Here is a 57,671-nt window from a genome sequence, read left to right on the forward strand (position 1 = left end):
TGGGATGCCGGGCGGCCAATCCCCCTGGGCCATCGCTGGCGGAGGCATGGAAGCCATACCCGGCACCCCTGGGTCGTCGGAACCCTACGACCGGCCCCGAGCGACACAGGAAGAAGGTAAGGAGACATGGACTTCGGTGTCGTCCTGCAGACCGACCCGCCCGCCCGGCAGGTGGTGACGCTGATGCGCGCCGCCGAGGAGTGCGGCTTCGGCCACGGGTGGACCTTCGACTCCTGCGTCCTCTGGCAGGAGCCGTTCGTGATCTACTCGCAGATCCTCGCCCAGACCTCGTCGCTGACGGTGGGGCCGATGGTGACCAACCCGAGCACCCGCGACTGGTCGGTCACCGCGTCGCTGTTCGCCACGCTGAACGACATGTTCGGCAACCGCACCGTGTGCGGCATCGGGCGCGGCGACTCGGCGCGCCGGGTGATCGGCCAGAAGCCCGCATCGCTGGCCACCCTCGGCCAGGCCATGCACGTGATCAAGGAGCTGGCCGAGGGGCGCGAGGTCGAGCACCACGGCGCGCCGGTGCGGATCCCGTGGGTGCGCGACGGGAAGCTGGAGATGTGGATGGCCGCATACGGGCCGAGGGCGCTGCGCATGGTCGGCGAACAGGCCGACGGGTTCATCCTGCAGACCGCCGACCCGGACATCGCCCGGTGGACGATCGGCTCGGTGCGCGAGGCGGCCGCCGCGGCCGGCCGCGACCCGGGGTCGATCACCATGTGCGTGGCCGCGCCCGCCTACGTCGGGGACAACCTGCCGCACCAGCGGGACCAGCTCCGATGGTTCGGCGGCATGGTCGGCAACCACGTGGCCGACCTGGTCGCCCGGTACGGCAAGGACGGCCCGGTGCCGCACGCGCTCACCGACTACATCTCCGGCCGCAGGGGCTACGACTACTCCCACCACGGCCGCGCCGGCAACCCGTCCACCGACTTCGTGCCGGACGCCATCGTGGACCGGTTCTGCCTGGTCGGCCCGGTGTCCGCGCACGTGGAGCGGCTGGCGGAGCTGCGCGAGATCGGCGTCGACCAGTTTGCCGTGTACCTGATGCATGACCAGCGGGAGAAGACGCTGGACGCCTACGGCGAGGAGATCATCGGCCGGTTCACCGGCTGAGCGGTGCTTGACCTGGAGCGCGCTCCAGCTCCTACCCGGCCGTGCTGCTCACCGAGGCGCTGCTGCCGCGCTGGCACGTCCCGGCGGCCGGATCGTCACCATCTGCTCGGTGGGCCGGCCGGGGACCCCCGCCGAGGTGGCCGCCGCCGTGGCGTATCTCGCCGCAGTCGACGCCGGGTGGACCACCGGGCAGATCGTCCAGGTCAACGGTGGCACCTTGCTCGGCCACGGCTGACCGGCCGGGGTGGTCAGAGCACGCCGACCAGGCCGCCGTCGCACCGCAGCGCGGTGCCGGTGACGTAGGACGCCTGGCTGCCGCACAGGAACGCGGCGACCGCGCCGAACTCCTCCGGGCGGCCGTAGCGGCGGGCCGGGATGCCCGCCTGCGCGTCGGCGGCGACCACGTCGACCGAGCGCCGCTCCCGCTCGGCGGTGGCCGCGTCCAGCGCGGCCAGCCGGTCGGTGGCGATCCGCCCGGGCAGCAGCATGTTCACGGTGACGCCGTCCGCGGCGACCTCGGCGGACAGCGTCTTGAGGTAGCCCGCCAGGGCCGCGCGGCCGGTGTTGGAGAGTGCCAGGTTTGGAATCGGGGCCTGCACACCGCTGGAGCCGACGGCCAGGATCCGCCCCCAACCGCGCCGCCGCATGCCCGGCAGCACGGCCGCGACCAGCCGCTGCTGCACCAGCACCAGGGTGCGCACCGCCCCCGCGATGTCCCCGGCGGTGGCGCTGGCCGCGGTGCCCGGTCGCGGGCCGGGACCGTTCAGCACCAGGATGTCCACCTCGCCGAACGCGTCGGTGGCCGCGGCGAGCAACGCGTCCGGGCCGTCCGGCGCGGCCAGGTCGACCTCCACGCCGAGCGCGCTGGGCAGCTCGGCGGCGATCGCCTTGGCGCGGTCCCCGCGCCGGCCGGACACCACGACGTTCGCGCCCTCGGCGCCCAGCGCGCGGGCCACCGCCTCCCCCAGCCCGCTGGTCGACGCGCACACAACGGCGGTCCGGCCGCCGATTCCCAGATCCATGACTACAGCACCTCCAGATGACGCCCGAGCTGGTCGGCCAGCGCGGCCGGCATGGCCGGCGCGGGCGGCCGCACCCCCGAGTCCATCAGAAGGCCACGCCTGCGGAGGCTCTCTTTCCGAATCGCCAGGCCGATTCCGGCCTGCGCCTCGAAGTTGACCAGCGGCAGGTACGGCAGGTACGCCGCGCGCGCCGCCGGGTACCCGCCGCTCCGCCAGGCGTCCACACAGGCCACCAGGCCCTCCGGGAAGGAGAACCCGGTCATCGCGCCGGCCGCGCCGGCGGCCAGTTCGTCCAGCAGGCCCAGGCCGCCGAGCCCGCCGAACACCGGGACGCCGGTGCCCGCGGTGAGCGCGGCCACCGCGGCCGGGGTGGGCGGCGCCTCCGCCTTCACCGCGACCACCGCGGGCACCTCGCGCACCGCGGCGGCCAGGCCGGCCGCGCCGATCGTCACCCCGGTGACGACTGGGTAATCCTGCACCACGATGCCGGCACCGGTGGCGTGGTGCACCGCGCGCAGGTAGCCGGCGAGCTGCTTCGGGTCGGCGGTGTTGACCTGGATCATCAACCCGGCCAGCCGGTCGCCGGCGATCTTCGTGGCCAGCTCCGCCTCCTCCACCGCCGGGGCGAGCGCGGTGGCGGTCACGCCGACCACGACCGGCAGCGACACCGCGTCGACCACGACCTCCAGCACCGCGGCGCGCTCCGCGGTGGACAGCCGGGCGGCCTCGCCGAACACGCCGAGCACGGTCAGCCCGGTGACGCCGACGCTCTCGTAGTGCGCCACCAGCCTGCCCAGACTCGCCTCGTCGACGTCCAGAGTGGACCCGGCGAACGGTGTGGCGACGACGCCCCACACCCCGCGGGCGAGTGGACTCGTTGGCATACCGAGGGTTCCTCCGTTCACCGTCCCAGCCATACCGGTGGCCGCTTCTCCCGGAACGCCCGCACCCCCTCCGCACTGTCCGCACTGGACAGTGCGGCGAGCACCGCGGGCAGCCGAACGGACTGTGCCTCGCGGGCGGGCAGGTGCGCCGTGCGCTGCACCATCTGCTTGATCGCCCGCACCGAGGTCGGCGCGCAGGCGAGGATGTCGTCCACCCAGCGGCGCACCGCGGCGTCCAGGTCCTCCGCTGGCACCACCTCGTTGACCAGGCCCATCCGGTGCAGTTCCGCGGCCGGTGCGCGGCGGCCGGTGAGCAGCAGGCCCATCGCCTGGGTGTGCGGGACGCGGCGGACCAGCCGGGCGATGCCGCCGTCCAGCGGCAGCCGTCCCACCCGCGGCTCGGTCAGCCCGAACTGGGCGTGCTCCGCCGCGACCACGATGTCGCAGCCGAGCACCAGCTCCATGCCGCCGCCCAGCGCGTAGCCGTTCACCCGGGCGATCACCGGCACGTCGAGGGTGTCCCGCAGGGACAGACCGCCGAAGCCGTTCGGGTCCGCATCCGCCCAGTACTCCAGGCCGGTCTTCTCGGTGGCGACGGCGGACATGTCGGCGCCGACACAGAACGCGCGGTCGCCGGCGCCGGTGAGCACCACGACCCGGACGTCCGGGGTGGCCTCGATGTCCCGCCAGATCGCCGCCAGCCGGTGGTGGGTGGCCCGGTCGACGGCGTTGAGCACCGTCGGCCGGTCGATGGTCACCCGGGCGACGTGCTTGTCCCGTTCGAACCGCACGCCGTCGACGGTCCCGCTCATCGCAGCACCCCCTGGTCACGCAGCGCGGCCACCCGGTCGGCGGGGTAGCCGTGCTCGGCGAGGATCTCCGCGCCGTGCTCGCCGAGCCGGGGCGGCACCCGGCGCACCCGCGCCGGGGTGGCGGACAGGTGGACCGGCGCGTTGAGCGCCCGGAACCGCCCGGCCGCGGGGTGGTCCATCTCCACCACCATGCCGTTCACCGCAGTCTGCTCGTCGGCCAGCGCCTCGACCAGGGTGCGCACCGGCGCGCACAGCAGGTCCTGGTCCTCCAGCCGCTTGATCCAGTACTCGGTGGTGTTGGTGGCGAACCGGTCCCGGAAGATCCGCCGCAGCTCGGCGCGGTGCTCGGCCTGCGCCTCCTGGGTGGCGAACTCCGGGCGCGCGGACAGGTCCTCACCGAGTTCCAGGGCGACGCAGATGTCCCGCAGCGGGTTCTCCTTGAACGCGCCGACCAGGCACACCGCGCCGTCGGTGGTGGCGAACACCCCGGTCAGCGGCATCGCCGCCCAGTTCACCTCGCGGCCGCGGTTGAGCTGGGTGCACGCCTCCTGCATCTGCATGTGCAGCATGGAGTCGTACATGGCGACCTCGACCTTCTGGCCCTCGCCGGTGCGCTCCCGGGCCAGCAGCGCCAGCAGGATGCCCTGCACCAGGTGCATGCCGGTGGTGTAGTCGCACAGCGTGGTCGGGTAGATGTTGAGCGGGATGTCGTCGGAGGCCCGCCGCCACATCACCCCGGTGTAGGCCTGGGCGAGCACGTCCTGCCCGCCCTTGTGCCGGTACGGTCCGTCGGTGCCGAACCCGGTGCCGGACGCCCAGATGATCCGCGGGTTGATCGCGCGCAGGTCGTCGTAGCCGAGGCCGAGCCGCTCCATCACGCCGGGCCGGAAGTTGCTCACCACCACGTCCACCTCGCGGGCCAGGTCGCGGATCACCTGCCTGCCGTCTCCGGCGCGGGTGTCGATGCTGATGCTGCGCTTGTTCCGGTTGATGCTGAGGAACACCGGATTGTCCAGCCCGGCCGGGTCGGTGATCGAGGTCCGGGACAGGTCCCCGGTGCCCGGCCGCTCCACCTTGATCACGTCGGCGCCGTAGTCGCCGAGCATCTGGGTGGCGGCGGGACCGAGATACACCTGGGTGAAGTCGAGGACGGTGACGCCCTCCAGGGGCAGTGGCGAACTCATGCCGGCACCTCCTCGGCCACGGTCGCGTCGGCCGAGGGTACGTCGCCCGGGTCGGCGCCCTGCTCGCGCATGCCGCGCCGGATGTCCGAAACGGACACCTCGCGCGGGGTGACCCCGGTGTCCGCGGCGATCGCCGCGGCGATCCCGGCGGCCTGGCCCATGGCCATGCACGGCGGGATCTCCCGGGACATCCGCTGCGCGTCCGGGGTGGCCGAGTAGTGCCGGCCGGCGACCAGCAGGCCGTCCACCCCGCGCGGCAGCAGCGCCCGGTACGGCGTGTAGTAGTCCCGGCCCCGGCACACCGTGTCCGCGAAGTGCCGCCGGGTCACCAGGTCGTCCTTGGTGACCACGTACTCGCCGCGCAGCAGCCGGGTCTGCCGCACGCCGATCTGTTCGGCCACGTCCACCACGTAGCAGTCGGCGAACCCGGGCAGTTCCCGGCGGACGTACTCGACCACCTCGGCGATCCGCGCGCGGGCCTCGAACTCCGCCTCGGTCAACGACTCCGGGTCGGCGCCGTCGAACCCGGTGAGGTGCGGGCAGTTGCACCACACCACCCCGGGCACCGGGGTCTTCAGCCACCACAGTTCCCAGGCGCCACCGAGCATCCGCTTCACCCTGCGGTTGATCGCCCGCGCCTCCCTCGGGTGCCGCTGCTCGAACCGCTCCGCGGTCGCGGTGTCCACCCCGCCGAGCCGGAACACCAGGGTGACCAGGTAGCGGTCGTGGACGTAATCCGCGCCGCTGCGGGAGGCGACGTCGATGTCGCCGGTGGTGTCGACGACGACGTCGCCGAGCACCGCCTGCGGGCCGGCCTTGGTCTCGCACACCGCGCCCCGGATCACCCCGTCCTGGACGACCGGCCGGGAGAACCAGTTGTGCAGCCGCAGGTGCACGCCGCTCTCCCGGACCAGGTCGTTGGACACCCGCTTCCAGCCGTCCGGGTCGAAGGCGACCGCGTAGCAGATCGGCTTCGGGTTGGTGCGGGTGTGGAAGTCGAACGTGCCGTACCGCCCCCACCGCGCCCACATCTCCGGCGACGCGTACCGGTCACTCTCCGGCGGGTAGACCGCGAGCCCGAGCTTGTCCAGCCGCTCGACGTACTCGGAGACGACGCCGCGCACGGTGATCTCGTCGCCGTTGCACATGTCGTCGAGCACCAGAACCATCCCGCCGGAGGCCAGGCCGCCGAGCGCGGCGTAGCGCTCCAGAAGGGTCACCGAGGCGCCCCGGCGGGCGGCGGCGACCGCGGCACTCACCCCGGCCGGGCCGCCACCCACCACGACCACGTCGGAGCGGCGGACCACCGGCGCGGTCACCGCCTCCAGCGGAATCTCGTCGTACGGGCCGTGGCGTTCTGGCATGGTGGAAAACCTCCTCACTCGGCGACGAAGACGCCGCTGCGACGGCGGGCAACCAGGTAGAGCACGACACTGACCGCGCAGAGCGCGGCCGCGTACGCGGCGAACAGCCAGGCCCGGTGCTGCTGTTGCAGCCACACCAGCAGGTAGGACGCGGTGCCGCCGAACAGCGCGACCGCGACGCCGTAGCCGATGCCGCATCCGGCGGCCCGGCAGGCCTTCGGCATCAGCGAGGTGCTGACCGCGTTGTAGAGCGTCATGTTGGCCACCAGCACCACGCCGCCGACCAGCAGCACGGCGGCGAACAGCCCGATGCCGCGGGCCGTGTAGGCGAGCATCAGGAACATCGTGGGGATCGCGAGCATCCGGGTGACCAGGAAGACCCGGGACAGTTTCCGGCGGTCGGCCAGCGCCCCGACGATCGGCGAGCCGATGACCAGGACGAGCCCGAGCAGGGTGGTCAGCCCGAACACCGCGGTGGAGTTCTCGTGGAAGGCGCCGCGGGCGAGGCTGGGCAGCCCGACGTTCCAGGCGTAGTTGAACGCCTGCGCCGCGCCGACCACGAACAGGATCGCCAGCAGGCCGATCCAGTGCCGGCCGACCTGCCGCCACACCCCCGCCGTGGACGCGGCGGGCGCCTCGTCCGGAGTGGACACGTCGTGCAGCGTCTCCGGCAGCGAGCGGCGCAGGTAGATCACCACGACGCCGAGCAGCGCGCCGACCGCGAACGGCACCCGCCAGCCCCAACTGGCCATCGCGGCGTTGCCGAGCACGCCGCTGGCCACGAAGCTGACCAGGGAGGCACCGAGGATGCCGATGTTGACGAAGAGGCTGATCACGCCGGCGTAGCGGCCCTCCCGGCCCTTCGGCGCCAACTCCATCGCGTACGCGGTGGACAGCGGCGCCTCGACGCCGGTGGACAGGCCCTGAGCCAGCCGGCAGGCCACGAACATCACCCCGGCCCACAGGCCGATCTGCTGGTAGCCGGGGAGGATCGCGATGACGAGCGTGGCCACCGCCATGATAGCCACGGAGAGCAGCATGACGGCGCGGCGGCCGATCCGGTCGGCGACCGTGCCGAGGACCACGCCGCCCAGCGGCCGAACGGCGAAGCCGACGGCGAACACGGCGAGCGCGTTCAATGTGGACGCCAGCGAGTCGTGGCCGGGAAAGAACTTCGGGCCGAGGAGCGCGGCCAGCAGGCCGGCGATCTGCCAGTCGTACCATTCGAGGGTATTGCCGAGGCCGAGCCCGAGCAGGGCACGGCGGTTGCCGGTCCGCGACGGTCCCGTGGTCACCGGGGGTTGTGCTGTCGAGGTCATGGCCCACCTCTGGGTGGCGTGCGCGCACGCCGGGTGCGCGAAGGTGGCCGCGGGTCGGCGGAATGCGACGATCGCCTTCTCGCGGCGGAAAAAGGGGATGACGGCGGCGTCAGTCCGAAAGGAAGCCGAAACGGCGCCGGCGCGACATGGCACCGACCGGAACGCGGGTGCTCACCAGGACGGCGGCGTGATCACCCATACCGCGGTGCACGTCTCCGGACCCGGATTGGTGTACCAGTGCGGAATGGTCGACGCGTATCGGATGGAATCTCCGGGTTCCAGCCGGTAACGGACGCCGTCCAGGTACACGTCGGTGACGCCGGAAAGGACGAGGCCGAACTCCTCGCCGTTGTGCCGGTACGGCGTCGCGCTGGTGTCGTGGCCGGGCGGAGTCTCCACCCACGTCACCTCGAGCGCGCCGTTGAGGTCCGGCGTCAGCAGTTCGTAGCGGCCGTTGGTCTCGATCCCATGGTGATCGAGCCGCCGGCGTTCCCCCTTCCGAACCACCGGGGAGGTCCGCTCCTCCACGTGGAACAGCCGCCCGACCGGGATGTCCAGCCCGTGTGCGAGCTGCACGAGCGAGGTGAAGGCCGGGTTCGCCTTGCCCCGCTCGATCTGGCTGATGATGCCCGTGGAGAGCCCCGACAACTCACTCAGCCGCTCCAGGGTCAGCCCCCGCTCCTTGCGCAGGGAGCGGATCTTGGCGCCGACCGCGGTGAGCAGCTGGCCGGCCTCGGCGGTGGGTTCCACCTCTGCCGGGCGAGTCATGCGCTTCACCATAATGAAGTTCTTCAGCATGTCAATGCTTCGGTGCGCGTCACCTGCCGTTCACCGGTGCCAGACCGTCCCGCGCCGAACGGGGGCGCCGGCCGGGACGTCCGCGCGCCGTGCGGGGCGGCCGGTCCTGCCGCCGCCGAGGCGGCGCTAGCCTTCCACCCAGCCGTGCTGCAGGGCGAGCTTCGCCAGCCGCTGGCGCACCTTGAGGATCTGGCCGCCGGTCAGCGAGGGATCGGCGTCGAGCAGCGCCTCGGTGACCGCCTGCCGGAACTCGGCGCCGGTGAGCACGTCGCAGAACCCGCCGGCGTCCTCGCCGGTGTCCGCACCCGCCGCCGCACTGCCGGTCGCGACTCCGGAGGCCGCCGACGGGCGGGCGGGAACCACGGCGGGCGGTGTGTCCACGACCCGCACCGACGACGCCTTGAGACCGCGGTCGCCCTCCTCGATGTGGAACCTGACGATGGCGCCGGCCCGGACGAGGTGCTTTTCGTCCAGCAGATCATTGACATGCAGAAAAACGTCTTCGCCACCCGATTCGGGCGCAATGAAACCATAACCCCGAATGGGGTCGAAACGAAGGACCTTACCCGTCACCTCGGCCACAACAGCCACCGTCAGCGCCCCGAGAAAATTGTCGAATTGATCGCCGTCGGATCAGGCTACACCCGCGCGCGGCGGCCCTCAAGGAGTGGGCCGCCGCGCGCGGCCGGGCGCTTCCCGGCGTGTCCGGGTCCGTTCTCCCGGCCTTACCGCCGGCTACCGACCGTTACCCGCGAGCAACCTCTCCACCTCGGCGAGCTGCACACACAGCGCGAGACCAGTGATCGCCTCGGTCAGCTCCTCGGTCGGCGGGTAGGTCGGCGCGATGCGGATATTGCGGTCCCTTGGGTCGTTGCCGCCGGGGAACGTCGCGCCGGCCGGGGTCACCGCGATACCCGCCTGCTTGGCCAGCTCGACGGTCCGCCTGGCGCAGCCGTCCAGCACGTCCAGGCTGATGAAGTAGCCGCCCTGCGGCAGCGTCCAGGACGCCACCGCGCCGTCCAGGTGCTTGCGCAGCAGCTCGTCGACCAGCTCGAACTTGGGCCGGATGATCTCGCGGTGCCGGCGCATGTGCGCGCGCAGGCCCTCGGCGTCCCGCAGCAGCGCGACGTGCCGCAGGTGGTTGATCTTGTCCGGGCCGATGGTGCGCTTGCTGGCGGAGGCCAGGAAGGCGGCGACGTTCGCCGGGGACGAGCCGAAGAACGCCACCCCGCTGCCCGCGAAGGTGATCTTCGAGGTGGACGCGAACACCAGCGGCCGGTTCGGGTGGCCGGCGCGCTCCGCCTCGGCCAGCACGTCGGCGACGGTGTGCTCGGTGCCGGTCAGGTGGTGCACCGCGTAGGCGTTGTCCCAGAACAACCGGAAGTCCGGGGCGGCGGTGGGCATGGCGGCCAGCCGCCGGACCGTCTCCGCCGAGTAGCAGGCCCCGGTGGGGTTGCTGTACAGCGGCACGCACCACATGCCCTTGATCCGCGGGTCGTCGGCGACGAGCCGCTCCACCACGTCCATGTCCGGGCCGTCCCCGGTCATCGGCACCGGAACCGCCTGGATGCCGTACCGGTCCAGCAGCGCGAAGTGCCGGTCGTAGCCGGGCACCGGGCAGACGAAGGCGACCTCGGAGTCCACCCAGCGGCCGCCGTCCGGAGTGCCGTTCAGCAGGGCGAACACCAGGTTGTCGTGCATCAGCGCGAGGCTGGAGTTGCCCATGGCGACGAGTTGGTCGGCGGGCACCCCGACGAACGGCGCGAAGATCTCCCGCAGCTCGCGCAGTCCCTGCAGGCCGCCGCCGTAGTTGCGGCAGTCCGTCCCGTCGGGTGCGGTGTGCCGGCCGGTGCCGGGCAGGTCGAGCAGGTCCTCGGACAGGTCCAACTGCTCGGCCGACGGCTTGCCCCGGGTCAGGTCCAGCTTCAGGCCCCGCGCCCGCAGGTCGTCATGCGCGGCGCGGAGCGCATCCCGGCGCGCGGCAAGCTCGTCCGGTGCGAGTGCGGTGAGATCCATCTGAGCCTTCCTTCGAGTCCGAACACGGTGGTGGGGACGCCCCCGATCCTGCTCTACCGCGCGCCGCACCGTGCAGCCACCCCGGGCGGCGCCGGGTCCCGGAGTGGTCCAGGGTCGGTTCGGGTGGCCGTTCGGCTGGAACGGATACGCAGCGTAGTGGCTTCCGTGCCAGGGTGCCCGGTCCGGACCTGACGCGCCAGCCCGAACAGCCGTCACCGTCGGTCGGCCATGTGTCCTGCACCGAGGAAGCGCGACGACCACGGCCCGACAGCCGGCAGACATTTTTCTGTCGAATTCCCGTCGACGCGTGGCGCGCATACCGGGTCATGCGGCAGGAAAAGCCGCCGCTCCGGCACCAGGGAAATATCGCTTCATCCGGCCGGCGTGAACCGCACGGGCAGCGAGAACAGACCGCGCATCCACACCGAAGGGCGCCACCTCAACTCGTCGGCGCCGACCGCGAGGGCCGCGTCGGGCAGCCGGTCGAGCAGTACCCCGATCGCGGACCGGGCGATCACCTCGGCCAGTTCCGGGGCCGGGTGCGGGCAGGAGTGCTCGCCGTGCCCGAACGACATGTGCGCGTGGTTGCCACTGGTCCCCGGGGAGGAGTCCGGGCGAACGCTTGGGTCGGCGTTGGCCGCGGCCAGGCCGAGCACCAGCAGGTCGCCCGCGCGGATGTGGCGGCCGCCGAGTCGGGTGTCGCGCACGGCCCAGCGGCCGATGAAGTTCTGCGTCGGCGTGTCCTCCCAGAGGACCTCGTTGAGTGCCTCACTGACGCTGCGCCGCCCGCCGGCCAGGGTGATCGCGAACCGGTCGTCGGTGAGCATCAGCCGCAGCGTGTTCCCGATCCAGTTGGCCACCGGCTGCTGGGCCGAGGCCAGCACCATGAGGAGGTCGAGGGCGACCTCCTCGTCGGACAGTCCGGCGGCATGCGCCAGCATCCGCGACGGGACGTCCGGTCCTGGTTGCTGGCGCTTGCCGGCGACCAGTTGCCGCATGCGCGCCACCGTCCGCTGGTGCGCGGCCACGGCCTCCTCGCCCTCGTCCAGGGACACGGCGATGTCGTGGATCAGCGCGGGCAGGTCGGCATCCGGCATGCCGAACAGCCGGACCACCACCCGCACCGGGATCCGGTGCGCGTACTCGGTGATCAGGTCCGCCGCACCGCGGCCGGCGAACCCGTCGATCAGCTCGTCGCAGGTCCGCTCGCAGATCGCGGTCAGCTCGAACTGGTCGACGGCCGCCAGCGCGTCGCTGATCGCCCCGGCGCGCCTGCGGTGCTCCTCGCCCTCGGTGAACAGCACGGTGGGCCGGTAGCCGACGTACGGCATGAGCGGCCAGTCGTCCGGGATCTCCGACCACGCGTTCCAGCGCCGCGAGTCCCGCGCGAACTGCTGCGGATTGCTGGCGACGTGGTACACCTCGCGGTAGCCCAGCACCAGCCAGGCCGGCACCCCGCCCTCCAGCACGACCGGCGCGACCGGACCGTACCGCTGGCGCAGTTCCCGGTAGAGGTCCCCGGGACGCTGGCTGAACCGCGGCCCGTACAGCGGCACCGCCTCCTGCCCGGCTGGCGGCAAGGAGGAGGCTGCGCCGTCGCGGGTTTGGTCGAGGTTCGTCATGGGCTGCTCCGATGGGGCGGGGCGCTCGTCATCGCAGGTCGGTCTGGTTCCAGAACAGGCCGTCAGAGGTTTTCCAGTCCACTGAGGACCCTCCGCAGGACCGCGGGATCGGGCAGCCCGTCGCGGCCCGGAGCCGAACGCGGATGGCGCGCGGTGACCATGCCCATGTCGAGCAGGTCACGCAACAGGATCTTGGTCGCGATCACCGGCAGCCGCAGCGCCGAGGCGATCTCCACGACCGCCGTGGGCGCCTCGCACATCCGTAAGATCCGGACGTACTCGGATCGCAGGCCCGGCGTGGGATCGCTTTCCCGCACGATCAGCGTGACCAGATCCAGGCCGGCGTCGTCGGCGCGGCTGCGCCCCCGGGTGACGGTGTAGAGCCGGTCCGGGTCCTCCCGGTCGACGGGACGGCTCATGCGGATGCCTGGGTGCGCTCGGGGTCGCGCGGCGGGGCGCTGAGCAGCTGCCCGATCCGCTCGACCATCTCGTTCATGTTGTGCCCGACGAGGCCGGCGTCCGCGTCCTCACTGGCGACGACGGCGAGGTGGGCACCCTCCCCGGCCTCGATGATGCACAGCAGCCCACCGCCGAACTCGGTGAGCGACTGGCGCACGCCGCCGCTGCCGTCGCCAAACAGCGCGGACGCCCCGTGGGCGAGGCTCTGCACGCCCGAGGCGATGGCGGCGAGCTGGCAGGCCAGCGTCTCGTCCAGGGTGGTGGTCCAGCAGATCGGCAGCCCGTCGCCGGCCAGCACCAGCGCGTGCCGGGTCTGCGGCGTCTGCGCCACCAGGTTCTCCAGCAGCCAGGTCAGGTCACGGTCAGCGGTGCTCATCGGCCCTCCTCGGTCTGGGGCGCGTCCTCGCTCTCGGTGCGCCGCACGCGGCCGGCCGCGCGGAACGCCCCGAACCGGGCGCCCGGGTCGACCCGGGGCCGGGCGGGGCGGTCCCGGACGCCGGTGTCGCCGCCCGGCGCCGCGAATGACTTTCCCTTGGGGCGCTTGGGCAAACCGCCCGCCGTGGTCTCGGTGACGGTCTCGGTGGCCTGCTCGCCGGATGCCGCGGCCGGCGCGGGCGCGGTACGCCCGGCGTCCGACCCCGACTCCCGCCTGGCCTCGGTGAGCAACGGCCGCGGGATGATCACTTCGACGCGGGTGCCGCCGCGCGAGGACCGGCGGAACGAGACCGTCAGGTCGTGCTTGCGGGCGAGCCGGCCCACCACCGCGAGGCCAAGCCGGGTCCCCGGCAGCTCCGTCAGGTCCAGCGGTTCGGCGGAGACGGCCTCCTCGGCGCGGTGCCGCGCCGCCTCGTTCATCCCGATCCCGCCGTCCTCGATGATCACCTCCAGGCCAGCCATCACCTCCTCCACGTAGACGTGCACCCGCTCCGCCGGCGGCGAGAAACTGGTGGCGTTGTCCATCAGCTCGGCGAGGACGTGCATCACGCCCTCGGCGGCGTAGCCGACCACCGCGACGTCGGTGGTGCAGTGCAGTTCCACCCGCTGGTAGGCGCTGATCCGGCCCATCGCGCCGCGCAGGATGCTCTCCATGACGATCGGCTTGGTCCAGCGCCGGCCGGAGCGGGCGCCGGAGAGCAGGGCGATGCTGTCCGCGAGCCGCCCGGCCTGCGCGTTGATGTGATCCAGGGTCAGCAGGTCACCGAACACGTCCGGGTCATCGCCGTGCCGATGCTGCATGTCCCGGAGTTCGGCGGCCATGCTGGTGGTCAGCGCCTGCACCCGGCCCGCCGCGTTGGCGCATGAGGCCATCGCCGCGGCGCGCCGCCGCTGGCCGTCGGCGACCTGCCGCACCATCAACTCCAGGATGCGCTGGTGGGCGTCGTTGGCGGGGATGGGAACCGCGGCGAGCGCGGTGTCCGCCGAGGACCCGCCGCGCAGCTTCTCCACCGCCGCCGGCAGCGTCTCCTCGGCCATTCTGGTGGCCTCCGCCTCCATCACGCCGACCCCGCCGCGGTAGGCGGCCACGATCTCGTGCGCCAGGATGTGCGCGGCGCGCTGGTGGGCGCCGCCGGCGGGGTCGGGCGCCGCGGCGAGCGCGGTCTCCGCGGACTCTCCCTCGCGCAACCGCCGCACCACCGCGGGGAACACCTCGTCGACCAGCCGTGCGGCCTCCGCGTCCAGTGCGGCGACCCGGGCCCGCAGCCGGCGCCGGCCCTGTGCCTGGTACGCCGCGACCGCGACGGCCGCGCTCAGCAGTACCGCGGCGGCCACCCCGTACCAGGCCATGCCCTGAGCGGGTGCGGCGAAGGCGACCCACAGCCAGGCCCCTCCGGTGACCAGCACCGCGGCCAGCAGCACGAGCAGCGCCGGTGTCCACGACGAGCGCACTGCCTGATGATCAGATACGGACGCGTCTGCCGACATGGAGTCCTCAGGGGGCGGTTGGCGCGGCGGGCGGGTGTGCGGCGCAGCGCTCGACGCCGTCGGCAGGAAGCACGCGGAACGTACCGGGGGTACCGGTTCCGGCTTCGCGGCCGGCACCCCGATGCGCCCGGGGCCGCCGCGACACGCTCGGCCGGAATGTCCGTCGCCGTGGGCACGGTCCTCGCTTCGCCTCCGACATCCGTCGCGGCGCCGCCGTCGCGCGGCGGATTCGAATCCTCTACAGGTTCGGCATCCTAAGCGATAAGATCGTCGCCGTCTCGGCCGGCACCGCGAAGCCGTCCCCGGCACCGCCCGTGCTGGGCGAACGCCGTGCTACGGCCGTCGCACCGTCGCATGTGGACAGTGTACGGGAGCTACCGGAACAGCTTGGTTGCGGTGCGGATCAGCTGGTACACGCCGTAGAGGAACGGTGCGGCCACCCACAGCCAGGCCACCACCAGCAGGGCCACGCGGGACGTGGACACGCCATCACCGGACGCCGCGCCGGCACCCGCTTCCTCGGCAACGCCGGATTCGCCGGCCGCGCCGGGCTCCTGCGCCGCAGCGGCTTCCTCGGCGGCTTCCTTGGTGCCCGCCGCGGCGTCGGCCTCGGCCGCGCCGGTCGTGGTCGCCATGCCGTCCTCCGGCGCGATGGTGTCGCCGGTGTCGTCCCGCGGGGTGTCGGCCATCAGTTCACCGCGCTCTCGATCGGCACCTCGGCGCTCGGGTCCTTCGGCTCCGCCGCGCCCGCCCCGCCGGCGGAGTCCGCGGCCGCCGTCGGCTCGTGGAACCGCGGGTGCACCGGACGGATCAGCTCGTTGGCGACGAAGCCGACGACCAGCAGGCTGATCATGATGTAGAAGGACAGCGAGTACAGACTCGGGCCGGCGTGCCCCGCCCTCTTCTGGGCGTCCGCGATGGCGTCCACGATGGCGGGCCCGAGCACACCGGCCACCGACCACGCGGTGAGCAACCGCCCGTGGATGGCGCCCACCTGGAAGGTGCCGAACAGGTCCTTGAGGTACGCGGGCAAGGTCGCGAAACCGCCGCCGTAGAAGGACAGGATCAGCATCGCGGCGACCACGAACAGCGCGGTGCTGCTGTTCCCGGCCAGCAGGATGGCGGCGTAGAGGATCGCGCCGAATCCGAGGTAGAAACGGTAGACGTTCTTCCGGCCGGCGAGGTCGGACACCGACGACCACACGAACCGTCCGGACATGTTGGCCAGGGAGAGCAACGCGACGAACCCGGCGGCGGCGGTCGCGGTGACCGGCGTCGGGGTGCCGCGGAAGAAGTCCTGGATCATCGGCGACGCCTTCTCCAGGATGCCGATGCCCGCGGTGACGTTCATGCACAGCACGACCCACAGCAGCCAGAACTGCGGCGTCTTCACGGCGTTTCCGGCGGACACGTCCGCGATGGTGACCAGCTTCCGCACCGCCGCCCGCGACGGCGTCCAACCGGCCGGCCGCCAGCCCGGCGGCGGCACCCGGACCAGCAGCACGCCGAGGCTCATGAACACCGCGTACACCACACCGTGGATGACGAACGCGGTGGCGATTCCGTTCGTGGTGCTGCCGAACGCGGTGAGCATCTGCGAGGACCACGGCGAGGCGATCAGCGCGCCGCCGCCGAACCCCATGATGGCGATGCCGCTGGCCATACCGGGCCGGTCCGGGAACCACTTCATGAGCGTGGACACCGGCGCGATGTAGCCGATCCCGAGCCCGATTCCGCCGATCAGCCCGTAGCCCACCACGGCGAGCCAGTACTGCCTGGTGGCCACGCCGAGCGCGGCGACGAGAAAGCCGGAGGAGAAGGTCACCAGCGAGACGAACATCGCCCAACGCGGTCCCTTGCGCTCCACCAGCGTCCCGCCGAACGCCGCGGACAGCCCGAGCACCAGGATGCCGAGCTGGAACGGCAGCGCGCTGGCCGTTCCGGAAATGCCGAGCGCCTTCTCCAGCGGCGTCTTGAACACGCTCCACGCATAGGCCTGGCCGATGGAGAGATGAATGGCGAGAGCCGCCGGGGGCACCAGCCAACGGCTCCATCCTGGCTTCGCGATCGTCCGGGAGCGCTCGAGGAGCCCCACTCTGGCGTACCTCCGGTCTCTGCACGCGGTCCGCAGAACGTGCGGGTCACGCCTGACTGGCGTGGACTGACGTGCTCATTCAGGGAGCCGAACAACGAAAACGGCGGAGAGCATAGCGGCGGGGGAAGGCGAGGACAACGATCGGCCACCCTCCGCACGTTGAGCCGACCAGCCGATACCTCGGAAAACCATTCTTCCACCTGCGAAGTCACCGTTGGTCAACCCGTCCTACAGGTTGGGAGTGAGCCTCGGGTTCCGATCGGTTCGGGCGCCGACCAACCCCGCCAAACTGGGCATACCGGCGAAACGGGCGTCGTCTGCCTGGTGGTCGCGCCGCCAGCATCCGGAGGGAACCGGGTCACCGGCTCATGGCGGCCGCATCACCGGACGAGCCCCGCCATGCCCCGCGACCCCCTGACCAGGCGACAAGTTGACAGATTCACATACGGCATTGACGGCCCGCCTGACACCGCTATTCTGCCGCCCACCGAAAGCGCTCTCGCGTCACCATCGAGAGACAATTACTGGGAGGGATAGTGACCAGGGCTGTGCCGTGCCCGTCGTGGTTCTCGGCCGCGGGCACGACGAACCGGCGGGTTCGGTCATCGGCGACGAACAACGAAACCTATTCGTACCGCAAATTGTGGAGCGCGGCGGCCGGGGCGGCGGTATGACGGGGAACCTCGCGGCGACCGCCGCCGGCAATCCCACGATCAACCTCAGCGTCTTCGGCGTGTTCGTGGTCATCACGCTGTACGTGGTGTACCGGGCGAGCGGCGGCAACAACACCACGGCCAACTACTACGCGGCCGGCGGCCGGTTCACCGGTGCGCAGAACGGCATCGCGCTGTCCGGTGACTTCCTCTCCGCGGCGTCCTTTCTCGGCATTTCCGGGGCGATCGCGGTGCACGGTTACGACGGGTTCCTCTACTCGGTGGGCTGGCTGGTCGCCTGGCTCGTCGACCTGCTGCTGATCGCTGAGCTGCTGCGCAACACCGGCCGTTTCACCATGGGCGACGTCATGAGCTACCGGATGCGGCAACGTCCGGTGCGCGCCGCCGCGGCAATCTCCACCCTGGTCATCTCGTTCTTCTACATGCTCGCCCAGATGGCCGGCGCGGGCGGTCTCATCGCGCTGCTGCTCAACGTGCACGACGCGAGCGGTCAGGCCGTGGTCATCCTGATCGTCGGGCTGGTGATGATCTTCTACGTGCTGGTCGGCGGCATGAAGGGCACCACCTGGGTCCAGATCATCAAGGCCAGCATGCTGCTGCTGTCCGTGACGCTGATCAGCATCTTCCTGATGGGCAAGTTCGGCTACAGCCTGTCCGCGCTGATGCAGCAGGCCACCGAGCGCAGCCCGCTGGGCGGCGGCCTGCTCGGGCCGGGCGGCTGGTACGGCGGCGGCCTCACCAGCCAACTCGACTTCGTGTCCCTGGCGCTCGCGCTGGTGCTGGGCATCTCCAGCCTGCCGCACGTGCTGATGCGCTTCTACACCGTGCCGAACGCCAAGGAAGCCAGGCGCTCCGTGGTCTGGGCCACCTGGTGCATGTTCATCTTCTACCTGTCCACCCTGGTGATCGGTTACGGCGCGACCGCGCTGGTCGGCGCCGACACCATCAGGCACGCGCCCGGCGGGGAGAACTCGGCGGCGCCGCTGCTCGCCTTCCGGATCGGCGGAGCGGTGCTGCTCGGCGTGGTGTCCGCGGTCGCCTTCGCGACCATCCTCGCGGTGGTCGCCGGCCTGACGCTCGCCGCGTCCGCCTCGTTCTCGCACGACGTCTACGCGAACGTGATCAAGCGGGGTAACGCCGACACCTCCGCCGAGGTCCGGGTCGCCCGGATCACCGCGCTCGTGGTGGGCATGCTCGCGATCGCCGGCGGCATCATGGCCAACGGGCAGAACGTCGCCTTCCTCGTCTCGCTGGCGTTGTGTCTCGCGGCGTCCTCGAACCTCTCCACGATCCTGTACTCGCTGTTCTGGGGGAGGTTCAACACCCGGGGCACGCTGTGGAGCATCTACGGCGGCCTGGGTTCCTGCCTGGTGCTCATCGCTTCGTCCCCGGTGCTGTCCGGCGCCCCCACGTCGATCGTCAAGGGCGTCGACTTCCACTGGTTCCCGCTCACCAACCCGGGGCTGGTGTCCATCCCGTTCTCCTTCGTCTGCGGCTATCTCGGCACCGTCACCGCGCGGAACACCGCCGACCACGCGGCCAAGCAGTCCGAGATGGAGGTGCGGGCGCTCACCGGCATCGGCGCAGAGGGGGCGGCGGCCCGCGCGGCCGTGCCCCGGTAGTCCGGCCCCCGCCCGCGCGGCCCGGTCGGGCGTGCGGGCCGGATCGGGTCACCGGGACGCCGGATAGCTGCGGCCCTTCCACACCGCGCCGCGCCCGCGCCAGTGCGCCACCGCGGAGTCCACGGTCATCAGCAGGTACAGCAGCGCGGTACCGGGCAGCAGGAACGCCGCGGCCACCGGCTGCCGGTAGTAGCGCAGCATCGGGCCGTAGGTGGCGGCCATCAGCAGCCAGGACGCCGCCCCGGCGAGCAGAGTGACCGGATCGGCGGTGACCGCGCCGGCGACCGTGGAGGCCGGCGGGACGAGGAACACCACCGCGAGCCCGAGCACCGTGGCCGCCAGCACCAGCGGCGAGTAGCGCAGTTGCGGGTAGGCGCTGCGGGCGACCATCCGCCACAGGGTGCCCAGCGTCGGGTACGGCCGCACGCTGCGCACCTCCTCGGCCAGCCCCAACCAGATGCGTCCGCCGCTGCGCTTGACCGCCCTGCCGAGCGCGACGTCGTCGATCACCGCGCCGCGGATCGCGTCCACCCCGCCGGCGCGGGCCAGGGCCGCACGGCGGACCAAGCAGCACCCGCCGGCCGCGGCGGCGGTGCGCGCCCCCGGCCGGTTGACCCAGCGGAACGGGTAGAGCATGGCGAAGAAGTACACGAACGCCGGCACCACCAGCCGCTCCCACGCCGTCCGGGTACGGAGCACCGCCATCCGCGACACCAGGTCGCAGCCGGTGGCGACGGCACCGGCCACCAGATTCGCCAGCGAGTCCAGGCCGTGCGCGATGTCCGCGTCGGTGAGCAGCAGGAACTCCACCTCACCCGCCTCGGCCACACCGTGCCGCACCGCCCACAGCTTGCCGGTCCAGCCGTCCGGGGCCTCGCCCGGCGCGATCACCGTCAGCGGCAGACCCGGATGCTCCCCGCCGCGCTCCCGGCGGTGCCCGTCCGCCAGCCGCTCGGCCAGCGCGGCGGTGCCGTCGGTGCTGCCGTCGTCCACCAGGATCACCCGCGCCGGGCCGGGATAGCGCTGGGCGAGCAGGGTGGGCAGCGTCTCCGGCAGCACCGCGGCCTCGTCCCGCGCGGGCACCACGACGGCCACCGGGGGCCAGCGGTCCGGCTGCCGTCGCGCCGGCAACCGGAGATCGGTGCGCCAGAAACCGCCCCGGCCCACGGTCAGCCACACCCAGACCAGCAGGGCCAGCACGGCGAGCCCGCGTACCACGTCCATCCCGACGTCCACGCCGCGCAGCCTGCCAGAGCCGGCCGGTGGACGGCGGCATTCCGCCAGCGGGGCGTGCCCATGCCGCACGCGTCGGGCGGTCCCCCGTGGCGCAGGCGACCGACCGGGTCCGGCTGCTCGCCGCGCACCACGCCAGCGTGGCCAGCTCCGACTGGCGCAGGCTGACCACGGTGCTGCCGATGGTGCTGCCGCGGGGCCGTTAACCCGAGTAGTCGTAGAAACCGCGACCGGACTTCCGGCCCAGCAGGCCGGCGTCCACCATGCGCAGCAGCAGCGGGGGCGCCGAGTACAGCGGCTCCTTGAACTCCTCGTACATCGAGTCGGCCACCGCCTTGGTGGTGTCCAACCCGATCAGGTCGGCCAGCCGCAGCGGCCCCATCGGGTGGTTGCAGCCCAGCACCATGCCGTTGTCGATGTCCTCGGCGGAGGCGAACCCGGACTCCAGCATGCGGATCGCGGACAGCAGGTAGGGAATCAGCAGCGCGTTCACCACGAACCCGGCGCGGTCCTGGGAGCGGACCACCGTCTTGCCCAGCACGCCGGTGACGAACGCCTCGGACCGCGCCTGGGTGTCCGCCCCGGACAGCAGCGAAGGGATCAGCTCGACCAGCTTGAGCACCGGCACCGGGTTGAAGAAGTGCAGGCCGATCACCTGCTGCGGCCGGCGGGTGGCCATGGCCAGCTTCATGATCGGGATGGAGGACGTGTTCGAGGCCAGGATCGCGTCCTCCCGGCCGACCACCTTGTCCAGGGTGGTGAACACGTCCAGCTTGGTCTGCTCGTGCTCGATCACCGCCTCCACCACCAGGTCCCGGTCGGCGAACTCGCCGAGGTCGGTGGTGAAGGACATCCGGCCCAGCGCCGCGTCCCGGTCCGCCTCGGACAGCTTCCCGGACCGCACCGCGCGGTCCAGCGACCTCGCGATCCGCTGCCGGCCGGCGTCCAACGCGTCCCCGTTGATCTCGTTGACCAGCACGTCGAGCCCGGCCCGGGCACAGACCTCGGCGATGCCGGAACCCATCAGCCCCGCGCCGACCACACCCACCCGGCGAATGTCACTCACCCGACTCCACTCCCCTGCCTGCCCATGCGGCGATGTGCCGCGCCGTCGTGAGTATCCGTGCTCGGCGCGCCGGCGTCATGCACCCACGCGGTGATCGCTCGGGACGGCCGCCGGTCGTAGCATGCGGGCCGTGTCCGACGACGGGCTGCCCAGCTACGCCGATCTGCTGGCGCGCACCGACGGCGTGCCACCCGGGTCGGCGTGGGGCCTGTGGGGGCCGGACGACCAGCTCGGCACGCTCAACCACCTGACCCCGCAGCGGACCGTGCAGGCCGCGCACGCGGTACGCACCGGCGACCGGTTCAACCTCGACCTGCCGGAACCCGCGTTCGCCCCGGCACTGACGCCGACCAGGAAACCGTTGCGACACCACATGTTCGGGGTCAGCCCGTTTCACCGCGACGAGTGGCTGGACGGCTTCTACACCCAGGTCGGCAGCCAGATCGACGGGCTGCGCCACTTCGGCCACCCCGACTGGGGCTTCTACAACGGTGCCGACCCGGACCGGCTCGTCACCGGTGACCCGCTGCTCGGCATCAGCGCCTTCGCCGAGCATGGCATCGTCGGCCGGGGTGTGCTCGTCGACGTCGGCCGGTACCTGGCGGCCCGCGGCGAGGCGATCGACCACACCACCAACCACGCCATCGGCATCGACGTGGTGGACGCGGCCGCGGCGGAGCACGGCGTGACGCCGCGGCCCGGTGACATCGTGATGATCCGCACCGGCTGGGTCGCCCACCACCTCGGCCTGGACCGCGCGGAACGGGCCAGGGCGGTGAACCCGCTGCGCTGCCCCGGGCTGCGGCAGAGCCACGACACCGTGGCGTGGCTGTGGGACCACCGTGTCGCCCTGGTCGCCACCGACACGTTCGCCGTCGAGGCGTGGCCGGCGGTGGGTGACTCGCCGTTCGTCACCGAAGCCGAGCGGACCGGGCGGCTGGCCCGCGACCGGCACACCGGGCTGATGCACCGGGTCCTCATTCCGCTGCTCGGCATGCCGCTCGGCGAGCTGTGGCGGCTGGACGAGTTGGCCGAAGCGTGCGCCTCGGACGGCCGCTACGAGTGCCTGCTGGTGGCCAAGCCGCTGAACATCGTCGGCGGGGTCGGCTCCCCGGCCAACGCCACCGCGATCCGCTGACGGCTGGGAAGGAGAGTGCCGAGATGGCGCGGCAACCGGTGGTGTCCGAGGAGGTGGCCGCCGCGCTGCGGGACGGTCGGCCGGTGGTGGCGCTGGAGTCCACGATCTTCTCCACCCTCGGCCTGCCGGCCCCGCACAACCGGACCGCGCTGGAGCGCTGCAAGCAGGCGATCGTCGCGGGCGGCGGCGTCCCGGCGGTCACCGCCGTGCTGGACGGCGCCTGGCGGGTGGGCCTGCGCCCGGCGGAGGAGGAACGGGTGCTGCTCGGCACCCGCAAGATGGCCGAGCGGGACCTGGCCGTGGCCGCGGCGCAGGGCTGGGAGGTCGGGGTCACCACCGTCTCGGCGACCCTCGCGCTCGCCGACCTGGCCGGCGTCCGGGTGTTCGCCACCGGCGGTATCGGCGGGGTGCACCGCGGCGCGGAGGCCAGCGGCGACATCTCCGCGGACCTCGACGCGCTGGCCAACCGCCCGGTGGTGACGGTGTCCGCGGGCGCCAAGGCGTTCCTCGACCTGCCGCGCACCCTGGAGTACCTGGAGACCGCCGGGGTGCCGGTGCTGGGTTGGCGGCACGACTGGTTCCCCGCGTTCTACGCCCGGTCCAGCGGCCTGCCCGTACCGCACCGGGTGGAGTCGGCCAAGGAGGTGGCCGCCGTGCTGGCCAACCGGGCGCGGGAGCGCACCGGGGTGCTGGTGGCCGCGCCGATTCCGGTCGAGGACGAGATCGCCGCCGAGCCGATCGACGCGGCGATCGACACGGCGCTGCGGGCCTGCGCCGAGCGTGGCATCACCGGCGGTGCGGTGACCCCGTTCGTGCTGGCCCGGATCGAGGAGGCCACCGGCGGCCGGAGCGTCCCGGCGAACGTCGCGCTGGCCGAACACAACGCCGCCATCGCCGCGGACATCGCCGCCGCCCTCGCGGCCATCTGATCGGCTGACGGCGGGATCCAAGGAGGGACAGCCACGGGGCGGGCGAGGGGCGCTTCGCCCCGTGGCGGTCGGGCTGGCCGGCAGGGTGGGGAGAAGAGTGGAGGCCCGGTGTCAGCCGTGCTGGCACCGGGCGCCGTGTCGCTGCTACCGGCCCGAGAACCGGGTTACTCGTACCTTCCGCCGCGCTCGGCCAGGGTGACGAGGGACTCCGGCGGGGTGAAGTGGTCGCCGTAGCGCTGGGCGAGTTCCCGGGCGCGGGCGACGAACCCGGCCGGTCCGCCGGGGTAGCCGTTGATGTACTGCAGCACGCCGCCGGTCCAGGCGGGGAAGCCGATGCCGAAGATGGAGCCGATGTTGGCGTCCGGCACCGAGGTGATCACGCCCTCGTCCAGGCAGCGCACGGTCTCCACCGCCTCGGCGAAGAGCATCCGCTCCTGCATGTCCTCGAACGGGATCTCGTGCCCGTCCTTGCGGAAGTGCTCCGCGAGCCCCGGCCACAGGCCGGCCCGCCTGCCCTCGACGTACTCGTAGAAACCGGCCCCGGAGGAACGCCCCTTGCGGTCGAACTCGTCGATCATCCGGTCGATCACCGCGTCCGCGCCGTGCTCGGGGAACTCGCGCCCCTCGGCCTCCGCCGCCGCCTTACTCTCCAACCGGATCTTGCGCGGCAGGGTCAGGGTCAGCTCGTCCATCAGTTGCAGCGGCGGCGCGGGATAGCCAGCCTGGTTACCGGCCTGCTCGATGGAGGCGGGGGCGAGGCCCTCGCCCACCATGGCCACCGCCTCGTTGAGGAACGTGCCGATGACCCGGCTGGTGAAGAACCCGCGGCTGTCGTTGACCACGATCGGCGTCTTGCGGATCTGCAGCACGAAATCGAAGACCTTGGCCAGGGTGGCGTCCGAGGTCTGCTTCCCCCGGATGATCTCGACCAGCGGCATCTTGTCCGCCGGGGAGAAGAAGTGGATGCCGATGAAGTCCTCGCGGCGCTTCACTCCCTCGGCGAGCCGGGTGATCGGCAGGGTGGAGGTGTTCGACCCCAGCACCGCGTCGCGGTTGACGACGTCCTCGATCTCGGCGAACACCTTGTGCTTCAGCTCGGTGCTCTCGAACACGGCCTCGATGACGAAGTCCACGCCGGCGAAGTCCGCCACCCGGTCGGTCGGGTGGATCCGCGCGAGCAGCTCGTCCGAGCGCTGCTGGGTGGTCTTCCCGCGGGCGAGGGCCTTCTCCTCCCGTTTGACCGCGTAACCCTTGCCCTGGGTCGCTGCCTCCACCGAGACGTCCTTGAGCACCACGTCGATGCCGGACTTGGCGCACACGTACGCGATGGCCGCGCCCATCATCCCGGCGCCCAGGATGCCGACCTTGCGCGCGCCGTACTTCTCGTAGCCGTCCGGGCGGCTACCGCCGGCGTTGATGTGCTGCAGGTCGAAGAAGAACGCCTGCATCATGTTCTTCGCGACCTGCCCGGTGACCAGCTCCACCAGGTAGCGCGACTCGATCACCAGCGCGGTCTCCAGGTCCACCTGGGCGCCCTCGACCGCGGCCGCCAGGATCGCCCGCGGCGCGGGGAAGTTGGCTCCCTTGAGCTGCTTGCGCAGGTTCGCCGGGAACGCGGGCAGGTTCGCCGCCAGCGACGGGGTGGCCGGGGTGCCGCCGGGAATCCGGTAGCCCTTGGCGTCCCACGGCTGCACGCACGCCTCGGGGTTGGCCTTGATCCACTCCTTGGCCCGGGGCACCAGCTCGTCCACGCTGCCGACCAGTTCGTGTACCAGGCCCAGTTCCAGCGCTCGGGCCGGCTTGTGCCGCTGGCCCTGCAGCAGCACGTTCAGCAAGGCGTCCTGGATGCCCAGCAGCCGCACCGTCCGGGTGACGCCGCCGCCTCCGGGCAGCAGGCCGAGGGTGACCTCGGGCAGGCCGATCTGTACTCCCCTGGCGTCGGCGGCGATCCGGTGGTGGCAGGCCAGCGCGATCTCCAGGCCGCCGCCGAGAGCGGCGCCGTTGATGGCCGCGACCACCGGCCTGCCCAGGGTTTCCAGCCGGCGCAGCAGTGCCTTGATCCGGGAGACGAACGCGAAGATCTCCGGGGCGTCCTCGCGCCTGGCCCTGATCATGTCCTTGAGGTCGCCGCCGGCGAAGAACGTCTTCTTCGCCGAGGTGACCACCACGCCGGTGATCCCCTCCTGCTCCGCCTCCAGCCGGTCGACGACCGCGCCCAGGGACTCGACGAAGGGCACGTTCATCGTGTTGGCCGACTGGTTCGGGTCGTCCATCGTCAGCACGACCACGCCGTCCGCGTCCTGCTCCCAGCGGATGGTGCTCTGCTCGGTCATGTCTCGTTGTCCCCTTGCCAGGTCAGGATCGTCAGACGCGCTCGATGAGGGTGGCCACGCCCATGCCACCGCCGATGCACAGGGTCACCACGGCGCGCCGGCCGCCGGTGCGCTCCAGCTCGTCCAGCACCGTGCCGGTGATCATCGCGCCGGTCGCGCCGAGCGGATGCCCCATGGCGATGGCCCCGCCGTTGACGTTCAGCTTCTCGTCCGGGATGTCGAGGTCCTTCTGGTACTTCAGCACTACCGAGGCGAACGCCTCGTTGATCTCGAACAGGTCGATGTCGGCCACGCCCAGGCCGACGTGGGCAAGCAGCTTGCGGGTGGCCGGGGTCGGCCCGGTCAGCATGATCGTCGGGTCCGCGCCGGAGGTGGCGGTGGCCACCACCCGGGCCCGGGGTGCGATCTCCAGGTCGCGGCCGACCTGCTCGGAGCCGATGAGCACCAGCGCGGCGCCGTCCACGATGCCCGAGGAGTTGCCAGCGGTGTGCACGTGGTTGATCTTCTCCACCCAGTGGTACTTCTGCAGTGCCACCGCGTCGAACCCGCCGGCGTCGCCGATTCCGGCGAACGACGGCTTCAGCGCGCCCAGACCGTCCAGCGTGGTGCCCCGGCGGACGTGCTCGTCGTGGTCCAGCACGGTCAACCCGTTCTGGTCCACCACCGGGATCACCGAGTTGGCGAAGTAGCCGTTGTCCCACGCCTTGGCCGCCCGCTCCTGCGACCGCAGCGCGTAGGCGTCCACGTCGTCCCGGGAGAACCCTTCGATGGTGGCGATCAGGTCGGCGCCGATGCCCTGCGGCACGAACATGGTGTCGTAGTTGGTCGCCGGGTCCATCGCCCACGCGCCGCCATCCGAGCCCATCGGCACCCGCGACATGGACTCCACGCCGCCGGCGAGGACCAGCTCGTCCCAGCCGGAACGCACCTTCTGCGCGGCGGTGTTCACCGCCTCCAGGCCGGAGGCGCAGAACCGGTTGAGCTGCACCCCGCCCACCGTGTCCGGCAGGCCGGCGGCGACCACCGCGGTGCGGGCGATGTCGGCACCCTGGTCACCGATCGGCGTGACCACGCCGAGGATGACGTCGGAGAGCCGGTCCACGTCCAGCGTCGGGTTGCGCTTCCGCAGCGCGTCGATGAGCCCGACCACCAGGGAGATCGGTTTGGTTCCGTGCAGCGACCCGGTCTGCTTGCCCCGGCCGCGAGGCGTCCGGATCGCGTCGTAGATGAAAGCTTCGGTGCTCACGGTCGGCTGGTCCTTCCGCTACGGGGAGCTGGGCGGCGACCCGGTCGGACATCGCTCAGGGCATCCGCCAGGCGTGCTGCGCAGGCATGCTCACCCTCCAGAATCGCACTTATTGGCGCCTTGTCAATAGGTTCGGCCCGGCCTACCGTGAGCCCGGTGAGCGTGCAGCCCGCGGCGCGACGCCGGCGCCTGGAGCCCGACCAGCGCAAGGCGCAGATCCTGGCGGTGGCCCGGCGGATGTTCGGCGCCGGCACCTACGCCTCGGTGTCCACCACGGACATCGCCAACGAGGCCGGCGTGGCCCGCGGGCTGATCAACCACTACTTCGGCGGCAAGCGGGGGCTGTACCTGGAGGTCGTCCGGCAGATGATGGTGGTCCCCGCGCCGGCGACCGAGAACCTGCCGATGACCACCGTCGAGGAACGGCTCGCCATCGGGGTGGACCGGCTGCTGGACGTGGTGGAGCGGAACCGGCAGATGTGGCTCACCGCGATCGGGCCCGAGGCGATCGGCCGGGACGCCGACGTCGAGCGGATCCTCGCCGAGGGTGACGAGATCGCCGCCGACCGCGTGCTGGAGGCGGCGATGATGACCGACATCGTCGAGGGCCGGGAACAACTCCGGGCGATGATCCGCTCCTACGGCAGCATGGTGCGCGCCGCGACCCGGGAGTGGCTGGTGCGCGGCACGCTCTCCCGGCAGGACCTCCGGGTCATGCTCACCGGCTCGATCCTGCACCTGCTCGAGGTCACCTTCCCCGCGGCACTCCGGGCCCGGCGCGCGGCCTCGACCGACGGCGAACCATCGTGACAACGACCGTATTCAGAATTGTGGTAACGGACGTGTCCTGATTCGCCGTGCCCGCCCGGAGGGTTGTCGTCCGACGCTGCGGTCGAGCGTCATCGGAAGCGGGCCGGCCGGCGCGGGCCTCGTGCCGTTCCCGGAGTCTCCGGAACAGGCTGTCAGCGCAGCGCGGTCCGCCTCGGCCGCCGGGCAGGCCTGGGCGCGTCGGTCCAGGCCACCGCCAGCGCGCCGCCGGCCAGGCCGAGCAGCGTGCCCACCAGGAACCCGCCGAGGTTGGCGGTGACCAGGGCGACCAGCGCGGCCAGCGTGGCCGCGACCCCGGCCAGCGCGCGGTACCGTGGCCTGGCCCACACCGCCGCGGCGCACACCAGCAGCAGGCCGCCGAGCACCAGCGCGGACACCCCGCCCATCGTGTTGACGGCGAACACCAGGTCACCGAAGCGCAGCGAGGCGTACGGCGGCACCAGAATCGCCACGCCCGAGGCCAGCAGCAGCACCCCGGCGGTGAACGGCCGGCCGCGCCGCCAGTCCCGCCACGCCCGCCAACTCGGCCGTCCCAGCCGCATCCGCACCGACACCATGACCGCTCCCCCGTGATGTTGCTAGAAACACTCGTGACGGCCGGGCAGCACGGTGGTCACCATGCCGCTGAGGTGCAGCCGGCCCGCCGTGCTCGCCCACTGGACCTCGCGCAGGTTCCGCACCACCACGGCCGCCGCCTGCGTGCCGCTGGTACCCGGCACTCCCCTCGCCCCGGGCGGCCCCGCCGTCACGATGCTCGCGTCGATGTTGACCTCGATGTGTTCGTAGGTCACGTCGCCGGCGATGAACGCCAGGTCCGCCACCGAGTTCTCGGACTCCACCGCGGGCGCGGTGACGCGCAGTGTCACGTCGCCGATCAGCGGGACGTGCGGGGTGACGATGGACTGGCAGAAGCCGTTCAGGAACAGCTTGCGGAACCCGTTCACCACGACCGGGTGCGGTGTGCCGTTCAGCTCACGGTCCACCACGCCGTACGCGACGAACCCGAACCCGCGCAGCAGGTCGGCGCTGACCTTCACCGGGGTGCTCGCGACCGCGAAAGACACCGCGAGCGCACCCCGGGCCATACCGAGCACCAGCGCACTGGCACCGGCCAGCCCGACCACGAAAATGGCGAGGAAATGTCGCCAACGAATGCGTCCACGCCGCCCGTGCACCTCGGCCACGGCCGTCCCCCTCCCCCACGGTTCGGCCCCAGTGTGGGCACCGGGCGCGCCGAACCGCGTGGTCAACGGGGAAACCAGCCCGGAACGGCCGACACCCGACCGGGTCAGCCGAGGCCGGCCGCCGGGCTCACTGGCCGCTGCCGTACGGGCGGGTGAGGATTTCCAGGTTGTGGCCGTTCGGGTCTGGGTACCGGGCGGGCACACCGCTGGGCACCGCCGCGCCGACCACGACCGCGGGCTCGGGATGGCCGAGCACGCGGCGGTAGACGGTCTCGAAGCGGTCCAGGGTGTGGTCGATGGCGTGCTCGGCGATGATCCGCCTGCTGGCCGCGCCCATGCGGGTCAGCGCGCCCGGCTCGGTGAGCAGGCGGCGCAGCCGGTCGGCGAGCGCGGCCACGTCGCCGGGCGGGTACAGCCAGCCGTTCTGGCCGGGTCGCACCAGGTGCGGGAGGGCCATCGCGTCCGCGGCGATCACCGGCTTGCCCGCGGCCATCGCCTCCATGGTGGCCAGGCTCTGCAACTCGGCGATGCCGGGCATGCAGAACGCGTCGCAGCCGGCGTAGGCGGCGATGAGTTCGTCGTCGTCCACGAAGCCGCGGAAGCGCACCCAGTCGCGCAGGCCCAGCCCGTCGGCCATGGCCTGCCACGCGGTGCGGCACGAGCCGTCCCCGACGATGTCCAGCCGGGGGCGCACGTCCTCGGCGAGCAGGGCGGTGGCCCGCAGCAGTTCGTCGACCCGCTTCTCCTCGTCCAGCCGGCCGACGAACAGCACCGTGCGGCCGTCCCGCTCGGCCGGCGGGGTCGACTGGGGCGCGCGGAACTGGTCGAGGTCGATCCCGCAGGAGATGGCCACCGCGTCGGCGGCCAGGCCGTTGTCTCGCAGCAGCCGCACCGCCCTCGGCGTCGGCGCGGTGACCGCCTGCGCGTCCCGGTAGACCCGGCCCAGGTCACGCCAGGCCCACCGGGCCGCCGCGGAGCGCAGCAGCGGGGGGACCTTCGCGTGGCCGAACAGGTTCTCCGGCATGAAATGGTTGGTCGCCACCACGGGAATCCCGCGGCGGCCGGCGGTGCGGATGAGCGCCCTGCCGACCAGGAAGTGGGCCTGCGCGTGCACCACGTCCGGGTCGAGGTCGGCCAGTAGCGCGCCGGCCGCGCGGAAAGCCCGCCACGGCATGCAGATCCGGAACTCCGGGTGGAACGGGGTGCGGTGCGAGACCACCCGGTGCACGGTCACCTCGCCGGCGCCGGAACCGATGATCTCGCTGCCCGGCCCGGCCTCGGTCGCCGGGCACAGCACGTGCACCTCGTGGCCGCGCCGGGCCAGGCCACGGGCCAACCGCTCGGCGAAGCGCGCGGCGCCGTTGATGTCGGGCGGAAAGGTGTCCGCGCCGATCACGATGCGCAGCGGGCCGGTCTCGGCGAACGGGTGCGGGGACACGGATCGCTCCTTCGCGAGTTGGTGCGTGGCGTGCCGGGGATGGGCGCGGGCAAGCCCGCCGGCATGGTGGACACGGGCGAGCACGGCGACTCCGGCGAGGGCGAGTGCGGCGGCGCCGAGTTGGCCGGCCACCGCCCACGGCCCGGCGGCGCCATGCTCGCGCAGCAGGACGACACCGATGCCGACGCCCAGGACCGGGTCGACAACGGTCAGGCAGGCCACCACCAGGTGCGGTGGCCCGCTGGCGTAGGCGTGCTGCACGAAGACGCCGCCGACCAGTAGCGCGGCGGCGATCCCGGCCGCGGGCAGCACCGGAACCCCGCCCAGCCCGGCCGTCTCGGCCTGCCGCGCGGTGGTGTGCACCAGCACCGACACCAGCCCGTAGCCGACGCCGGCCCCGGCGGCGTAGGCGAGGCAGCGCCGCCGGCCGCGGGCCAGCTTGCCGACCGTGCCCAGCACGGCGATGAGGCACAGCACCAGCAGGGCGGCCCGGGTCTCCGCGGCGGGCGGCACGGCGGCGGTGCCACCGGGCACGGCGAGCGCGACGAACACCCCCACTCCGGCGATGCAGGCCAGCACCGCGAGCGTGGTGGTCGTACCCGGCCGGGCACCGGTCGACCGGGCGGCGAGCACCGCGGTCACCGCGATGGCCAGCACCCCGATCGGCTGCACCACCACGATGCTGGCCAGCCCCAGTGCGGTGGCGTGCAGTGCGGCGCCGACGCCGATCAGCACCAGGCCGGCCAGCCACCGGGGGGCGCGGGCCAGCCGCAGCAGCCCGCCGAGCCGCACCCCGCCGGGGGTCTCGGTGCGCACGGCCGCGTGCTGCAGCCATGCGGCGACGCCGTAGCAGATCGCACCGAGGGTGGCCAGAACGATCGCCAGCGCCGTCACGCCGACCACGATGGCCCGGCCGGGTGAGGAGAATCTGCACGCCGGGTTAGAGAAGGGTTAGACGCCCGGTGTCCGCCCGTTCAGGGTGAAGCCGATGGCCGCGCCGCCACCGGAGCGGTTCTCCGCGAACACCGTGCCGCCGTGCGAGAGGGCGACCTCGCGGACGATGGCCAGGCCCAGCCCGGAGCCGGGCAGGCTGCGGGCGGCGGTGGCTCGGTAGAACCGGTCGAACAGGCGCGCCGCGTCCTCGGCCGCGATCCCCGGTCCGCGGTCACGCACCACCACCCGGTCGGCGGACACGGCGAGTTCGATCGGCGCGGTGCCGCCCGGGTCGAACTTCGCGGCGTTCTCCACCAGGTTCGACATGGCCCGCTCCAGCGCGGCCGCGCGGCCGTGCACCACGGCGTCGGCGTCGGCGTCCACGAGGATCTCCCGACCGGTGCGGCGGCGCGCCCGGGACGCGACCCGCTCGGCGAGCGCGGCGAGCGCCACCCGCTGCGGCGCCTCCTGGTCGTGCTGCTCGGTGGCCAGCTCGACCAGCTCGTTCACCAGGTGGGTGAGCTCGCGGGTCTCGGTGCCGAGGTCGTCCAGCAGGCGCTGGCGCGCCTCCGGGGACAGTTCCTCGAACCGGCGCAGCACCGCGACGTTGGTGCGCAGGCTGGTCAGCGGGGTGCGGAGCTCGTGCCCGGCGTCCTGCACCAGGTGCCGCTGGTCGTCCTTGACCCTGGCGAGCTGGCCCAGCATCGAGTCGAAGGCGGCGGCCAGCCGGCCGACCTCGTCCCGGCCGCGCACCGGGACGGGCGTGTCCAGTCGCCCGGTGCTGGCGACGTTCTCCGCGGTGTCGGTCAGCCGCACCAGCCGGCGGGTCACCCGTCCGGCGACCACCCAGCCGACGAGTCCGGCCGCGACGAACACGCCCAGGCCGGCCACGATCAGCCGGCGGCCCAGGTCGGCGAGCAACTGCCGGGTCTCGGTGAGCCGCTGGGCCAGCTGTACCGCGCCACGCCCGCCGCCCAGCGCCACGGTGACCAGCCGGTACTGGTCGCCCTCGACCACCACCAGGCGGCCCTGGAGCTGGCCGGCGGCCGGCGACGCGGCCAGCGCGCGGTCCTGGGCGGTCACCGGCAGACCGCCGGCCGGGTGCTCGCGCAACGCCACCGTGCCGTCCGGGTTGAGCACCTGGGAGGCGACCAGCGGCGTGCGGGGCAGCCGGTAGCGGACGCTTTCGTCCCCGCCGGGCAGCAGGAAGCTGGCCGGCGACAGCACGCCGGCCTGCGCCTCGCCGACCAGGTCCTTCACCGTGTCGTTGAACGACTCGTCCGCGTTGACCTGGAGGACGTTGGCGGTGGTCTGGTAGCTGAGCGCGACCACGACCGCGATCGCGGCCGCGGCGACACCGGCGAAGGCGAGCGCGAACCGGGTGCGCAGGTTCATCATCGCGCCCAGGTGGAGCAGGCGGCGCACGTTCATGGCACGCGGACCGTGTAGCCGACGCCGCGCACCGTGTGGATCAGCCGGACGGCGTCCGGCCGGTCCAGCTTGCGGCGCAGGTAGCTGATGTAGACGGCGAGGTTCTTCGAGTCGGGACCGAAGTCGTATCCCCAGATCCGGTCGTAGATGGTGGCGTGGTCGAGCACGATGCCCGCGTTGCGGACCAGCAGTTCCAGCAGGTCGAACTCGGTCTTGGACAGTTCGACCTCGATGCCGTCCCGCCACACCCGGCGGGCGTCGGCGTCGAGCACCAGGTCGGCGACGCGCAGCAGGCCGTCCCGGTCGGCGACGCCGCTCTCCGGCTCGGCGCGGCGGAGCAGGGCCCGCAGCCGCGCCAGCAACTCGTCCAGCTCGAACGGCTTGACCAGGTAGTCGTCCGCGCCGGCGTCCAGGCCGGCCACCCGGTCCGGGGTGTCCACCCGCGCGGTGAGCATCAGGATCGGGGTGCGGTCGCCGCCGCCGCGCACCACCCGGCACACGTCCAGGCCGTCCACCCCGGGCATCATCACGTCCAGCACGACCACGTCGACGGGGCCCCGGCGCAGCGTGGCCAGCGCCTCCACCCCGTCGCCCACGGTGGTCACCTGGTAGCCCTCCAACTCCAGGGCACGCTCCAGCGACTCGCGGATCGCCCGGTCGTCGTCGGCAAGCAGCACCCTGGGAGTCATCGCGGCCATCCTGGCAGGCCACCGTGAAAGGCAGGTAAGAAGCGCCTGGTCAGCCGCGACCGGGTGGGCCGGGTGATCGGGTGGCTCTGCCCACGCCGAGATGACGCCCGGTGCGACCGCGGGCATCATCGACCGGTGATCGTTCTGTGCCGCGCGAGCCACGGAGGGTGCGCCAAGACCCGGTACCGGTGGCATGTTCCCGCACGCAAAGCCGACGAGAAAGGCCGTAACGCCCACGCACGGTAGACGCGAAGGGGGGAATATGGGCGACATCTTTCGGCGGCACCGCCGTGTCCTCGGCACCGCCGCACTGGCGGCACTCACCGTGCTCGCGTCCGGGTGCACCGGCGGGTCCACCTCGACCGGCGGGGCCCCGACGACCTCCGCCGCGCCCGCGGTGGACATCACCATCAACCCGGCCGGGAACGCCGCGGTGAACCCGAAGACGCCGGTGGTGGTGAAGGCCAGCAACGGAACGCTCACCAGGGTCACCGTGACCAATCACGCGAGGGGCAACCCGGTGGCCGGCACGCTGTCCCCGGACCGGACGACCTGGACGTCCACCGAACCACTCGGCTACGGCGCCAGCTACGACGTGGTGGCCGACGGCACCAACCGGGCCGGCCAGCCCCGCGAGCAGACCGGCACCGTGCGCACCGTCGCGCCCGCCGCCACCGCCTACCCGTCGCTGATCCCCGCGCCCACCACCACGCTGACCTTCGGCGTCGGCCAGATCATCGGCGTGTCCTTCGACCACGACGTCACCGACCGGGCCGCCGCGGAGAAGGCGTTGTCCGTGACGTCGACGCCGGCCCAGCCCGGGGCCTGGCACTGGATCGACAGTCGGACGGTGCACTACCGGCCCCAGACCTACTGGCAGCCCGGCACGAAGATCACGGTGGCCGCCAACCTCTACGGGGTCGACCTCGGCGGCGGGGTGTACGGCGAGACCGACCGCACCGCCACCTACACCATCCACGACGCGTGGATCGCGCAGGCCGACGGCGCCACCGAGCAGATGCGCATCCTGCACAACGGGCAGGTGGTGAAGACCATGCCGATCAGCCTGGGCTCCCCCGGATTCCCCACCCACGAGGGACCGCACGTCATCTCGGACAAGCAGCCGTCGATCATCATGGACTCCTGCACCTACGGCGTGTGCGCCGGCCAGCCGGGCTACTACCGGGAGAAGGTCGACCTCGACTTGCGGATCTCCAACGACGGCGAGTTCGTGCACTCCGCGCCGTGGTCGGTCGGCCAGCAGGGCAGCAGCAACGTCTCGCACGGCTGCGTCAACCTCAGCCCGGACAACGCCCAGTGGTTCTTCAACACCTTCAACCTCGGCGACGTGGTGGAGATCACCCACTCCGGCGGCAGCCCGCTGAAGATCTGGGACACCTACGGCGACTGGGAGCTGCCGTGGCCGGAGTGGCTGCGGGGCAGTGCCGTGCGCTGAGCGCCAGGGGCGCGGTTCAGGGTTTGCGCGCGACGCCCGCCACGGCCAGCGCCCTGGTCGGGTCGTCCGCGTACCGCTTCTCGCCGGGCGCGGCCAGCTCCGGCCGCCACTGCGGTGTCCACACCAGGCCGGGCTCGACCAGTTCGAAGTCGCCGAAGAAGGCCCGGATCTCGGCGCGCGGGCGCAGATGCGCCTGGCTGGTGGTGGCCACGTAGCGGGCCGCGGCCTCGCGGGTCGCCGGCGGGGTGTCCTCGTCGGTGGCGTGGCTGAGCACCAGCACCGAGCCGGGCGCGAGCTGCTCCCGGTAGAACGCCAGCGTCCGCTCCGGCCGCTGCTCGGGCACCTGGAAGTGCAGCAGCGCCGTGACCAGCAGGCAGATCGGCGCGTCCGGGTCGATGCCGACCCGCGTCACCCGCTGCCACAGCCCCGGGCCGTCCCGGAAGTCGCCGTCCAGCGCGAAGTGCCGCTCCGGGTCGGCGGTGCCGGCGAGCAGGACCCTGCTGTGCGCCCGGGCCACCGGATCGTTGTCCACGTAGACCACCCTGGCGTCCGCCGGCCCGCCCTCGTCGGCCACCTCGTGCACGTTGCCCTGCGTGGGCAGCCCCGAGCCGATGTCGACGAACTGCCGGATGCCGCACTCCCGGCGGGCGTACCGGACGGCGCGGCGCACGAAGCCCCGGTTCTCCCTGGCGAAGATCCGGGCCTCGGGTAGGTCCTTCATGATCCGCTCGGCGAACTCGCGGTCGATGGCGTAGTTGTGCCGCCCGCCGAGGTAGTAGTCGTAGATCCGGCCGACGCTTGGCCGGTCCAGGCTGGCCTCGAGGATCTCCCCGGCCTTCCGCAGCTCCTCCTCGGGCATGCGAGTTCTCCTGGGTCGAGCGTGATCGTGGCCCGACTGACCCTACCGGCACGTAACCCGCGCCGGAGGACCCACTTCAGCGGTCCCAGAAGACCAGCCGGAAGGTGCCGATCCAGATGTGGTCGCCGTCGGTGAGGGTGGCCTCGTCGCACGGGTGGCCGTTGAGGTAGGTGCCGTTGAGCGAGCCGGCGTCCCGCAGCACCACCCGCTGGCCGGTGCGCCGCAGCTCGGTGTGCCGGCGCGAGACCGTGGAGTCGTCCAGCACGATGTCGGCGTCCCGGCCCCGGCCGACCGTGGTGGTCCCCGGGGGCAGCGCGAACACCGCTCCGGCCTGCCGGCCGCGTTCCACGCGCAGCAGCGGCCCACGGACCGGTTCGACGGCCTCCTCGGCCCGTGGCGCGGGCTGTTTCGGCACGTCGGGCAGCGTGATGTGCCGCTTGGTCGGCTGGTATTCGGGCCGAACGTCGACCTCGACGTCGAGCAGGCCGAGCTGGATGGACACGCTCATGGACCGCGCCTTTCGTGACGTCGCGCCCGCGGTGCGGAAGCGTCTTCGTCCCGATAACCGTTGGAGGTGGCCGAACAGTTCCCGTGGCTGGCGAACGTGTGGACGCTCACCTCCCGTTGACCTGGCCGGCGGGTCCGGACGGGGCGGTGCGGACCGCGTAGCGTCGCGGGTGTGGGCAGCCGGCGGTTCGCCCGTGTGCTGGCGGTGGCGGTGCTGGCGTCGCAGGTCGCGGTGCAGGTGGCCGCGCTGACGCCACGCTGGGACGTCGGCCACTCCCTCCCGCTGCACCTGTCCGACCTGGCCGGCCTCGCCGCCGGGTACGCGCTGTGGTCCGGCCGCCGGTGGGCGTGCCACCTGGCCTACTACTGGGGCCTGACGCTGGCCCCGCAGGCGGTGGTTACCCCGGTGCTGCTGGCGCCGGCCTCGCCGCACTGGGCATGGCTGCTCGACTGGACGTGGCACCTGCTGGTCGTCGCGGCGGCCGGATACCTGGTGTGCGGGTTGCGGATGCGCCCGGGCTGGGATGGTTACCGCCTGACCGTGACGGTCACCGCCGGCTGGGCGGCCGCCGTGCTCGCGGTCAACCGGCTTGCCGGCACCAACTACGGCTACCTCGACGGCAAGCCGAACCGGCCCACCCTGCTCGACCTGCTCGGCCCGTGGCCGGAGTACCTGCTGGCCGAGGCCGTCCTGCTGCTCGCCGCGTGGGCCCTGCTGACCTGGCCGTGGGTGCGCTCCGCGCGCCGCGCGGAAGCTGGCTCGGCCGGTCAGCCGGGACGTACGCTCGGCGCCGAACGTCGACCCCGGTGAGTCGGCGGCCCGCGGAAAGGACAGCGGCATGGTCACGTCAGCGGGAAGCCGGTGGGCCGTGGTACTCGGCTACGGGGCACTGTGCGGCGCCACGCAGTTACTCTGGCTCGCGCTGGCGCCGGTGACCACCGCCGCGGCGGCGCACTACCGGGTCTCCGACGCCGCCGTCGGCTGGCTGGCCCAGGTCTTCCCGCTGGTCTACGTGGGGCTGGCGCTGCCGGTGGGCGCGGTGCTGGACCGCTGGCCGCGCGGCGGGCTGGCGGTGGGCGCGCTGCTCACCGCGCTGGCCGGGGCGATCCGGCTGGCCGGTGACGGTTACCCCGTGGTGCTGGCCAGCGCCGTGGTGGGCGCGGTGGCGCAGCCCGTGGTGCTCAACGCGGTCAACCAGGTGGTCGGCGGCTACCTCGTGGCGCGGCACCGGCCGGCGGGCATCGCGCTGTGCTCGGCGGGCACCTTCCTCGGCATGATCGTCGCGCTCGGTCTCGGCGCCGCGCTGCCCGCGCCCGCGCAGGTGCACACCCTGGCGGCGCTCGGCGCGGCGGTGGCGCTGCTGTCGGGCGCCGGCACGGTGCTGCTGGTGGCCCGGCCGGCGCCGTTTCGGCCGGCCTCGCCGGGCGCACCGGGTACGGCCGGCGCGTCGTGGGGTTCGTCGCTCCGCGAGACGTGGGCCCAGCCGCGGATCCGGCTGCTCAGCGCGATCGTCTTCGTCGGATTCGGCGTGTTCATCGCGTTGACCACCTGGCTGCAGGTGCTGCTCGCACCCGCCGGTGTGGACGGTGGCGGCAGCGGCCTGCTGCTGCTCACCATGATCCTGGTCGGCATCGCCGGTGCGGTGGCGCTGCCCCCGCTGGTCGCGCGGAAGGGGCGGCAGTCGGGCACGCTGCAGGCCGCCGGCACGGTGACCGCCGCGGGGTGCGTGCTGCTGGCCGTCCATCCCGGACTGGCCACCGGGTTCCTCGCGCTGGCGCCGATCGGCGCCGCGCTGCTGCCCGCGCTGCCGATCGTGCTGGAACTCACCGAGCGGGTCGACCGCCGGTTCGCCGCCACGGCCGCCGCGCTGATCTGGACGGCGGGCAACGCCGGCGGCCTGTTGATCGCGCTGGCGGCGCAGTTCCTGCTCGACCGGCCCCGGGTGGTGTTCCTGGTGCTGGCCGCCGTCATCCTGGGCGCCGTGCCACTGGCCCGGCGAATCGGCCGGGTGCCGTCGCCGGTAGCCGAGGTGCCCGGTGGCTATCACCCTGCGTGAACGCCGGCACCGTCCACACTCGTACGGATGGTCGGTCCGGGTCGCTACGCCGGGGGACGCGGCGCCTCCGGTGTTCCGTGCACGTGCCATCATGCGGCAGGCCGCAGAGACGCGGGGAGGCGGAATTGGCCGGCGACGAGACGCTGTGCTCGGCGCCCCGCGGTGTCTGCCCCGAGCACGGTGACACGCTGTTACCCACGTGGCGCGGAACCCGTTGCGCGGTCAGGGGATGCCGGCGGCGCTGGCGTGGCGACCGATGGGCGAAGCCCTGCACCGAACCCATGGTGGCCGTGGTGGAGAACCCGGAGACCGGGCGGCGGTACCGGCTGTGCGCGGCGCACCTGGCGATCGAGCGCGCCGAGATTCCCGGGCTGCGGGTGATCCCCCGGGAGGAATGACCGGCTGCCGCGCCGGAAACGCGGAAAGTCCCGTTGCCGTCGTGGCGCACGGAACTTCCCGCGTCGGCGGCGCGCCGTGCCGGGACCGCGGTGCACCGGCGGTCCCGGCACGGACGGTGCGCCCAGATCCTCACAGGCGCTCGACGACCAGGTCGGCCAGTCTGTCCGGCTGGGACAGGAACGGCGAGTGCCCGCTACGCAGTTCCACCGCGTCCCCGACCCGGTCGGCCATGCGACGCTGGCCCGGAGCCGGCATCGCCTGGTCCTCGGTGCAGATGATGTACGACGACGGGATCCGCCGCCACGCCGCCGCCCGCACCTCCTGCCCGAACGACACCGCGTTCTGCGGCAGCAGCCTGGCCTCCGCCTCGGCCGCCACCGGCGGCGGGCAGTCGCTGAAGAACAGCTTGCTGCCCCAACCCTGCTTGACGGTCAGCAACCCGTTGGACGGGTCGATGAACGGCGGCTGGCCGTCCCCGCCGAACAGGCCGGACAGCGACTCACCGACCTCGGGCGCGAACGAGGTGAGGAAGATGAGGCGGGCCACGTTGCCGGGGCCGTCGGCCGCCTCGCTGGTCACCATGCCGCCATACGCGGAGTGGGAGAGCACCACGACCGGACCGGGCACCTTCGCGATGGTGTCGCGCAGCAGGTCGACGTCGGAGCGCAGGTCGCCGATCGTCGCCGGATCATGGCCCTGGCTGGTGAGGTTCACCGCCTCGGTGTCGATGCCGCGCCGCGCCAGCACCTTCGCGAACTCCGACCACACCCAGGCGCCGTGCCACGCGCCGTGCACGAGGACGACCGTGGGACTGTTCGACACAAGATCCTCCAGTTTCTCCGTGCGGACCGCTGTCAGCCGCCCACGGGGTGCGGCTCGGGCACGTCCTCGGCGCCGGGCAGCGTGCCGTAGTACTTCTCCACCGCCGCCTCGGCCCGGCGAACGTCCTCCGCGGTGAGCCGTGGTGCGGGCTCACCCGGCTTGGCCGGGCGGGAGATGTCGATGAAGAAGCGCTCGTGCCCGCCGGGGGTGTAGATGCGGAGCATGCGCGCCGTCCGGTCGGTGTTGTTCTTCCAGATGTGCCGCGTGCCACGCGGCACGAAGGCGTAGTCGCCCTGCCTGATGACGAAGGACCTGCCGCCGGCTCGCACCTCGAATTCGCCGTCGAGAACGTAGAACGACTCGTCCGCGTCGTCGTGCATGTGCTCCGGCGGACCGTTCCCGGCCGGAACCACGGTGTCCACGACCGCCAGCGCTCCGCCGGTGTTCTCGGCCGTGGAGAGGAACGTGTAGTGCGACATTTCCGGGCCTTCGCCGTCGACCAGGTTCTCTGGCGGTTCCTCGGGCACCCACAGCGCGATTCCATCGCCTGCGGGTACGTGCAGAACCTCGGGCTGATGACCACCGTTGTCGGAAGCCGACATGACCGCCTCCAGAAGTGGTGCGAAACGACGGGTATCACCTTCGCCGGGGCGCGGCGGCGGCCACATCACCCGTTCACGGGATCCTCCGTCGGGCCGGGCCTCCCGCGCCGGCTCCGCTGTGATCTCACGCGACTACGTGATGTGGCGGGCGGCCGGCGGCGGGCAGGGTGAGGTCCCGTGGTTCCCGTGGTGATGACGCGCGCCGCGCGCGGACGTGAGGTGGGGAGTTTCCGATGACTGCGACCGAGGCCGGCTCCGTTGCCGGAGGGCCGGCGGCCCGGAACCCGTGGCAGGTGTTCGGCCTGCTGGCCGCCGTCCAGTTCATCGTCGTGCTGGACACCAGCGTGGTCTATATCGCGCTGCCGTCGATCCAGCGTCAGCTCGGCTTCTCCGAGGCCGGGCTGGCCTGGGTGATGGACGCCTACATGCTCGGCTTCGGCGGTTTCCTGCTGCTCGGTGGCCGCGCCGCCGACCTGCTGGGCCGGCGGCGGGTGTTGATCACCGGCATGGTTCTGTTCATCCTCGCGTCGCTGGTCTGCGGGCTCTCCTCGGCGGCCTGGCTGCTCGTCGCGGCGCGCGCCGCGCAGGGCCTCACCGCCGCGGTGATCTCCCCGGCGGCGATGGCGCTGGTGACTGAGGTGTTCGAGGAGGGACCGGACCGGTACAAGGCGCTCGGCATGTTCGGCGGTATCGGCGGGCTGGCCGGCGCGCTCGGCGTGCTGATCGGTGGCCTGCTCACCTCGATCGGCTGGCAGTGGGCCTTCCTGATCAACGTGCCGGTGATGGCGCTGGTGCTGCTGTTCGTGCTGCGGATGGTGCCGAAGGGTGGCCCGAGGTCGGGTGGCCGGGTCGACCTGTTCGGCGCGACCGTGGGCACCGGTGGCCTGTGCGCGCTGCTCTACGCCGTGGTCCGGGGCGGCAGCCAGGGCTGGGGTGCCACCGCCACCCTGGTCGCCTTCGGGGTCGCGGTGGTGTTGCTGGCCGCGTTCGTGGTCCGGCAGTTGCGGGCGGCGACGCCGCTGGTGCCGAGGGCGCTGTTCCGGCTGCGTAACGTGGTGCTGGGCAACGTGGCGAACGCGGCCACCGGCGCGCTGATGTTCGGCCTGTTCTTCGTGGTCACGCTGTACCTGCAGCACGTGCGCGGCTTCGCCCCGCTGACCGCGGCTGTCGCGATGATGCCGATCAGCGTCGCGCTGTTCGTCGGCTCGCAGGTGACGATCCGGCAGTTCGGGCGGGTCAGCCCGGTCACCGCGCTGGCCGGCGGACTGGTGCTGCAGGGTGCGGGGCTGCTCTGGTGGGCGCTGGTGCTGGGCACGGACAGCGGCATCGTCACCGCCTTCGTGCTGCCGGGCATCGTGTTCGGGTTCGGCGTCGGCGCCGCGATCGTCGGGGCGTTCGTCAGTTGCACCACCGGTGTGCACGGAGCGGCGCAGGGCGCGGCGTCCGGCCTGGTGAGCACCACCCTGCAGATCGGGGGCGCGGTCGGCGTGGCCGGGTTGGGCACGGTCGCGAGCCGGCGGACCGCTTCGGTGCTGGCCGAGGGAACCAACCCGCTGGGCGCGTTGGCGTCCGGGCACGCCTGGGCGATGGGCGCGGCGGCGCTGCTCGCCGCGGCCGCCGTCCCCGTGGTGCTGTGGCTGCGGGCCTCCTGGCGGCCGCCCGCGATGGCGCACCACCACGGGCCGGAGGACCACCGGGCGGACCCGGTCGCACACTGACACCCTGTGACCGGGCTGCGATGACGAGCACGGGAACGCGCCGGGGCGAAGCCCCGCGATCGCGGGGGCGGGGCGCCCCTCCACGCATAACCGGAGTGTCACGGCTCTGTCGCGCGCCGGCGAGGCGATCGCGGCGCGCGTTCCGGAACAGACACTGACGCGCTCCGTTCACCAGGGCGGGGAGGCCTCCGGCCGGAGGTCTCCCCGCCCAGCCATACCGCGCGCCGCGGAATAATGACCACGTTCTCCGTGATTGCGCCAGCCCTACCCTGACGAGTAGTACCCCCTCCCCTCGAACGCGGGTACGTTTGTCGGCGAAAGGCCGGAAAGCGGCCGGAAACCGGATCCCGGGAGCAGGACCGGGAAGCCAGGTCGGAACGCGAGGTTCGGAAAGCGCCGAGACCTGCCAGCTCGATGATCCGTGTAATGCGCGACAAATAAACTCGAGGGGAATTTGGCGTGGCCGGAGAAGCGACGCAGGACTTAGCCGCACGATCGCTCACCGCCCTGTCCGATTCGGAAATGCGGCGGTGGCTGTCGTTGCCGGCGGACCAGCAGCCGGACTGGGGCGACGAGTGGCTGGTCGAGAAGATCAGGGTCGACCTGGCGGACATGCCTCCGCTGGTCAGGCAGTCCGAGGTGGACGCGCTCGGCCGGCTGCTGGCCAGGGTGGCGGCCGGCGAGTTGCACGTGATCCAGGCCGGCGACTGTGCCGAGGACCCGGCCGAGTGCGTACCGGAGTCGCTCAGCGCGAAGATCGGCATGCTCGACTCGCTCGCCGGCGTGATGAGGATCAACTCCGGCAAGCCGGTGCTGCGCGTCGGCCGCATCGCCGGGCAGTTCGCCAAGCCTCGGTCCAAGCCGACCGAGCGGCACGGATCCGTGGAGCTGCCGGCGTTCCGTGGCCTGCTGGTGAACGGGCCGGAGCCGGACCCGGTGAGCCGCCGGCCCGACCCGCTGCGGATGCTGGCCTGCTACCAGGCCGCGGCCGCGGCGATGGACTTCCTGCGCGGCCAGAGCGTCGACCCGGACCTGCCGCAGTCGCCCATGGTGTGGACCAGCCACGAGGCGCTGGTGCTCGACTACGAGCTGCCCCTGGTGCGGCGGCTGCCGGACGGCGGGATGCTGCTCACCTCCACGCACTGGCCGTGGATCGGCGAGCGGACGCGCGACCCCGGCGGCGCGCACGTCGACCTGCTCGCCTCGGTGAGCAACCCGGTGGCCTGCAAGGTGGGCCCGCAGATCCGCACGGCGGACCTGCTCCGGCTGTGCCGGCGGCTCGACCCGGACCGGCGGCCGGGCCGGCTGACCCTGATCGCCCGGCTCGGCCCGGTCGCCGGCGAGCGGCTGCCCGGGCTGGTCGCCGCGGTCCGGGCGGAGGGCCATCCGGTGATCTGGATGTGCGATCCCATGCACGGCAACACCGTCGCCGGTCCCGACGGCCGCAAGACCCGGGTGCTCGCCGCGGTGCTGCGGGAGGTCGCCGACTTCCAGCGGGCCGTGTCGGCCGCCGGTGGGGTCGCCGGTGGCCTGCACCTCGAGTCCACGCCCATGGACGTCTGCGAGTGCGTGCCGGACGACTCGCAGATCGGTCTGGTCGGCGACGGCCGCTACACCACCCTGTGCGACCCGCGCCTGAACCCGGAGCAGGCCTGGGCGGTCGCCGCCGCGTGGTGCCGGTGATCGGCGGGTAGCCGCGGCGCGCAGGATCCGGGCGCGTGTGATCCCAGTCACACCCGATTGGTGGTCCCGCGTGCCGGAGCCGGCAGTAGTGTGCCGGCCCGCGAGGGTTGCGTGGCGCGGGGACTCGTGCCGTCGCGTGTCTCCGGCGTGGTAACCGGCCGGGGACGGAGTCGGTCCGAGCGTGGTGGGTGCGATCGAGGGGGGCGCGCGTGCCGGTGACCACTGGCCCGCTGGTCGGGCGGGACCGGGTGCTGGCCAGGGTGCGGCACGCGGTCTCCGCGCTCGGCGAGGGCACCGGCGGCTGCGTGGTCGTCGAGGGACCGGCGGGCATCGGCAAGAGCAGGCTGCTCACCGCCGGCACCGATGCGGCGCACGCCGCCGGCATCGCCGTCGCCACGGCTCGGCCCACCGAACTGGACCGGATCATCCCGGCGGGCGCGTTGCTGTCCGCGCTGCGCTCCGCGGAACCGCCGGTGGTGGACGAGGCGACCACCGCCGCGCTGACCGAGCGGGGCAGTAACCGGTTCTGGTTGCTGAACTGGCTCGGTGAGCGGATCGAGGAGTTCGCCATGCGGCGGCCGCTGCTGGTCGCGCTGGACGACGCGCACTGGTCCGACGAGCTGACCGCGCTGGCCCTGCGGACCCTGGTGCCCGAGCTGGCCAGCGCACCGGTGCTGTGGCTGGTCGCCCGCCGGACGCCGCAGCCGAGGTCGCCCTCGCGGGAGGCGATCGACTGGCTGCTCGCCGAGGACACGGTGGGCGCGGTCCGGCTGCGCCTCGGCGAGCTGTCCGCGGACGAGGTGGCCAAGTTCTGCGCGCTGGTGCTCGGCGCGGTCCCCGACGACACGGTGCTCGACCTGGCGCAGCGCAGCGGCGGCAACCCGTTCCTGCTCGAGCAGTTGCTCACCACCCTGCTCGGGGAGGGCCGGGTGCTGGTCGAGGACTACACCGCGACCATCGTGGAGAGCGGCCTGCCGGTCAGCTTCCTGGGCGCGGTGGAGCACCGGTTGCGGGACCTCACCCCCACCGGCCGGCGACTGCTCGACGTGGCCTCGGTGATCGGCCGGAAGTTCACCCTGCACGAGGCCGCCGGGCTGGCCGGGGTGCCCGCGGTGCAGATGCTTTCGGCGGTCGACGAGGCCGTCCGGTTAGGACTGCTCGTCGACTCCGGCTCCGAGTTCTCCTTCGGGCACGACCTGATCCGCGAGGCGGTGTACCAGTCGCTGTCCGGGCCGGTGCGCTACGCGCTGCACCGGGAGGCGGCCACCGTGCTCCGGCAGGAGGGCCGCGGCGCCGCAGAGGTCGCCGAGCACGTGGTCCGCAGCGCGCGCCGGGGTGACCAGCGCGCCGTCGCGGTGTTACGCGAGGCGGCCGAGGAGATCGCGCCGAAGGCCCCGGGCACCGCGGCCGACCTGCTGCTGCGCGCGCTGGAACTGCTGGCCGACGACGACCCCGGCCGCGAGCGGGTGCTCGCCGACGTGGTCCGGCTGCTGGTGTCGGTGGGCCGGCTGGTCCAGGCGCGGGAACTGGCCGGCGACGCGCTGCGCCGCGGGCTCGCCCCGGAGAACGAGGCCGCGATCCTGCTGGGCCTGGCCGAGGCGCTGAAGCACTCCGGCAAGGACTCCGAGGCCGTCCGGGTCACCACCCGCGCCTTGGACCGGCCGGACGTGCCGCAGGCGGCGCGCGCCCACCTGCTGGCCATCCGCGCGCACGCGCTGCTCTACGTCAACGACGTGGCCGCCGCGGACGAGGCCGGCACGGTGGCCGCCCAGGTCGGCGCCGCCACCGGGGAGGACGCCGCGGTGGTGTTCGGCACGGTGGCCCGGACCGTGGTGGCGATGTACCGGGGCCGGCTGGAGGAGGCGATCCGCCTCGGCCGCGACGCCGTGCAGATCGCGGACCGGACCGGCGGCGCCGCCAAGCAGCGTTACCCCTCGCTGTGGCTGGGCCGGGCACTGGTCACCGCCGACCGGTTCACGGAGGCGGACGCGATGTTCGAGATCGGCCAGCGGGAGGCCGAGCGGACCGGCACCGCGTGGTCCCAGCCGCTGTGGCACTTCTACCGGGCGGAGCTGCGGCTGGCCGCCGGCCGGCTGGACGACGCCCAGGCCGAGGCCGAGGCGGGACTGGCGGTCACCGAGCGGCTGTCCGCGGAGGCGTTGAGCGTGCCGCTGCTCGGCATGCTCGCCGAACTGGCTCGCCGCCGGGACCAGTTGCCCACCGCCACCGCGCTGCTCGAGCGCGCCCGTGGGCGGCTGGCCGCCGGGATCGGCGCGATGCCCGAGGACATCGACTGGACCAGCGCGCTGGTCCGCGAGGCATGCGGGGACCCCGCCGCCGCCCTGGACGTGCTGGCCGGCACGTACGAGTCCTTTCCGGACCGGTTGCTGCTGCTGGCCAGAGACCCCTGGGCCGGGCCGGAACTGGTGCGGATCGCGCTGGCCGGCGACGCCAGGGACTGGGCCAGGGCCACCGCCGAGGCGCTGGCCAGGCTGGCCGACATGAACCCGGGGGTGTCCTCGATCGCCGGTGCCGCCGCGCACGCCGAGGGCCTGCTCAACCGGGACCCGAACACGCTGCGCCGCGCGGTGCGGATCTACCGGGACAGTCCCCGGCCACTCGCCCGCGCCTCGGCGATGGAGGACGCCGGGCGGCTGGCGCGGGCGGTGGGCCGGCGCAGCGACGCGGTGGACCTGCTCAACGAGGCGCTGGAGACCTACGCCCGGTGCGGCGCGCTGCGGGACCAGGCCAGGGCGCTGCGGGAACTCCGGTCGCTGGGCGTCCGCCGGCGTGCCCTCGCGCCGTCGCGGGCCGCCAAGGTCGGCTGGGAGAGCCTCACCGAGGCGGAGCTGAAGGTGGTCCGACTGGTGTCCCAGGGCCTGACCAACCGGGCCACGGCGAACCGGCTGTTCCTGTCCCCGCACACGGTGGACACGCACCTGCGGCACGCGTTCGCCAAACTCGGCGTGTCCAGCCGGGTGGAACTCGCCCGCCGGGTCTTGGAGCGGGAGGGCGCGGCCGGCTGACCGGCGCTGGGATCACGAGACCACGTGATGTCCCGGTCCCCTGCCGCCGGGCAGGCTCGACGCATGACCGAGCGGGAAGTGTCGCCGGCCGACGCGGCGCCGGTGCTGGTGGTCGGCGCCGGCCCGGTGGGTGCGACGGTCGCGCTGGAGTTGGCCCACCACGGCGTGCGCAGCATCGTCGTGGACCGGGCGCGCGGCGCCTCGCGCCATCCCAAGATGGACTTCGTCAACGCGCGCAGCATGGAACTGCTGCGCCGGCTCGGGTTGACCGACGACATCCGGGCCCGCGGGGTGCCCGGCGACCAGGCGTTCAACTTCTTCTGGATGCGCAGCTTCGCGGAGCCACCGGTGGCCGAGTGGCGCTACCTGTCAGTGGACACGCTGCGCGAGGAGATGGCGCGGACCAACGACGGCAGCCTGCCGCGCGAGCCGTACCAGCGGATCGTCGGCTCGATGCTGGAGCAACTCGGCCGGGACCGGTGCGCGGCCGCCGAACTGGTGGACCTGCGCGAGGGGTGGACGTTCCAGGGCCTGCGCCAGGACGCCGAAGGCGTGACCGCGGACGTGCTGGTGGACGGGCGTACCCGAACCATCCGGGCGCGGTACCTGGTCGGCTGCGACGGCGCGAACAGCGCGGTGCGCTCGGCGGTGGGGATCGGGGTCGACGAGTACGGTCCGCAGCGCCACCACGTGATCAGCTACTTCCGCAGCGCGGACCCGGCGCTGACCCGGTACGGCCGGTTCTTCCTGGCCAACACGACGCTCGGGCTCACCCTGGTGTCCCGGGACGGCGACGCCACCTGGACCGCGACCTTCCCGCTGGCCGACGGCGAGCAGTCCACCGGTGACCCGCTGCCGGTGATCCGGCAGCGGCTGGGCGTCGACATCGCGGTCGACGAACTGATCAACGTGGCGCAGTGGCGCGGCCGGTTCGGCGTCGCCCGCCGCTACCGGGCCGGCCGGGTGTTCCTCGCCGGCGACTCCGCGCACCAGTTCTTCCCCACCGGCGGGCACGGCGCCAACACCGGCATCGCCGACGCGGTCGACATCGGCTGGAAGCTCGCGGCGGTGCTGGACGGCTGGGGCGGACCCGGGCTGCTGGACAGTTACGAGGCGGAACGCCGGCCGGTGGCGCTGTTCAACCGGGAGATGTCGTTCAACCTGCTCGAGGTGTGGCGCCGGTTCCCGCAACTGGCCGCGGAGGGCGCCGGCCGGCCACAGCTCGCCGGGTTCCTGCGGCAGGACGGCTACCAGATCAACAACATCGGCATCCACTGCGGCTACCGGTACCGGGACTCCCCCGTCATCTGCCACGAGGACGGCGAGGAACCCGCGTGGGAGTGGGGCCGCATCGTGCCGACGACCTGGCCCGGCGGGCGGGCGCCGAGTGTGCGGCTGGCCGACCGCACCGAACTGTACGACCTGCTCGGGCCGGGGCTCACCCTGCTGGACTTCTCCGGCTCCCAGGCCGGGAAGCCGATCGCGCAGGAGGCGCAGCGGCTCGGCGTGCCGCTCGCCCACCTGGCGGTCGACGACGAGGGCAGCCGCACCGTGTGGGAGCGCGACCTGGTGCTGGTGCGACCGGACCAGCACGTGGCCTGGCGCGGAAACGAGCCGCCCGACGACTGCGCGGGGGTCCTCGACCGCGTGTGCGGCCGGCACCCGGACCGTTCCGTGTCACCACGTCCTCGCTGAAGAAAAGAAACAGGGAGAAAAGGGTAATGACGACCGAACACGTCGTACTGGACAAGCACGCGCAGGACCTGCTGTTCCGGGAGGCGCGCACGGCCAACACGTTCACCGACGAGCCGGTGAGCGACGAGCAGATCGAGGCCATCTACGACCTGGTGAAGTGGGCCCCGACCTCGTTCAACCAGCAGCCGCTGCGCGTTGTGCTGGTGCGCTCGCCCGAGGCCAGGGCCCGGCTGGTGCCGCTGATGTGGGACAACAACCAGGAGAAGACGAAGAACGCCCCGCTGGTGGCGATCCTCGCCGCCGACACCGAGTTCCACCAGCACCTGCCCACCCAGTTCCCGGTGTTCCCGCAGGCCAAGGACGTGTTCTTCAGCGATGACGCGGTGCGGGAGGAGTCAGCCAGGTTCAACGCCGCGCTCCAGGTCGGGTACTTCATCCTCGGCATCCGCGCGATCGGCCTGGCCGCCGGTCCGATGACCGGCTTCGACTTCGACGGGGTGAACAAGGAGTTCTTCGCGGAGGGCACGCACCGCGCGCTCGCCGTGGTCAACATCGGTAAGCCGGGCCCCGGGGCCTGGTACGACCGGCTGCCCCGGCTGGCCTACGACCAGGTTTTCCGCACCGTCTGACGGCCGGTTCTCCGAAACGTGACCGGCCTGCGATGACCCGCGGCGGAACGCGCCGGGGCGTGTTCCGGACAGCCGCTGATTCGGCCGGTTCCGACCGGGGGCGAATCACGCCGGGTGAAGCGGCGCCTCCATGGGCGCCCCGACCGCTTCGGTCGGGGCGCCCATGCCGCATTTCCCGGAAACATGCCCTTCCCGGAAGCTCCTTTTTTGAGAAACACCCGAGCGGCCGGCGACCACTCAAGTAAGTAGTTGCCCGCCGATGCCGGCGATGTGAGGCTTGAGCCGACGTCGGCCGGGTAAGGAACCGTGGTTCCGCTTTCCGTGAATCCGGTTCCCGGAGGGGGCGAGAAATCATGACCCAGCACACCGGTGCCGCGCTCGAACAGATTCTCGGGGACGACCCGCCGCCGTTCGCGGTGCTGCACCGGCCCGAGTCGACCGGGGCCGGCACGCTCGAGTTACTCGTCGGCAGGGTCGCCACCGTCGAGCGGGTCGCCGACCTGCCGGTCGCGGCCGGTCCGACGGGCGGGGGCGCGCGGCACGACCTGCTCGCCCTGCTGCCGTACCGGCAGATCCGGGAGCGCGGCTTCGCGTGCGTGGACGACGGCACGCCGCTGCTGGCGCTGGAGGTGACCGAGCAGGCTCGCATCTTGGTGCCCGAGTTCGCCGCCGCCGTGCCGGACGCGCCGGCGCGGCTGTCCGGGGAGCGGTTCGACATCACCGACGCCGAGTACGCGGACCTGGTCCGGCGGATCGTCGCGGACGAGATCGGGCAGGGCACCGGCGCCAACTTCGTGATCAAACGGTCGTTCCTGGCCACCGTCGAGGACTTCTCGACCCAGGTGGCGCTGGCGGTGTTCCGCCGCCTGCTGCGCCACGAGTCCGGCGCCTACTGGACCTTCCTGGTGCACACCGGGTCCAGGACGCTGATCGGCGCCTCCCCGGAGCGGCACGTCAGCGTGGCCGGCGGCGTGGCCACCATGAACCCGATCAGCGGCACGTTCCGGTACCCGCCGTCCGGTGCCTCGCCCGCTGGCCTGCTCGGCTTCCTCGGCGACCGCAAGGAGTCCGACGAGCTGTACATGGTGCTCGATGAGGAACTGAAGATGATGGGCCGGGTCTGCGCGGGCGGCGGCCGGGTGGTGGGGCCGCGGCTGAAGCTGATGGCCGAACTCGCCCACACCGAGTACTTCATCGAGGGCCGCGCGGCGCTGGGCGTGCGGGAAACCCTCGCCGAGACGATGTTCGCGCCGACCGTCACCGGCAGCCCGCTGGAGAGCGCCTGCCGGGTGATCGCCCGGCACGAGCGGGGCGGCCGCGGCTACTACAGCGGCGCGCTCGCGCTGATCGGCCGGGAACCGGACGGCACCCCGCTGCTCGATTCGGCCATCGTGATCCGGACCGCGGACGTCGACGCCGGAGGCAACCTGCGGATCGACGTCGGGGCCACCCTGGTCCGCCACTCCGACCCGCACGCCGAGGCGGCGGAGACGCGCGTCAAGGCGGCCGCCATGCTCGCCGCGTTCCGCCGCACCCCCGGAGCCGAGGGCGGCACGCCGCGCCGGGCGCCCGGTGGCGAGTGTGCGGGCCACCCGGAGATCCGCGCCGCGCTCAGCCGGCGCAACCAGGGGCTCGGCACGTTCTGGCTGTCCGACCGCCGCGCCACGCCGGCCGCCGGACCGCTCGCCGGCCGGCGTGTGCTGGTCGTGGACTGCGAGGACACCTTCACCGCGATGCTGCGTCACCAACTCGCCGCGCTCGGGCTTTCCGCCACGGTCATCCGGTTCGACGGCGAGGTGAACCTGGCCGGACACGACCTGGTCGTGGTCGGTCCCGGCCCGGGCGACCCGCGCGACGCCGGCCATCCCAAGATCGCGGCGATGCGCCGGATCACCGAGCAGGTGCTGCGCGCGGGCATCCCGCTGCTGTCCATCTGCCTCGGCCACCAGGTGCTGTGCTCGGTGCTCGGCCTGGACATCGTCCGCAGGCCGGTGCCGAACCAGGGCCTGCGGCGGGAGATCGACCTGTTCGGCCGGGTCCAGCCGTGCGGGTTCTACAACACGTTCGCGGCGCGCAGCGAGACCGACCGGTGGGACACCGGCACCGGTAGCGTGGCGGTGTGTCGGGACCCGGACAGCGGCGAGATCCACGCGATGCGCGGCCCGGGTTTCCACTCGATGCAGTTCCACCCGGAGTCCGTGCTCACCGAGAACGGCGTCGACATCCTCCGGGACGCGATCACCGCCCTACTACTCCCCGCGGAGGCCCTCACCGCATGACCGAAGAACTGCGGAACCCGGCGTCGGACACGGTGACCGTGTGGTCGGACATCGGCTGCCCGTGGGCCACGCTCGCGCTGCACACGCTGCGGGCCAGGGCGGCGGAACGCGGCCGGCGGCTCCTGGTGGACCACCGTGCCTTCCCGCTGGAGCTGTTCAACAACGCGCCGACCCCGAAGCTCATCCTGGATGCCGAGATCGTGACGATCGCCGGGGCGCGCCCCGAGGTGGGCTGGCGGCTGTGGTCCGCGCCCGAGTCCACCTACCCGGTGACCACGCTGCCGGCGATGGAGGCCGTGCAGGCGGCCAAGGATCCGGATATCGGCGGCCTGCCGGGCAGCGACGAGCTGGACGCGGCGCTGCGCGCGGCGTTCTACGCGGAGGGGCGCTGCATCAGCATCCACCCGGTGATCCTGGAGATCGCCGAGGGCTGCGCGCACGTCGACCACGCGGCGCTCGCGCGGGCGCTCGCCGCCGGCCGTGGCCGGGCCGAGGTCTACCGGCAGTGGGAGACCGCGAAGGGGCCGGCGGTGCAGGGCAGCCCGCACCTGTTCACCGCGCACGGCTACGCCGCGCACAATCCGGGTGCCACCTATCACTGGACGGGCCGATTCCCGACCGGACTGCCGCGCCTCGACGAATACGATCCCGCCTGGGCGGACACCGTCCTCGACCAGTTAACGGAGTAGCCGAGAGAATTATCCCCACCGGCCGGTCGGGCGCCGCGAATGTTTCCGCGGTGCCCGGCCGGCCGTTGTTTTTCGCGGATTCCGGCCACTACTCGAGCAGGTAGTGGGCCGCGTACGGAATTCCGGTTAGTGTCCGTGGTGACCGGCACCGCAGGGATAGCGCCGCGGCGGCCGTGTCCGCGATTCACGCCGAAAGTGGGTTTCCCGATGGATATCTTGGTGCGGAAATACGGAGGGACGTCCCTCGCGGGCGCCGACCGGTTACGGCGCGCCGCCACGTCCGTCGCCCGGGCCAGCCGGACCTGGCCCACCGTGGTGGTGGTCTCCGCGCGCGGCGACAGCACCGACCAGTTGCTGGCCATGGCCGCCGCCGCCGGCGAGCGGTCGGCGAGCCGGGAGACCGATCAGTTGCTGGCCACCGGCGAGTGCCTGTCCGCGGCGCTGTTCGCGATGACGCTGCGGTCGCTGGGCGTGCCCGCGGTGTCACTGACCGGCGGCCAGGCCGGCATCCGCGTGGTCGGCCCGCCCGGGGCCGGGCGGATCGCCGCGATCGACCCGGCCCGGATTCACCGGCACCTCGGCGAGGGCAGCGTGGTGGTGGTCGCCGGGTTCCAGGGCGTCGGCGCGGGCGGCGACGTGGTCACCCTCGGCCGCGGCGGTTCGGACACCACCGCGGTCGCGCTGGCCGCCGAACTCGGCGTCCGGCGCTGCGAGATCTACACCGACGTGGCCGGGGTCTTCGACGCCGACCCCCGCGTCGTGCCGTCCGCCCGGGTGCTCGACACGGTGCCCATGGACGTGATGGTGGAGATGGCCTTCGCCGGCGCCAGGGTGCTGCACAGCCGCTCGGTGGAGCTGGCCGCCGCGCGCGGCATCGACCTGCTCGTGCGCTCCGCGCTGGCCGACGGCGCGGGAACCGTGATCCCAGGAGGAAGGCAGCCCGAGATGTTGGAGTCGCACGCCCTCGTCGCCATCGCGCACGACCTGGACGTCACCCGGGTGCTGGTCCGTGCCGACACCGCGCACCGGGACCTCGCCGTCGACGTGCTGTCGCTGTTCGCCCGGCACCACGCCCCCGTCGACCTGGTGGCCCGGTCCGGCCGGTACGAGGCCGAGTTCCGGATGGGTTTCACCGCCCGGCGCAGCGACATCCCGCGGCTGGTGGACGAGCTGCGCGCGCTGGTGTCCGCTGTGGACGGCACGGTGGTGCTGGACGAGAACATCGCCAAGATCTCGCTGATCGGCACCGGCCTGCTCAACCGGCCGGAGTTCACCGCGCGGCTGCTGGCCGGGCTCGACGCGGCCGGGATCAGCACCGGCTGGATCGCCACCTCGCAGCTCCGGGTGTCGGTGACCGTGCCCCAGGAGCGCGTGACGGACGCGTTGGCGTTGCTGCACAAGGAGTTCGAGCTGGGGTCCGAGCGGCTGGTCGCCGGCGCCGGCGCACGGTGACCACCCGCCGCCGTCACCGGGCACCGCGACCAGGCGCGCGCGGACCGGCGCGGTAACCAGGCAGGAGAGGGGAAGCGGTGATTGTCAACGGCTCTTTCGCCCGGCAGGTCCGGCTCGGCAGGTTGTTCCGGCGCGACGGCCGGCGCCTGCTGGTCGTCCCGCTGGATCATTCCGTCACCGACGGGCCGGTCACCGGCGGCCGGCGGGTCAACCAACTCATCGGCCGGCTGTCGGACAACGGCACGGACGCCGTGGTGCTGCACAAGGGGGCGCTGCGGTACGTGGACCACCGCCACTTCGCGGCCACGTCGCTGATCGTGCACCTGAGCGCCAGCACCGCGCACGCGCCGGACCCGGACGCCAAGTACCTGGTGGCCAGCGTCGAGGAGGCGCTGCGGCTGGGCGCGGACGCGGTGAGCGTGCACGTCAACCTGGGCTCGGCGGAGGAGGCCCGGCAAGTCGCCGACCTCGGCATGGTGGCCGACGCGTGCGACCGGTGGAACGTGCCGCTGCTGGCGATGATGTACCCGCGCGGGCCGAAGATCACCAACCCGCGCGACGCGGGCCTGATCGCGCACGCCGCGACGCTGGCCGCGGACCTGGGCGCGGACGTCGTGAAGACGCCGTGCGCGGCCACGGTGGCCGAGATGGCCGACATCACCCGCGACTGCCCGGTGCCGATCGTCGTCGCCGGCGGGCCGCGCCGGGCCAGCACCGACGACGTGCTCGGGTACGTGCGGGACGCGCTGCGCGGCGGCGCCGCCGGCGTCGCCATGGGGCGCAACGTCTTCGCGGCGGAGGACCCGGGCACGGTGACCCGGCGGCTCGCCGAGCTCATCCACCAGATCGAACCGGTGACCCACCAGCTCGACCAGCTCGAGGTCGCGGCGGTCTGACCCCGACCGGTTGTCGAGGAACGAGGGAGAAGCGATGAAACTCTGTTGGTTGGACGTTCGGGCCGGTGGCGCCGCCGTCGGGGCGATCATCGAGGAGGCGGTGCACCAGCGCGTCGACGGCATCGTGGCCGACGACCCGGCCGCGCTGGCCGGGCTGCCGCCCACCGTGCGGAAGATCCTCTTTCCGCAGGGCAGGCCGTTACCGGAGGACCTCGGCGGCGCGGACATCGTGATCGTGGACCAGGCCGAGCACGGCAGCACCGCGGAGCTGGCCGCGCGCTTCCCCGGCGTGGAGTTCGGCCGGTTCGTGGAGATCGTCGACGCGGCGACGCTCGAGGTGGCCAACCAGGCCGCGCGCACCGAGAAGTGGAGCGTGCTGCTGTTCCGCGACCCGACGAAGATCCCGCTGGAGATCGTGCTGGCCGCCGCCGCCCGCGCCGAGGGCAGCGTCATCACCGTGGCCGCCGACCCGGAGGAGGCCGAGATCATCTTCGGGGTGCTGGAGCACGGCTCGGACGGTGTCATGATGGCGCCGAAGGCGGTGGGCGACGCCACCCGGCTGAAGGCGGCGGCGGAGGACGCGCCGGCCCCGCTGAACCTGGTCGAGCTGGAGATCACCGGGATCAGCCACGTCGGCATGGGCGAGCGAGCCTGCGTGGACACCTGCTCGTACTTCCGGCAGGACGAGGGCATCCTGGTCGGCTCGCACTCCAAGGGCATGATCCTCTGCGTCAGCGAGACCCACCCCCTGCCCTACATGCCCACCCGGCCGTTCCGGGTGAACGCCGGCGCGATCATGTCGTACACGCTGTCCACCCAGGGCCGCACCAACTACCTGAGCGAGCTGACCGCCGGCAGCAAGGTGCTGGCCGTCGACGTGAAGGGCAACACCCGCGCGGTCACCGTGGGCCGGGTGAAGATCGAGTCCCGGCCGCTGCTGTCGGTGGACGCAATGGCGCCGGGCGGCACCACGGTCAACCTGATCCTGCAGGACGACTGGCACGTGCGGGTGCTCGGACCGGGCGGCGCGGTGCTCAACAGCACCGAACTGAAGCCGGGCGACGTGGTGCTCGGCTACCTGCCCACCGAGGACCGGCACGTCGGCTACCCGATCGACGAGTTCTGCCGCGAGCAGTGAGTCCGGCGTGACGCAGGTCTTCGACTTCCATGTGCGGCTGGTGCCCCGCCCCGGCGCGGCGGAGCGGCTGCTGGAGGCGCTCGAGGAGTGCGAGATCGATCGTGCCGCCGTGTCCGCCGGCGGCACGATCGACCCCCTCACCCTGTCCCGGCAGCTCGTCGAGGGCGGGCACGTGGACAGCGAACCCGACAACGACGCGGTGCTGCGGGCGTGCGCGGACTCGGCCGGCCGGCTGGTCCCGTGCTACTTCGCCAACCCGCACCGCGGCGTGGCCGAGTACCGGGAGCGAGCCGGCGAGTTCCGCAAGCTGGAGATCTCCCCCGCGGTGCACGGGATCGCGCTCACCGACCCACGGCTGGCGGACTGGATCGCCGTGGCCGAGCGGTTCCGGCACCCGGTGTACGTGGTGTGCCTCGCCCGGCCCGGCAGCGGCGTCGCGGACCTGGTGGCGCTGGCGGGGCGCTTTCCCGGTGTCACGTTCGTCCTCGGGCACAGCGGCATCGGCAACATCGACTTCTACGGGATCGAACTGGTCGCCGCGGCGCCGAACGTCCTGGTGGAGACCTCGGGTGGGTACAGCACCGTGGCCGCCGCCGCACTGCGGCGGCTGGGCCCGGACCGGGTGCTGTTCGGCTCCGAGTACCCGCTGCAACACCCCGGCGTCGAGCTGGCCAAGTTCGCCGCGCTGGGCCTCACCGACGCGCAGTGGCGGCAGGTCGCCTGGGACAACGCCCTGCGCGTGCTGTCCGAAGGAGGGATAGCTCATGACCGAGACCGCGATCAGGCTGCCCCGGCTGGGTGACTGGACCAGCCCGGCCGAGCTGACCGAACTGCAGGACGCGCAACTGGCGCGGACGCTGCGCTGGGCCGCGCGCTCACCGTTCTACCGGTCCCGGTTCGGCGCCGCGGAGCCGGCCGACCGCGCCGGCTTCACCGCGCTGCCGCTGACCACCAAGCAGGACCTGCGCGACAGCTACCCGTTCGGCATGCTCGCGGTGCCCCGCGAGCGGTTGGCCACCTACCACGAGTCCAGCGGCACCGCGGGCAGCCCCACCCCGTCCTACTACACCGAAGAGGACTGGATCGACCTGGCGGAGCGGTACGCGCGCAAGTGGGTCGGCATCTCCGCCGACGACACCTTCCTGGTCCGCACCCCCTACGCGCTGATGATCACCGGCCACCTGGCGCAGGCCGCGGCCCGCTCGCACGGCGCGACCGTGGTGCCCGGCGACAACCGGTCGCTGGCCATGCCGTACTCCCGGGTGATCCGGGTGCTGCACGACCTGGGCGTCACGCTGACCTGGTCGATGCCGACCGAGACGCTGCTGTGGGCGGCCGCCGCCCGGGCCGCCGGCTACCGTCCGGGCACCGACTTCCCGGCGCTGCGCGCGTTGTTTGTCGGTGGCGAGCCGCTGTCCGCCGCGCGCCGCCGGCGGATCAGCGAGATCTGGGGCGTTCCGGTGGTCGAGGAGTACGGCTCCACCGAGACCGGCAGCCTGGCCGGCGAGTGCCCGCACGGCCGCATGCACCTGTGGGCGGACCGCGCGATCTTCGAGGTGTACCACCCGGAGACCGGGACGCTGCGCCGCGACGGCGCCGGCCAGCTCGTGGTCACCCCGCTGTTCCGCGAGGCGATGCCGCTGCTGCGGTACAACCTCGAGGACAACGTGGAGGTGTCCTATCAGGACTGCCCGTGCGGCTGGATGCTGCCGACCGTGCGGGTGCTCGGCCGGGCCGCGTTCGGCTACCCGGTGGGCGGTGCCCGGATCACCCAGAGCCGGCTGGAGGACCTGGTCTTCGAGCTGCCGGTGGAGTACGGCGTGACGTTCTGGCGGGCCAGGGCCGAGCCGGACGTGCTGCGCATCCAGATCGAGGTTGCCGAGGCGCACCGGGCGGCGGCGTGCGCCACGCTCGCCGGGTCGGTCCGCGCCGAGTACGGCGTCCAGGCCGAGGTGGACGGTGTTCCGGAGGGGACCCTGGTGCCGCACCGGGTGCTCACCGCCGTGCACGACGTGGTCAAGCCGCGCAGCCTGTTCGGCGCGGACGAGGACTGGGACAAGTCCCTTCTCTACTACTGATTCTGGCCCACCCGGACGAACGAGGGAGTCGCCGTGAACGCCGACGAGCTGAGGGTTGCGGTCGTTGGGGCCGGGATCGCCGGGCTGACCGTGGCCGCCGCGCTGTCCCGCGCGGACGTGACCTGCGAGGTGTACGAGCAGACCGCGCACCTGCGGGAGATCGGTGCCGGTATCCAGGTCTCGCCGAACGGCTCCCGGCTGCTGCACCGGCTCGGCCTCGGCCACCTGCTGGACCGGGTGGCGGTGCGGCCCAGCGCCATCGAGGTGCGCCGCTGGTGCGACGACACGGTGGTCGCCCGCACCATCCTCGGCGACGCCT

At 72.7% G+C, this 57,671-nt stretch carries 50 protein-coding genes (1 of these 50 running past the window's edge); 22 read left to right on the forward strand and 28 right to left on the reverse strand.

Annotated elements, in window-relative coordinates:
• Positions 1-126: 126 nt before the first annotated feature.
• Both FFT21_RS21435 and FFT21_RS21440 read left to right on the forward strand, forming a co-directional pair.
• Positions 127-1,125: a TIGR03842 family LLM class F420-dependent oxidoreductase gene (locus FFT21_RS21435; RefSeq protein WP_137815715.1), complete on the forward strand. Its 999-nt coding sequence runs from the start codon at positions 127-129 to the stop codon at positions 1,123-1,125.
• Between the two features lie 109 nt (positions 1,126-1,234).
• A complete protein-coding gene (locus FFT21_RS21440; RefSeq protein WP_225978619.1) occupies positions 1,235-1,360 on the forward strand; it encodes an SDR family oxidoreductase in 126 nt (41 codons plus the stop codon).
• Between the two features lie 13 nt (positions 1,361-1,373).
• Here the strand turns inward: FFT21_RS21440 and FFT21_RS21445 are convergent, their stop codons facing one another.
• From FFT21_RS21445 to FFT21_RS21515, 15 genes are all read right to left on the reverse strand, one after another.
• Entirely contained in the window at positions 1,374-2,147 is a 774-nt protein-coding gene (locus tag FFT21_RS21445) for an SDR family oxidoreductase (protein WP_137815716.1), read from the reverse strand.
• A gap of 2 nt (positions 2,148-2,149) precedes the next feature.
• Positions 2,150-3,031 (reverse strand): dihydrodipicolinate synthase family protein, encoded by an 882-nt coding sequence (locus FFT21_RS21450; RefSeq protein WP_225978620.1) that lies wholly within the window; start codon positions 3,029-3,031, stop codon positions 2,150-2,152.
• A 17-nt stretch (positions 3,032-3,048) separates the two neighbouring features.
• Positions 3,049-3,843, reverse strand: a complete 795-nt coding sequence (locus FFT21_RS21455; RefSeq protein WP_137815718.1) for an enoyl-CoA hydratase-related protein — start codon at positions 3,841-3,843, stop codon at positions 3,049-3,051.
• Positions 3,840-5,027: a CaiB/BaiF CoA transferase family protein gene (locus FFT21_RS21460; protein ID WP_137815719.1), complete on the reverse strand. Its 1,188-nt coding sequence runs from the start codon at positions 5,025-5,027 to the stop codon at positions 3,840-3,842. The genes FFT21_RS21455 and FFT21_RS21460 overlap by 4 nt, the downstream gene beginning before the upstream one ends.
• Positions 5,024-6,391, reverse strand: coding sequence for an FAD-dependent oxidoreductase (locus FFT21_RS21465; RefSeq protein WP_137815720.1), 1,368 nt, complete (start codon positions 6,389-6,391; stop codon positions 5,024-5,026). Before FFT21_RS21465 ends, FFT21_RS21460 begins: the two co-directional genes overlap by 4 nt.
• Before the next feature lie 14 nt (positions 6,392-6,405).
• Positions 6,406-7,710 (reverse strand): MFS transporter, encoded by a 1,305-nt coding sequence (locus FFT21_RS21470; RefSeq protein WP_137815721.1) that lies wholly within the window; start codon positions 7,708-7,710, stop codon positions 6,406-6,408.
• Between the two features lie 171 nt (positions 7,711-7,881).
• Positions 7,882-8,478: a helix-turn-helix domain-containing protein gene (locus FFT21_RS21475; protein ID WP_137815722.1), complete on the reverse strand. Its 597-nt coding sequence runs from the start codon at positions 8,476-8,478 to the stop codon at positions 7,882-7,884.
• Between the two features lie 156 nt (positions 8,479-8,634).
• Entirely contained in the window at positions 8,635-9,090 is a 456-nt protein-coding gene (locus FFT21_RS21480; protein WP_225978621.1) for a cold shock domain-containing protein, read from the reverse strand.
• A 153-nt stretch (positions 9,091-9,243) separates the two neighbouring features.
• Positions 9,244-10,524 (reverse strand): aspartate aminotransferase type Ic, encoded by a 1,281-nt coding sequence (locus tag FFT21_RS21485; RefSeq protein WP_137815723.1) that lies wholly within the window; start codon positions 10,522-10,524, stop codon positions 9,244-9,246.
• Positions 10,525-10,895: 371 nt separating this feature from the next.
• Complete coding sequence (locus tag FFT21_RS21490) at positions 10,896-12,146, reverse strand: cytochrome P450 (protein WP_137815724.1); 1,251 nt, start codon at positions 12,144-12,146, stop codon at positions 10,896-10,898.
• Positions 12,147-12,208: 62 nt separating this feature from the next.
• Positions 12,209-12,565 carry a DUF742 domain-containing protein gene (locus tag FFT21_RS21495; RefSeq protein WP_137815725.1) on the reverse strand — a complete coding sequence of 119 codons (357 nt, stop codon included), beginning with the start codon at positions 12,563-12,565 and terminating at the stop codon, positions 12,209-12,211.
• Positions 12,562-12,981: a roadblock/LC7 domain-containing protein gene (locus FFT21_RS21500; protein ID WP_137815726.1), complete on the reverse strand. Its 420-nt coding sequence runs from the start codon at positions 12,979-12,981 to the stop codon at positions 12,562-12,564. The genes FFT21_RS21495 and FFT21_RS21500 overlap by 4 nt, the downstream gene beginning before the upstream one ends.
• Complete coding sequence (locus tag FFT21_RS21505; RefSeq protein WP_225978622.1) at positions 12,978-14,492, reverse strand: sensor histidine kinase; 1,515 nt, start codon at positions 14,490-14,492, stop codon at positions 12,978-12,980. Before FFT21_RS21505 ends, FFT21_RS21500 begins: the two co-directional genes overlap by 4 nt.
• A 410-nt stretch (positions 14,493-14,902) precedes the next feature.
• A complete protein-coding gene (locus FFT21_RS21510) occupies positions 14,903-15,217 on the reverse strand; it encodes an MFS transporter small subunit (protein ID WP_137815727.1) in 315 nt (104 codons plus the stop codon).
• Complete coding sequence (locus tag FFT21_RS21515; protein WP_137815728.1) at positions 15,217-16,623, reverse strand: L-lactate MFS transporter; 1,407 nt, start codon at positions 16,621-16,623, stop codon at positions 15,217-15,219. Before FFT21_RS21515 ends, FFT21_RS21510 begins: the two co-directional genes overlap by 1 nt.
• A gap of 670 nt (positions 16,624-17,293) precedes the next feature.
• On the opposite strand from FFT21_RS21515, the gene FFT21_RS21520 reads away from it, so the two are divergent.
• Positions 17,294-18,919 carry a monocarboxylic acid transporter gene (locus FFT21_RS21520; RefSeq protein WP_137815729.1) on the forward strand — a complete coding sequence of 542 codons (1,626 nt, stop codon included), beginning with the start codon at positions 17,294-17,296 and terminating at the stop codon, positions 18,917-18,919.
• Positions 18,920-18,967: 48 nt separating this feature from the next.
• Here FFT21_RS21520 and FFT21_RS21525 read toward each other — a convergent pair whose 3' ends face one another.
• Together FFT21_RS21525 and FFT21_RS21530 are read right to left on the reverse strand one after the other, a co-directional pair.
• Positions 18,968-20,155, reverse strand: coding sequence for a glycosyltransferase (locus tag FFT21_RS21525; protein WP_225978623.1), 1,188 nt, complete (start codon positions 20,153-20,155; stop codon positions 18,968-18,970).
• A gap of 199 nt (positions 20,156-20,354) precedes the next feature.
• The gene (locus tag FFT21_RS21530; RefSeq protein WP_137815730.1) at positions 20,355-21,218 is read right to left on the reverse strand and encodes a 3-hydroxybutyryl-CoA dehydrogenase; all 864 of its coding nucleotides are present in this window, start codon (positions 21,216-21,218) and stop codon (positions 20,355-20,357) included.
• Between the two features lie 130 nt (positions 21,219-21,348).
• Between FFT21_RS21530 and FFT21_RS21535 the strand changes: the two genes are divergently transcribed.
• Both FFT21_RS21535 and FFT21_RS21540 read left to right on the forward strand, forming a co-directional pair.
• Positions 21,349-22,356 carry a cyclase family protein gene (locus FFT21_RS21535; RefSeq protein ID WP_192909675.1) on the forward strand — a complete coding sequence of 336 codons (1,008 nt, stop codon included), beginning with the start codon at positions 21,349-21,351 and terminating at the stop codon, positions 22,354-22,356.
• 23 nt (positions 22,357-22,379) lie between these two features.
• Positions 22,380-23,285, forward strand: coding sequence for a pseudouridine-5'-phosphate glycosidase (locus tag FFT21_RS21540; RefSeq protein WP_137815732.1), 906 nt, complete (start codon positions 22,380-22,382; stop codon positions 23,283-23,285).
• Between the two features lie 164 nt (positions 23,286-23,449).
• On the opposite strand, the gene FFT21_RS21545 is transcribed toward FFT21_RS21540, so the two are convergent.
• Positions 23,450-25,618 (reverse strand): 3-hydroxyacyl-CoA dehydrogenase NAD-binding domain-containing protein, encoded by a 2,169-nt coding sequence (locus tag FFT21_RS21545; RefSeq protein ID WP_137815733.1) that lies wholly within the window; start codon positions 25,616-25,618, stop codon positions 23,450-23,452.
• A gap of 31 nt (positions 25,619-25,649) precedes the next feature.
• Positions 25,650-26,864, reverse strand: a complete 1,215-nt coding sequence (locus tag FFT21_RS21550; protein WP_137815734.1) for an acetyl-CoA C-acetyltransferase — start codon at positions 26,862-26,864, stop codon at positions 25,650-25,652.
• A 156-nt stretch (positions 26,865-27,020) separates the two neighbouring features.
• Between FFT21_RS21550 and FFT21_RS21555 the strand changes: the two genes are divergently transcribed.
• Complete coding sequence (locus FFT21_RS21555) at positions 27,021-27,674, forward strand: TetR/AcrR family transcriptional regulator (RefSeq protein ID WP_137815735.1); 654 nt, start codon at positions 27,021-27,023, stop codon at positions 27,672-27,674.
• Positions 27,675-27,826: 152 nt separating this feature from the next.
• On the opposite strand, the gene FFT21_RS21560 is transcribed toward FFT21_RS21555, so the two are convergent.
• The 5 genes from FFT21_RS21560 to FFT21_RS21580 all read right to left on the reverse strand — a co-directional run bounded on the left by FFT21_RS21560 (position 27,827) and on the right by FFT21_RS21580 (position 33,376).
• Positions 27,827-28,249, reverse strand: coding sequence for a DUF6114 domain-containing protein (locus tag FFT21_RS21560; RefSeq protein ID WP_137815736.1), 423 nt, complete (start codon positions 28,247-28,249; stop codon positions 27,827-27,829).
• A gap of 21 nt (positions 28,250-28,270) precedes the next feature.
• The gene (locus FFT21_RS21565; protein ID WP_137815737.1) at positions 28,271-28,876 is read right to left on the reverse strand and encodes a DUF6230 family protein; all 606 of its coding nucleotides are present in this window, start codon (positions 28,874-28,876) and stop codon (positions 28,271-28,273) included.
• A gap of 127 nt (positions 28,877-29,003) precedes the next feature.
• The gene (locus FFT21_RS21570) at positions 29,004-31,208 is read right to left on the reverse strand and encodes a glycosyltransferase (protein ID WP_137815738.1); all 2,205 of its coding nucleotides are present in this window, start codon (positions 31,206-31,208) and stop codon (positions 29,004-29,006) included.
• A 57-nt stretch (positions 31,209-31,265) separates the two neighbouring features.
• Positions 31,266-32,678: a HAMP domain-containing sensor histidine kinase gene (locus tag FFT21_RS21575; RefSeq protein WP_137815739.1), complete on the reverse strand. Its 1,413-nt coding sequence runs from the start codon at positions 32,676-32,678 to the stop codon at positions 31,266-31,268.
• Positions 32,675-33,376, reverse strand: coding sequence for a response regulator transcription factor (locus FFT21_RS21580; protein WP_137815740.1), 702 nt, complete (start codon positions 33,374-33,376; stop codon positions 32,675-32,677). The genes FFT21_RS21575 and FFT21_RS21580 overlap by 4 nt, the downstream gene beginning before the upstream one ends.
• Positions 33,377-33,629: 253 nt before the next feature.
• On the opposite strand from FFT21_RS21580, the gene FFT21_RS21585 reads away from it, so the two are divergent.
• Entirely contained in the window at positions 33,630-34,823 is a 1,194-nt protein-coding gene (locus FFT21_RS21585; RefSeq protein WP_137815741.1) for a L,D-transpeptidase, read from the forward strand.
• A gap of 16 nt (positions 34,824-34,839) precedes the next feature.
• Here the strand turns inward: FFT21_RS21585 and FFT21_RS21590 are convergent, their stop codons facing one another.
• Together FFT21_RS21590 and FFT21_RS21595 are read right to left on the reverse strand one after the other, a co-directional pair.
• The gene (locus tag FFT21_RS21590; protein WP_137815742.1) at positions 34,840-35,682 is read right to left on the reverse strand and encodes an SAM-dependent methyltransferase; all 843 of its coding nucleotides are present in this window, start codon (positions 35,680-35,682) and stop codon (positions 34,840-34,842) included.
• Positions 35,683-35,758: 76 nt separating this feature from the next.
• Positions 35,759-36,190, reverse strand: coding sequence for an FHA domain-containing protein (locus FFT21_RS21595; RefSeq protein WP_137815743.1), 432 nt, complete (start codon positions 36,188-36,190; stop codon positions 35,759-35,761).
• A 171-nt stretch (positions 36,191-36,361) separates the two neighbouring features.
• On the opposite strand from FFT21_RS21595, the gene FFT21_RS21600 reads away from it, so the two are divergent.
• Together FFT21_RS21600 and FFT21_RS21605 are read left to right on the forward strand one after the other, a co-directional pair.
• Entirely contained in the window at positions 36,362-37,000 is a 639-nt protein-coding gene (locus FFT21_RS21600; protein ID WP_137815744.1) for a YwaF family protein, read from the forward strand.
• A gap of 28 nt (positions 37,001-37,028) precedes the next feature.
• The gene (locus tag FFT21_RS21605; protein WP_137815745.1) at positions 37,029-38,246 is read left to right on the forward strand and encodes an MFS transporter; all 1,218 of its coding nucleotides are present in this window, start codon (positions 37,029-37,031) and stop codon (positions 38,244-38,246) included.
• Between the two features lie 528 nt (positions 38,247-38,774).
• Here FFT21_RS21605 and FFT21_RS21610 read toward each other — a convergent pair.
• Positions 38,775-39,440 (reverse strand): alpha/beta hydrolase, encoded by a 666-nt coding sequence (locus FFT21_RS21610; RefSeq protein ID WP_192909677.1) that lies wholly within the window; start codon positions 39,438-39,440, stop codon positions 38,775-38,777.
• A gap of 59 nt (positions 39,441-39,499) precedes the next feature.
• Entirely contained in the window at positions 39,500-40,069 is a 570-nt protein-coding gene (locus tag FFT21_RS21615; protein ID WP_192909678.1) for a cupin domain-containing protein, read from the reverse strand.
• Between the two features lie 233 nt (positions 40,070-40,302).
• Between FFT21_RS21615 and FFT21_RS21620 the strand changes: the two genes are divergently transcribed.
• The 13 genes from FFT21_RS21620 to FFT21_RS21680 all read left to right on the forward strand — a co-directional run.
• Entirely contained in the window at positions 40,303-41,787 is a 1,485-nt protein-coding gene (locus tag FFT21_RS21620; protein WP_137815748.1) for an MFS transporter, read from the forward strand.
• A 522-nt stretch (positions 41,788-42,309) separates the two neighbouring features.
• A complete protein-coding gene (locus tag FFT21_RS21625) occupies positions 42,310-43,470 on the forward strand; it encodes a 3-deoxy-7-phosphoheptulonate synthase (protein WP_137815749.1) in 1,161 nt (386 codons plus the stop codon).
• 209 nt (positions 43,471-43,679) lie between these two features.
• Positions 43,680-46,496 (forward strand): ATP-binding protein, encoded by a 2,817-nt coding sequence (locus FFT21_RS21630; protein WP_192909679.1) that lies wholly within the window; start codon positions 43,680-43,682, stop codon positions 46,494-46,496.
• A 63-nt stretch (positions 46,497-46,559) separates the two neighbouring features.
• A complete protein-coding gene (locus tag FFT21_RS21635; RefSeq protein WP_137815751.1) occupies positions 46,560-48,191 on the forward strand; it encodes an FAD-dependent monooxygenase in 1,632 nt (543 codons plus the stop codon).
• A 26-nt stretch (positions 48,192-48,217) separates the two neighbouring features.
• Positions 48,218-48,820 (forward strand): malonic semialdehyde reductase, encoded by a 603-nt coding sequence (locus FFT21_RS21640; protein WP_137815752.1) that lies wholly within the window; start codon positions 48,218-48,220, stop codon positions 48,818-48,820.
• 353 nt (positions 48,821-49,173) lie between these two features.
• Positions 49,174-51,099 carry an anthranilate synthase family protein gene (locus tag FFT21_RS21645; protein WP_137815753.1) on the forward strand — a complete coding sequence of 642 codons (1,926 nt, stop codon included), beginning with the start codon at positions 49,174-49,176 and terminating at the stop codon, positions 51,097-51,099.
• On the forward strand, positions 51,096-51,788 hold the full coding sequence (locus FFT21_RS21650; RefSeq protein ID WP_137815754.1) for a DsbA family oxidoreductase: 693 nt from the start codon (positions 51,096-51,098) through the stop codon (positions 51,786-51,788). Before FFT21_RS21645 ends, FFT21_RS21650 begins: the two co-directional genes overlap by 4 nt.
• Positions 51,789-52,007: 219 nt before the next feature.
• Positions 52,008-53,240, forward strand: coding sequence for an aspartate kinase (locus tag FFT21_RS21655; protein WP_264081662.1), 1,233 nt, complete (start codon positions 52,008-52,010; stop codon positions 53,238-53,240).
• 77 nt (positions 53,241-53,317) lie between these two features.
• Positions 53,318-54,136 (forward strand): 2-amino-3,7-dideoxy-D-threo-hept-6-ulosonate synthase, encoded by an 819-nt coding sequence (locus FFT21_RS21660; RefSeq protein ID WP_137815755.1) that lies wholly within the window; start codon positions 53,318-53,320, stop codon positions 54,134-54,136.
• A 34-nt stretch (positions 54,137-54,170) separates the two neighbouring features.
• Entirely contained in the window at positions 54,171-55,274 is a 1,104-nt protein-coding gene (locus FFT21_RS21665; protein WP_137815756.1) for a 3-dehydroquinate synthase II, read from the forward strand.
• A 7-nt stretch (positions 55,275-55,281) separates the two neighbouring features.
• Positions 55,282-56,076 (forward strand): amidohydrolase family protein, encoded by a 795-nt coding sequence (locus FFT21_RS21670; protein ID WP_137815757.1) that lies wholly within the window; start codon positions 55,282-55,284, stop codon positions 56,074-56,076.
• Complete coding sequence (locus FFT21_RS21675) at positions 56,039-57,352, forward strand: AMP-binding protein (RefSeq protein ID WP_137815758.1); 1,314 nt, start codon at positions 56,039-56,041, stop codon at positions 57,350-57,352. Before FFT21_RS21670 ends, FFT21_RS21675 begins: the two co-directional genes overlap by 38 nt.
• A gap of 33 nt (positions 57,353-57,385) precedes the next feature.
• On the forward strand, positions 57,386-57,671 hold the start of the coding sequence (locus tag FFT21_RS21680; RefSeq protein ID WP_137815759.1) for an FAD-dependent monooxygenase. It continues 896 nt past the right edge of the window; 286 of the gene's 1,182 nt are visible here — the first part of the coding sequence; its start codon is at positions 57,386-57,388; the stop codon falls past the right edge of the window.

The sequence above is a fragment of the Gandjariella thermophila genome, assembly GCF_005405885.1.
Lineage (GTDB): Bacteria > Actinomycetota > Actinomycetes > Mycobacteriales > Pseudonocardiaceae > Gandjariella > Gandjariella thermophila.

Coding starts and splice junctions, on each gene's coding strand:
- FFT21_RS21435 (WP_137815715.1), top strand. CDS start 127: ATGGACTTCGGTGTCGTCCTGCAGACCGACCCGCCCGCCCGGCAGGTG.
- FFT21_RS21445 (WP_137815716.1), bottom strand. CDS start 2,147: ATGGATCTGGGAATCGGCGGCCGGACCGCCGTTGTGTGCGCGTCGACC.
- FFT21_RS21450 (WP_225978620.1), bottom strand. CDS start 3,031: ATGCCAACGAGTCCACTCGCCCGCGGGGTGTGGGGCGTCGTCGCCACA.
- FFT21_RS21455 (WP_137815718.1), bottom strand. CDS start 3,843: ATGAGCGGGACCGTCGACGGCGTGCGGTTCGAACGGGACAAGCACGTC.
- FFT21_RS21460 (WP_137815719.1), bottom strand. CDS start 5,027: ATGAGTTCGCCACTGCCCCTGGAGGGCGTCACCGTCCTCGACTTCACC.
- FFT21_RS21465 (WP_137815720.1), bottom strand. CDS start 6,391: ATGCCAGAACGCCACGGCCCGTACGACGAGATTCCGCTGGAGGCGGTG.
- FFT21_RS21470 (WP_137815721.1), bottom strand. CDS start 7,710: ATGACCTCGACAGCACAACCCCCGGTGACCACGGGACCGTCGCGGACC.
- FFT21_RS21475 (WP_137815722.1), bottom strand. CDS start 8,478: ATGACTCGCCCGGCAGAGGTGGAACCCACCGCCGAGGCCGGCCAGCTG.
- FFT21_RS21485 (WP_137815723.1), bottom strand. CDS start 10,524: ATGGATCTCACCGCACTCGCACCGGACGAGCTTGCCGCGCGCCGGGAT.
- FFT21_RS21490 (WP_137815724.1), bottom strand. CDS start 12,146: ATGACGAACCTCGACCAAACCCGCGACGGCGCAGCCTCCTCCTTGCCG.
- FFT21_RS21495 (WP_137815725.1), bottom strand. CDS start 12,565: ATGAGCCGTCCCGTCGACCGGGAGGACCCGGACCGGCTCTACACCGTC.
- FFT21_RS21500 (WP_137815726.1), bottom strand. CDS start 12,981: ATGAGCACCGCTGACCGTGACCTGACCTGGCTGCTGGAGAACCTGGTG.
- FFT21_RS21510 (WP_137815727.1), bottom strand. CDS start 15,217: ATGGCCGACACCCCGCGGGACGACACCGGCGACACCATCGCGCCGGAG.
- FFT21_RS21520 (WP_137815729.1), top strand. CDS start 17,294: ATGACGGGGAACCTCGCGGCGACCGCCGCCGGCAATCCCACGATCAAC.
- FFT21_RS21540 (WP_137815732.1), top strand. CDS start 22,380: ATGGCGCGGCAACCGGTGGTGTCCGAGGAGGTGGCCGCCGCGCTGCGG.
- FFT21_RS21545 (WP_137815733.1), bottom strand. CDS start 25,618: ATGACCGAGCAGAGCACCATCCGCTGGGAGCAGGACGCGGACGGCGTG.
- FFT21_RS21560 (WP_137815736.1), bottom strand. CDS start 28,249: ATGGTGTCGGTGCGGATGCGGCTGGGACGGCCGAGTTGGCGGGCGTGG.
- FFT21_RS21575 (WP_137815739.1), bottom strand. CDS start 32,678: ATGAACGTGCGCCGCCTGCTCCACCTGGGCGCGATGATGAACCTGCGC.
- FFT21_RS21580 (WP_137815740.1), bottom strand. CDS start 33,376: ATGGCCGCGATGACTCCCAGGGTGCTGCTTGCCGACGACGACCGGGCG.
- FFT21_RS21585 (WP_137815741.1), top strand. CDS start 33,630: ATGGGCGACATCTTTCGGCGGCACCGCCGTGTCCTCGGCACCGCCGCA.
- FFT21_RS21590 (WP_137815742.1), bottom strand. CDS start 35,682: ATGCCCGAGGAGGAGCTGCGGAAGGCCGGGGAGATCCTCGAGGCCAGC.
- FFT21_RS21595 (WP_137815743.1), bottom strand. CDS start 36,190: ATGAGCGTGTCCATCCAGCTCGGCCTGCTCGACGTCGAGGTCGACGTT.
- FFT21_RS21605 (WP_137815745.1), top strand. CDS start 37,029: ATGGTCACGTCAGCGGGAAGCCGGTGGGCCGTGGTACTCGGCTACGGG.
- FFT21_RS21615 (WP_192909678.1), bottom strand. CDS start 40,069: ATGTCGGCTTCCGACAACGGTGGTCATCAGCCCGAGGTTCTGCACGTA.
- FFT21_RS21620 (WP_137815748.1), top strand. CDS start 40,303: ATGACTGCGACCGAGGCCGGCTCCGTTGCCGGAGGGCCGGCGGCCCGG.
- FFT21_RS21625 (WP_137815749.1), top strand. CDS start 42,310: ATGCGGCGGTGGCTGTCGTTGCCGGCGGACCAGCAGCCGGACTGGGGC.
- FFT21_RS21635 (WP_137815751.1), top strand. CDS start 46,560: ATGACCGAGCGGGAAGTGTCGCCGGCCGACGCGGCGCCGGTGCTGGTG.
- FFT21_RS21640 (WP_137815752.1), top strand. CDS start 48,218: ATGACGACCGAACACGTCGTACTGGACAAGCACGCGCAGGACCTGCTG.
- FFT21_RS21645 (WP_137815753.1), top strand. CDS start 49,174: ATGACCCAGCACACCGGTGCCGCGCTCGAACAGATTCTCGGGGACGAC.
- FFT21_RS21650 (WP_137815754.1), top strand. CDS start 51,096: ATGACCGAAGAACTGCGGAACCCGGCGTCGGACACGGTGACCGTGTGG.
- FFT21_RS21665 (WP_137815756.1), top strand. CDS start 54,171: ATGAAACTCTGTTGGTTGGACGTTCGGGCCGGTGGCGCCGCCGTCGGG.
- FFT21_RS21675 (WP_137815758.1), top strand. CDS start 56,039: ATGACCGAGACCGCGATCAGGCTGCCCCGGCTGGGTGACTGGACCAGC.